Source organism: Metabacillus sp. SLBN-84, from assembly GCF_053629595.1.
Map to the genome: position 1 here is coordinate 3043129 of NZ_JBRJIP010000001.1, position 57671 is coordinate 3100799.

The window sequence follows — 57671 nt, forward strand, 5'->3', positions numbered from 1 at the left end:
TACACACTTCAAACCCAGCAGAAAATGATAGAAGACTACGAAAACCAAGCAAAAAAAGACGCCGAATATCAATTTGGCATCTATCTGAACGAAACCAATGAGCTGCTCGGCACCATCAGCCTCTTCCAGGTCATCCGCCACTCCCTCCAAAGCGCTGTCCTCGGCTACTTTCTCGACAAGGACCACAACGGCAGGGGCTATACAACAGAAGCCGTCAAACTGATTTTGGAGTATGCATTTGGCGAGCTTAAGCTGCACCGGATCGAAGCAGGCGTCATGCCGCACAACATCGGCTCCATCCGCGTGCTCGAAAAAGCCGGCTTTCATAAAGAAGGACTGGCAAAGAAGAACGTGCTAGTTAATGGGAAATGGGAGGATCATGTGATGCTGGCGGTTTTGAATCCGGGGGATTAAACAATTAGGTTAAAATAACCAAAAATCCCTGTCATTCACCTTTCAAAAATATTACAATAGTCCTATAAATGCATTTTATTGATCGTGAAAGGCGTGAATGACTTGATTCAGAAACTTTTAGGAAAACTATTTACTGCTAACCAAATTCAAAGTGTGGCAACCCAACATCCACAAAAGATTTATTTGTTTCAAACAGATCAAAATATACTTAAAGATATAACCACTAAGCCATTTCCTCCTGGTCAGGCACCAGGATATGTATATTTTGTTCAAGAGCATATGAATGGTTCATTTAAAATCGGAAAAACCAAGAACATTGAGAAAAGAATGAACGTATTCGGAGTAAAACTGCCTTTTAAGAATGAACTTGTTTTCCTAATAAAGTCAGGAAATCACCATCAAACAGAAGCAGCGTTTCACCGATATTTTGCAAATAAAAGGATAGAAGGAGAATGGTTTTCTTTATCTGAAAATGATCTTGAATGGATTAAAAAAGGTGACTACTCAGATGAAATACAGTTCACTATTATAGAATCTCATAAGGTTGATGATTCTTCTAATTCTAATAGGATTGAACCCTTGACTAAAAAGCAAATCGAGTATGTCAAAACCCTAATTGGAAGACTTGAAGGACATTATGAGTTGCTGATCCCGGATAACGCTATTACAAAGAAAGATCTCGACCGCCTTCTCGTTTACTTTAGATATAAAAACGATAGAGCTATTCAAAATTTAGTGAAGAATGGTGTATTAAGAAAAATAGGATGAAATTGATATGATAGAATGATAGGAAAAGTTTAAAGGAGGATTCCATCCTTGAAAAAATCACTAAAAGTAGTCGCAGCCATTATTGAAAATGAACACAATGAAATCCTCTGCGCCCTGAGATCACCTAAGATGGCCATTCCAAACATGTGGGAATTCCCTGGAGGCAAGGTTGAAAAGGATGAGGACTTATCAACAGCGCTCGTTCGGGAAATTGATGAAGAGCTAGGATGTAAGATCGAAACATCTGGTTTGTTCCACGAATATACGCATGAATACGACACGTTTATTATCACACTGCTTTGCTTGAAAGCGAAAGTGATTGAAGGGACACCTGCTCCAAGCGAGCACTCGGCTCTCATTTGGCTGAAACGTGAGAACTTGCTGTCGCTTAACTGGGCCCCAGCTGATATTCCTGCTGTAGAAGCTTTGGTGAGTGAAACTCTTATTTATGAAAAATAGTCTTCTCATAGCGAGAAGACTATACTTTTACCACGAATTCCGTATATAGCGGTGTTGGGAGCTCATGCTCCAGCTGAAGCTGAACCGTTATTGGCTTTTCCCCTTCAAACTCCACCGTATTTCCTTTTCCAATGTAAATATAGGGCTCTACCTTTCCATCAATCTCTTTATACTTTCGAATAAATAAATGCAAAGAAATTCCTCTGGATGTGTTGTAAATGATATTCTTTCCCCGTTCCGAGCTTTGCGCTGTACTGTTTGGCGTTTGCCACTGGAACATCCTTTCATTCACAAGTTTATCCTGGTAGTTGATACTTTCCTTAATATCCTCTTCTTTGTGCAGATCTATAAATAGGAAATAATCGTTTCCGTTCGTGAGAAGGCCTGAGCCTCGGAATGAACTATGAATTTTTCTGTAATTGGATAAAAGAGCTGCATCAATCATTTGATATTGTTCATACAGTTTGAAATGAGGCACTCCATAGTTTTTATGAGTGAATTCCTTTTCGTATCTGAAAATGCCGAAATAGATGGCGTCTTCTAAATATGGTTTATACGTTTCGTCTGCAAGTAGGTCTCCAAAAGCTTGTGTCTTCCTCAGCACTCCATCCTCGAATGAGCAAAGCTGCAGTTTTCCTTTTTTCTGAACAGAGTCGTAGAAATCCTGTTGCAGGCATTGAAAAGCATGCAGTAAACTGTCCTCATCAACACTCTCCACCACTTTAAGCATTTCTTTTTTTGCCTCTGAAAGGGTAAGGTATTCTCTTTCTAGCAATGAACGCAGGATGACAAACTCATGAACTCTCTTAAGCGGCAGTTTATCCGAAAGCTCCCGTAGCGCACGTTCGAATGATTCGTTTGAAAGTAGCACCTTAAACTCCTCAACCTTTTCAACCTTCGATAAAAACGTAAGATAGGTTTTTTCTTTTCTAATAAATTTAATCGGATCCGGTGCCCCGTCAAACAGAAAATAATCCAACAAGAACTTAGGAACCTTCTGATTGTTCATTCTCTTAAATTCGAAGTACTCTTCTTTCAAATACTTCATCGAATAGAAGTTTTCATTATCAATTTGCTCTAGAATCCGTTCCTGTGAGATGCGGTCCATTTGGATATGCGTACATCCGGGAATATTGGCAAAATCCGTGGCAATCGCTACCTTTAAACTTTCTTTGTCATAATACCTGCTTCCATTTAGAGCTAAGGCAATTAGGAAGGCTTTGTTATGATTTCCAATGAAATCAAGAACTGTGAGAAAGCTTTTACTTTCATGCTTACGCAGTCCCCTACCTAGCTGCTGGATGAAAACAATCGGTGAATTTGTTGGCCTTAGCATCAACACACAATTAACAGAAGGAATGTCTACACCTTCATTAAAAATATCAACAGAGAAAATGACTTCTAGCTCATCTTCGTCGTCTTCCAAACGCTGTATATAACGGGATCTCACATCAACGGAATCACTTCCAGAGAGTGCCACACTCTTATACCCTCTATTATTGAATTCATTTGCCATGTAATGCGCATGCTCTACACTCGCACAAAAACCTAGACACTTCCGCTTAGCTGCATCATGTCCGTAAAACAGCATCTGTTCAAGAATAAAGTCTACCCGTTCATTAACCTTGAGCCGCTTTGTTACCTCTTGAAGGTTATCAATATCCACATCACTTAAATCAACCGATTCAATATCGGTAATTCCGAAGTAATGAAAAGGGATAATCAGCTCATCATCAAGTGCTTCGTGAAGACGGACTTCTATTGCAACATTATGATCAAATAACGCAAAAACATTGTGGTTATCACTTCGTTCAGGTGTCGCGGTCATTCCAAGTGTAAATGAGGGTTGAAAATAGTCCATCACTGCTGTATAACTCGAGCTAGTCGCATGATGCGCTTCATCATAAATGATGTAATCAAATGCATCCTGTCTAAATTCCTGATAGCATCTTGATAATGTCTGTATCGTTGTAAACACATAATCTGCGTGCTTTTGTTTGATGTTTCCAGTTAAAAGGCCGAACGTCTTAGCTTCATTAACAATTAGCTTTTCAAACGTTTCCTTCGCTTTTTTCAAAATCTCTTCTCGGTGCACAATAAAAAGCATCCTGTTGGGCCTGAAATTTTTCACATCAAATGCAGACATAAAGGTTTTTCCGGTTCCCGTTGCAGCAATCACCAACGCTTTTGTTTCACCGTACGATCTCAATCGCTCAAGGTTCTCCATTGCGCGCTTTTGCATACGGTTTGGAACGATGTATTCTGTATGTTCATAAACTAAGCTTTGTTTGTTCGTAAAAGCACTTACTCTTTGTAAAAATTCCTCGTATCTTTTAATAAAGGCTTCATCTGCCTCTGCGCTTCTTTCCCAGAGAGATTGATATTCGCTGAGGACATCCCTAATGAAATGCGTTTCCTCTTTCGTAATGATTTTTACATTCCATTCAATGTTGCTTTTCAAAGCACTTTGCGTCAGATTTGACGAGCCAATAAACACTTTGTAATGGGTTAGATACTCGAAGATGTAAGCTTTTGTATGAAAACCAATCTCTTTATCTGTCACAAAAACCTTTAAGTCAATATGCTCAAAATCTGAAATTTTTCTAAGCGCCTTTGCTTCGGTAAAATTCAAATAGGTTGAAGTAATAATCTTCCCTTTAATCCCTCTATTCTCAGCTTCTTTAAACGAATCCAGCAAAAGCTGCAGACCACTGAAGTTAATAAATGCTACACTAAAATAAAACCGTTCACACTCTAAAAGCGAGTCAGTGAGCTCTTTCAAAAGATTCCCTTTATCCGAATTCACAATGAGCTTTTCCTCTACAATCATCACCATTCTCCTGACATCATTAGTAAGTAAAATATTACTATATATAGGAAAAAATATGTAGATCTTTTTATAGATATCTAGACATTTAGGAGCTGAAATCAATGGAACGCTCAAACATAATTCAAGCCATCACCACCCACCCCACCATCATCATTCACCGCCATATCCATCCTGATTTTGACGCACTAGGTTCACAAGTTGCTCTACAAAAAACATTGCAGCAGTCGTTTCCTGAAAAGAAGGTCTTTGCTGTGGGCAGCGACGCAGAGAACCTTGAATGGATCGGCAGCATGGATGTGATTGAAGACCATGAATACAAGGATGCTCTTATCATTGTCTGTGACACTGCGGAAACGAAGCGAATCAGTGATCAACGCTGCCTGTTGGGTACAACGCTCGTAAAAATCGATCATCATTCTAATGGAGAAAACTATGGGGATGTGTCCTGGATCGACCCTTCTTATAGTTCGGTGTGTGAGATGCTGGCGAATTTGTTTTTTTCCTATCCGGAGACATTTATTCTGACAAATGAAGCAGCTGCTGCATTGTATGCAGGAATAATGGGAGATACAGGCATGCTTAAGAATGGAATGGCCGGTGAACGAACGTTGAGGATTGTTTCACAGATAAAAAAATTCGCCTTTAAACCAGATCGTATCCATCGTCTGATGAAGAAGAGCGGCACTGACTTTTCGAAATGGAAACAATTTGTCTCATACCGCGCACAGGTAACTGAAGAAGGAATCGCAAGTCTTAGTGTAACAAAGGACATGCTTGAGAACCTTGGTCTCAATTCCTCTGAGGCAGCACCACTGATTCATGCCCTTGTCGCATATAAAGCAGCGCGCATCTGGGTACTTTTCATTCAGGAGGACTGCAAGATCAGAGTCCGAATCCGTTCAAAAACGGTTCCTGTAAACGAAATTGCGGAGAACTATGGCGGAGGCGGACACAGCCTGGCTGCCGGCGCCTTGCTTTCCTCGTGGGCGGAAGCTGATGAGATGATTGAGAGGTTAGGAAATGTAAAGTAAGCCTGCAAAGCTATTGGTAAGAATGACATGAATATTGGAGGGAGAACGATTGGAAGTATTACATATATGGATGGAAGCTGAAGAATGGGCTGAAGGCGAATGGAATACAGATGATGCAAATCTCGATGTAGTCGTAACCTTGTCAGATCATTCTAGATGGACGGCCACTTTTTTCACCTATCAAAACATTCAAAGTCTGCGGGAGAAAAATAAGATATCAGGGGAATGTTTACATGGCGCTTATTTATGGGGAAGCAATATGATCCTGATTGATATCGCGAGCAGCGAGCGAATTTGCAGGGTGATTTCAGATCTGATTGAAAGAAATGAGTTTGATTCTATTTTTATGAGATTAGAGGATTTCTAAAGTTCAACAATAGTGCCGGAATTTACATAGATATAGATTTTTATAATAAAGGCGATAGAACCACTGGTCCTACCGCCTTTACATGAGATATTAAACAAACAGACTCAGCAACAGAATAAATACAAGTCCTGCTACTGAAATGATGGTTTCAAGCAAGGTCCAAGTGGCAAACGTCTCTTTCATGCTAAGGCCGAAGTACTCTTTGAACATCCAGAAACCTGCATCATTAACGTGGGATGCAATCAGACTTCCAGCGCCCGTTGCAAGTACAACCAAAGCCAGGTTTACGTCAGTCGTGCCAAGCATCGGGATAACGAGACCGGCTGTAGTTAGTGCAGCCACTGTCGCTGATCCAAGCGAGATGCGAAGGATGGCTGCAATAATCCAGGCTAGCAGGATAGGTGACATGGAAGTGCCTTCAAAAAGATCAGCTACGTAGGTTCCGACACCTCCGTCAATCAATACTTGTTTGAAAGCACCGCCGCCTCCAATGATCAGAAGCATCATCCCAATGTGAGTGATGGCGGTCGTACAAGAATCCATTACCTGTTTCATTGGAATGTTGCGGGCAATTCCCATGGAATAGACGGCAAACAGTAAGGAAATCAGCATGGCCGTTCCAGCTTCACCGATAAAGCGGATGGCTGCAAGGAAGCTATTGTCATCAAGACCGACTGTATTTTGTACCAGAGTAATAATGGTTGCAATGGACATCAGGATCACTGGAAGCAAAGCAGTAAATACACTGATGCCAAATCCTGGCGTATCCTCAAGCTTAAACGTTTTTTGTTCTCCCAGAGAGGCAATGCTTCCTGTCTTCGTAAATGATTCAGGAACAATCTTCTGAGCAATTTTTGTAAAAACAGGGCCTGCCAAAAGAACTGTCGGAATGGAAATAATGATTCCGTAAAGAAGAACCTGGCCAATATCCGCCCCGTATTCACCTGATATAACAGTCGGACCCGGATGTGGCGGCAAGAAGCCGTGGGTTACAGACAGAGCCGCTGTCATTGGAATACCGAGATACAGAATGGAAACTCTCAGCTGTCGTGCAATAGCGAAAACGATAGGAATTAAAAGGACAAGTCCAACCTCAAAGAAGAGAGCTATACCGATGATGAAAGATGCAGCGACAACAGCCCACTGGATATTCTTTACACCGAATTTGTTCACTAGAGTCATAGCAATACGCTGGGCTCCGCCCGAGTCTGCTATTAATTTACCGAGCATGGCACCGAGACCAAAGATAAGGGCAAGGTGTCCAAGTGTTCCGCCTAATCCGGCTTCAATCGTTTTAACGATCGTTTCAAGAGGCATTCCAAGGGCAAGTGCTACACCGAATGATACGATGATTAATGAAACAAAGGTATTCAGTTTTAACCCCATGATCAGCACCAATAAGGCTAAAATTCCAATTCCTACTATAATTAAAGGCATTTCATACTTCCTCCTAGTGTCTGGTACTCTATGTACCAATTTCAATGATGTACACACTCTACTCTTCTCTGTCTCCTACCCCTTTATTGAGCAGTTCCTGAGACATCCAAAGGTCCTCCACTTTGTCCTGTACATCATCGAAATTCTGATGCAGCGACATTTTCATGAGCTCGCGGTCCTTTGTTGTAATCGCTTTGATATAAAGTTCGTGATTATTGAGGATTCTTTCAAAATCTTCGTATTTCTCCCTGAATCTGGCCCGCATTGAAAGCAGGATCAAGCTTTCCATAACAGGCTTTAAATTGTTCCAGATCATCATGATATAGGAATGACCTGCAGACCGGATGATGGTTTCGTGGAAAAGAACATCCTGAAAAGAGAATTCATCTGCATCCTGATATTTGATTGCAACCTTCATCATTTCCACAATTTTATGAAGCTCTCTTTCCAGATCTTTTGTATCTTCTTTGACAAGCCTTTCGAACACGAACGTTTCAATCAGCAGCCGAACATCGTATATCTCCTGAATTTCCTTCTCAGACAGTCCGACAACAACTGCCCCCATCCGTTCTAACCGAATCATATTTTCCGATGCGAGCGTCTTCATTGCATCACGAACGGGTGAACGGCTTACAGAAAAATCAGCAGCTATCTTATTTTCAGAGAGAATGGTTCCGCTTTCAATTAACCCTGAAATAATACGCATCCGAAGCTCAGAGGTAATGCGATCCCCGATTGAACCTTTTAACATCCATTTTTCCGGGTACATATATTCTGTGTTGTTCTCCAATATGCCACCTCGCTTGATAGACAAGTATACTTGTATACAAGTATATTAACATAAAGGCCGATTTTTGCAAACGCTTTACTTGTGAGATTTTGTCCAAATTAATGATTCACAATCAATTAAACATATAATAGAAAAAAGCCGAACCAGTTAATCTTAAGATGGGTTCGGTTTTCTTTAACAGAGTCTCCATATTGATTTTTGGGTCAATCTAAATTTACTTAATTCCTTTAATCCACGCAGCGATAAAGTTCCAATCCTTAATTGAGCCGTCCTCATTCAAGATTCCTAAATAAATGCCATCACCTTTTCCTACTTGCCAGATCGCTTGTGCTGATCCTTCTTTTTCTGTAATTCCATTCTTCAATACATAATCAAAAAACACTTTCTTTCCTGTACCGTAAGTCTCCGCAACATAAGCTACCAAGTAGACGTCTATGCAGCATCCTCCTAGATCATTAGGGTCTTCTGATAAAATATGTTTTCTAATGAGATCAATTCTTTCTTCCTCAGAAGCTGTCATAATACTCGATTGAATTTTTTCAAGGTTGTAAGCACGATAACTGCTTTTTTCCCACTGTTTTAGTTCATTAAAATCACCTTGCAGCTCAATTAGTTTGTTTAACATATTCTTAATGTTACAAACTGTTGGGATTACTTGATTGTGAATACTTCTTCCTCTAATGTGGTTTGGAATTAAGATTGTATGATTCAATATCATCAACTCCCTTTCTTTTTGTACAAGTTAATTTTCTAATGATTTCATAGACTCTTCGATTACTTTTCTTAAATTTACTTCATTAAAATTCTTAATATTGATCCACCCTCTTTTATCTACCAAATAAAAGTGGACATCTGAAAGATACTTTCCACATACATAACCATTTCCAGTTTCAGTAGAAAATTGAGTGATGACAGTTTTCTGACGTTTTTTTGCATTTGGATGTTTATATGAGATCCTGATGTTATCTTTGTGTTTTCTTTCAATTAGTGATGAATAACTTTTGAAGATTGAAAGTTTTTCTGAGACTGAAAGCATAGAAAGCTCCTTTCTTGTTTACTTTCCACTTATTTTATAATAACTGGAAATTTCATTGATTGCTATTCGAATTAAAAAGACCGTTCACATGTTATCATCGATTTTAAACATGTGAACGGAATATGTTTTTTGTTGTTTAAACTTTATAGCGTAAAATTAATAACATAACACTTCTTATTAAGACACAAACAATTCTCTGCTTCAGTTATTACTTCATTAGTATCTTTCAAGATAAAATTTTCATTAACATAAGGATTATAATAAATTTGTTTTGAATGACTAATTGGATCATATTGAATACCTTTAAACTCTCCCACAATAAAGGCATGTACATTTTTATTTCCGGTTTTCAGTGTTAATTCTCTACCGCTTTTTCTGACAATCATTTTTGCATTAGATACTAAAATACCTTCTCCATATCCAATCACCTTATTCAGTTTAATATCTTGTATTGAGAAAATATTTTTATGTAAATTCCTATATATTCTTATCTTTTGTCCTGGAACTAATGAGAAACCTGCTTTTAGATTTAACATTTATAACACCTTCATCTTTATTTAGCTTGTCCACAGACATATTCTGTCCAGATAATGAAAGTATTATTTATTTTTGTTTATAAACAAAAAAACTACTATTAGAATTATTCTAATAGTAGTTTTTTTAACTCTTAAGCGAAGCTTTTATGAAAATGAACATACACACGGAACAGTTTCATCTTGTATTTTTAAAAATTTTTCTACACCTTCAGCATCCATCAGATGTCTATATTGTTTCAGTGTATAGGGTCCTCCATCTTTTTTAAGTATTGAAACATTCTTTTCAAAGTGCTTACGAAAGTTTTCTTCCATTTCTTCTTGTAAAGCATATCTGTCAGGCCAAATTTTGTATAACTGAGCATAATGCTGGAATCCGCCTCTTACACATCTACCGCCACAATTAGCATGTGAAAAACCTAATTCATACATCCTAGGAAGTTTAATACCCCATTCATTCTGTATTATTCCTTTTGCATCAATGTCTTCTCTAAATGTTTCGATCATAGGAAATCTAGTTTCAATAGGCTCTACAGGTCTATGGAGATAAAACTCCTTTAAATTGTCTGACCGGTGTGTTTCATGAGGACCTATTCCAAAATAAAGTATTGGTTCTAAGTTGTGAACGTCTCTTAATTCTTCTAGAAATACTATTGTTTGATAGACTTTAAGTTCTTCTGAACATTTTGCTAATCGAGAATTTCCCAAAAAACGATAGTCATAAAACACTTCTTCAGGGGTACGACCATCTACTCTTTCGGTAATTTCTAGCCCAATATAATCTGCGACTTCATCCATAAATCTATAATTATCATCATCTTCCCACATTGTGTTTGTGAAAAATAAAATGCAATTCTCTTTCCCATGTGTTTGAACCATCTGATAAGCGACATAGGCACTCGCTGCCCCACCACTAAACATTGCTACATGTACTTTTTTTCTTTCCATGGAAAAACCACCGCCTTACTCTACAAAATCTTCCATTAACTTATAGATCATATATTCAACTTCTTCTTTAGGTACATTTCTTCCAGCATTACTTATCATTCTGGAAACGTTATTATAAATAGTCTGAGATTTAGTTGATAGTTCAACTGAATTAATATATTTTACATTACCATTATATATAATTTGGATATTTTTATCATTTATTTGATCTGACTGCTTGATAGATTCGAATTCTACTTTCAATTGACTTTTAAACATTTCAGTAGTTGTATCTGACCATGCTTCGATTTCAATACCTAAAAAGCTAAATGCAAAGGAATCTTCCCATTTATGTTTATTTAATTTTATAATTGAATTGACTAGTTTATTTTTCTTTTGAACTTCTGGAGTTTGCTCTTTTGCCCATTTATTAAGTTCTTCAAAACTACTCACATTAATCAAAGTTAATATGTCTTTCTTCAATTTCAATTTAAACTCATTAAAATAATTTTCTAATTGAAGTCTGTGTTTTTCTAATTCTGACAAATCGTTTGAATACCTAGAGTAAAGTTCAGTTAAACTTTCCTGCGGATTAATTTCACTTTTCTTAATGTTATTTTTTAACCAGAGCAAATCACTATTTAAATTATCTGTGATTTGAGTTAATCTTGGTAATTTCCTTAACCAAGTTAAGATAGCATTATTAATCCTAATTATTCTAGGTTTATTTTTCACTAAATCATTTTCAAACTCATTAAACATTCTTTCTATTCCAACAAAAAATTCTTCAAATTGTTCTTGAAAATTATAATATAGAAATGAATATTCACTAGCTTCTTCAAACATTTTGTATAGTTTCTCACCATTAATTCCAGAAACATACATATCATTTCTGTAAAACATTAGTTGATCCCATTTATCTCTGAGTAATGAAACTAAAAATATTGGTATTAATGGTTCTCTAATACCAAAGGGTTTCCCCCTCATAATTTCAACAAAATCTTCAAGGCTTCCTGTATTAAATTGCTCAATATGTGCTAATAATTTTGAACGTAGAATTTCAAACTCAATTTTTTTAATTTCATTAAGGTTAGTAATATCTAATTCATTATTTTTAAAAATAGTTGCATATATTAGATAATCAGGCCCTTTACCATTTATGCCGAAGTCTTCCTCACTATAGTTATTAATGATATGGTCTAATACATCATGACCAGCTTTTTTCTGAACATTATTAAGTTTTCTTCTATTAAAAGAATCATTTCTAACTTCTGGAGTATATGGGAATGTTTCAAACATAATTGAACTTAATTTGTTCTCCAAAATAATTTCACTTTTAATATCTATACTTTTCCCATTATGAACCCATAAAGTATCTTTACTATAAGTTGTATACTTTGAAAGAAAATCATCAAGGATAAAATTAGTGTCTTCTTTTTTTAGTATTAATTCTTGTTTTAAACTCTTATCTTGGCTTAATAATTCCGCATCCTCTAAAAGAGTTTCTATTATAGAATACTCTGTTAATTGTTCTTGAATAGCTGTAAATGGCAATTTGGATATACAGAACAATGATAATACATCTTCAATTTGTTTGAGTTTCTCAACTACAATAGATGCATCACCTGGACCTTGTATTAGTACATAGTATATGACTGCATCAGACTTAGATCTTTCTCGAATATCTCTAAAATTTAGTGTTTCGTTGATTATATCAGTACTTGAAATTAGCTTAACCGTAGCATAACGAGTAATACTTTTTTGATCATTATACTCATTTGCAAAAAAGAAATGCTTAGGTAAACATTTCCCCAAAAGTTCTAACCTTTTTCTTTCAGTTAATGCACTTTGTGCAATTCTTTCTGTTATAAGTTCCTCTATTTGAAAAGAGCTACCTTCTAGTAATTCCCAATATCCTAATACACGATTATATCTAATGATTTTTAGAACCGAAAGCTCTTTTAATAATAACGAAATGGCTTCTGAATTAAGATTTAGAGCAAAACATAAAAACTCAGTATCTAGTTTTATTCTAGATTGTAATCCTGCTAGCTGCCAAAGTGTAACTAATTTTAGAAGTTTTATGCCATAAAAATTATCAACTAAATGAGGTGTTTTATTTACGATTCCTTTGTACAACTTCAGTGATTCAAAACCTTCTCCACTTATATCCATATCATGGATATTAGAAAAAAAATAATTAAATAAATCTGATGCTAAATAATATTCTTTCGATTTTACAAGATGATTTAGAAGTCCACCTGTTTCTTCGCTTTCTAGAAAAGTGAATAATGTTCTTTCATTTTGTCCATAACTACTAGATAGAAAGGGTAGTAGATAAAGGGCGACTGGATGTAAGGGGTAAATACCTTTAACTATTATTTTCTCAATCTCTTGTTGATTTAGTTCTGGAAACAATGGATATTTCCTTAAATAATGTTTTACCGTCTGATCTTTTTCAGAATCCAAAATTATGTCAATACTATGTTCTTGTATAATGTTGTCAGCAAGTCTTATAAAAGTAGATTTATCACTTTCTACGTAATATACTCTAAAACGCTTTTCAATACGTTGGAACTCATTTTTAAGATCTTCACCTAAAAAACTAAAATACTGACGTAAGTTACGATGAGTTATTAATAGGACATGTAAATTATCACTATAATGATCAACTAACTCTGCTAAATCTTGTAAATCTTGCATTGTCTCATGTATGTCATTGGAATCTAATGTTTGTAATAGACGTCCAAATTCATCATAAGTGATAAACAAACCAATATCTTGTTTTTTTAACTCTTTTAGAACATGACTTATTTGATCTGTAAAATTTTCATTATATTCTACTACAAAGTTCGCTCCCGAAGATAATTGTGAATATATTGATAAAAACCAATCGATCTCAAACTTATCTTGATTCATAACTGAAAGTCTCCAAAGTTTTAGATCCTTATTATTATCTTTAAGAAGTCTTTTGAATTCTTTATAAGTCTTAGGATATTCATTTTCCCATTGGGAAATAACCTGAATAATCTTACCAAACTGCCCTGGTAATACTATATCAATTTTATTGTCGTTAATTGTTCGTATAATGGCGTTTAAAATGGCTTCACGGAAACGACCTTCATAACCATTTAAAACTACTGTTAAATATGTTTCTTCTAAATGTTTTACCTCTTGCAATTCAGAATGAATATCATAATGAACTTTATCGAATTTGTTTGTTAAAGTATTTAATGTTTTCTTATCAATTTTCTTAGATGTAATATTACCTAGTATAGTAGCTATTAGAGATTTGCCAGTACCGTAAGGTCCTACAATTATATGTGAACGATTATTATTTGGTTTATTGAAACCTTTTAAAAGTCCTAGAAGCGAATCAGCGTGTGAGGGTGTTGGAAGGTATCTATCTACAAATTCCTTTTTACCCAAATCAAATTTAATATTTATACTTGTTTTAAATTTAGTTAATGTAGAGGTCATGCTAATACTGCAACCTTTCGAGTGTATTCTTCTTGAAGAAACTCAAGTGAGCTAATCCTTGGAATTCTAATTAAATCTAAATTATTTGTTCTTACAAACTGAATTGGGTGCTCATTTAACATTGACAATTCTGTCAAAGCGTTTACAATACTTGCTCTACTCATATTAAATACTTTACCCCATAACCCAGATTGTGTTGAAAGTTCCTCTACTGAAACTGTATCCACATTATTTAATGTTTTATAGTCTAGTAATACATACATTAAAGCTGAAAGACCTATTTGTGAAATTGTTAAATTCCTTTTAAAAATTATCCCTTTTTTCTCTTCTACAATTGGTAATTTGCTCATTGGACTTTGGATAACTTCTTCAGGATCAATATTACTGTGACTAGCTGAATATAATTTTATTAAACAGTCAATATCTTTCTTTAATGAATTACTAGAAAATGCTTTATTTTCATTTTCTTTAACCCAATTGATGAATTCTAAGATTATTTGCTCCTTTGTAGCAATTGTTTCATTGTTTTCATTAAAAAACCAAAACCAAGCAGTACTTGGTTCTTTCTGTTTACACATGTGATAGTGAATTATAGCTGCTGTATCTTGGAATTTAATAAATTTGTCATACTGGAAAACCAAATCACCAAATTTTGTTAATAAATGAACCTTCTTGCGCTCATCGTTAAAAACTTCTTCTACAACTCCTGTTGCAACAGACCAATATCTCAAAGACTGAACCATATTTTTACCAAGTCCCATCTTTTCAAATGCTTCTTTATCATAAAAAAATCGCTCGTCCTCTCTAAGATGTCTGATCGCTTTGTTTAACCACCTATCTCTTAAATAGAAACTTTGATGTTGTCCATAACCCATAAAGAACTTCCCCTCATTTAGATGCTGGAACTTAATCTCCAGCAGTAATATAATTTCAAAATAAGGCATCTAGAAAATTTTCTAGATGCGTTTACAAAACTCTAATCACACATTTAATTCCATTTTTTCTTCTAAGATACGATAACAAATTTTCTTTTGTTCTTCACTTAAGTTGTTAAACAAACTAATTACACCATCAATCGATAATTCATTTAATCTTTCCATAACCTTATCCCTCATCTTTATAGTCTTTTCAATTGGTTCATGTCCAAGGAAACTAGGTATATTTTTAGTATCATTGAGCCATGTTGTACACTTAGAAACATCCCATAATAATTCAAGATTAAATTCTGCCAAATGTTTATTAACCCATCTGTTTTCAAGGTGGTTGATATAATTTAGTCTACTTTCTTTAACAGAGTCGATTAAATGACTAAAATCAATATCAGACTCCATTTCTATCCATTTATTATTAAGAACTTCAATTTCATATACTAATTCTACTCGATTTTCTTTTACAGCATGTACTACATCTAAATCATTTAAAAAATTTTGAAGTTGATTAGCACTATTCTCTATACTAATTCTATCTTCTTCTTTTAGTTTTCTCTCTAATAATTCCTTTGATCTTTTTAATACTTCTTGACACATACTTATATCTGTTAAATCAAAGAAGGCATCGTATACATGTGTAATTTGCTCTGTCAATCGTTCATTATATTTAGTTAGCTGCTCTACTCGAGGCTCTAATTGATTTAAATAGCTATCTAAATAATTCCGATCAACATTGTGTCCTAAAATAAAGTCGATTAGATCTTGTCCTTCTTTTTTTAACTGTAGAAGTTTGTCGTATCCTAGAGTATCATTTGGTATGCTTTTTCTCATATATTCCAAAACTGTACCATTTATATTTTGGAGTTTTTGAACAACGGAAAGATCACCTAAAATTTTATCTAGTTTTGAATATGTTTTTCTCGCTTCGTCACTATAATTATATTTTATAAGGTATTTAATAATATCCTTAACCCATTTCTCAAACAAAGTCACTTGACCTATACTTTGGCATTTAAGTTTTAAAAGCCAGCCATTAAATTCTTTCTCTACAAACTGGTGTGACTTTTTATTTAGAGTTTCACATACTTCTAAATGATTCTTGTTATATACATATCGATTAGAATCCTCAATAGGGCCATGAATACTATCGCAAGCTTCAATTACTTCAAACACTTTCTTAATATCTTTATCACGTATTGCTTGATCGTACTTAGCACGGATAGCACCAATAGTTTTTGTAGTTTTCATGTAAAGGTTAGTGCCTATTTGAAGAACCATTTCTATATGTGCTACTTTATCTTCAAATTCTTCTGGTATATCTTCCTCTTTTTTTAACTGATTTAATTCTTCATTCAACACTGGGCACAAATCTACATCGTTATTTCGCTCTACTTTTGAATATAGAGACAAATATCTTGTAGATAACTCATCTACATTGACTTTATAAATTGTAGTTTCAAACAGTTTGTGAATTCTTACTTCTTTATCTAGAAAAATTTCCTTTCCCCATTCTTCTAAGCGTAATCTTTTGTCAAGTATATTAACCCTAGTTTCAATCTTTCTTTGTGCTAAATATACTGAAATTAGTAACGCTAGAGAATAATCGTTTAAACCATATGGAGGTTTCTGGTATTCTTCAAATACCTCACTCACACTAAGATTCCCTTTTACATCTAATTTTTCATCAAAACTATTAAATATATTTCTTACTTTAATGTTTGTTGGTGATATTAATTGATAATTATTATTTAATACACCCCAAGAACCTGCTTTGTCGTCAAATAAAACTTCTTCTATCCTATTCTTCATATCTGTTGTTTCTGAGTGAATAATCTGATAGTTAATACCTGCCAAAGTAAGTCGGGCAATTCTTGATAGTCCTTGTTTTGATTTAGTTATTGATTTATTTGCAAATCCTGTATACGGAAAAGGTATAAGATCTGGATACAACCTAGCAAATAAAGCTTCTAAGTATTTATTTAAACGTTCTGAAATTTTTATTATTCCATTCTCAGTAAAAACTAGACGTTTGCTAGCTAAATTATTAAACCTATCTCTTACAAGTATTTCATTTTTGGATACATAATCTGGAATAAATCTTGCATATCTTATTTTCTCTTCTTCATTAAATAGTTTAGAAACTTGATAGTCTAGTATTGTATTATAAAAAGCTTCTTCTTGATCATCTAAGATACAAAACAAGATTGGCATATTTGTAAAACTTAGCTTATTCAACATATCTTTTATTATTGTTAATTTTCCTTCTTCCGTATTCTTAGGAATATAAATCCAAATTAATTTTCCTTTAGGTTGTTCTGGCTTAGTACTTAGCTCCCAATCATTTTTCAATGATAATAGGAAGTCATTATTGATTTCATCTAAATGCATAAGGTGTTGTGTATACTTCCATTCATTCGAGACAACAAAATTACTTTGAGCAAAGGAGGTATCTATAGTATCTAATTTAAGTAATTCTTTAACTGTACTTTCAAATACTATATTTAGGTCTAAATCTATTTTAAATTTCTTTCGTTGGATTAATCGTTTAAAATCACTAATTCCAGTAGCATCTGCAACGAAATCGTAAACTTGAGCATTATCATCGAAACTTATCACACCAAAATCATTCTCTAATAAAGTTAAAGCATCCTCAACTTGCTGATAAGTCAAACCTGAAGCATAAAAAATTGCAGTCTTTACATCTTTTAATGATTTAGTTCTAAATCGTCCAATTCTTAGAATTAGGTTAGCTGCAAGTACTGATTTTTTTATCTCATCTAATTTGTCACCATATTTAATCAGAATCTGATTATATAAAATACAATACTCACTTTGTTTTCGCTCGTCTTGCTCGGCAACTAATAACTCTTTAAAAAAGTCTGACTCTATTATCGTTGTCGCCGGAATAAACGGTAGATCTCCAAACTCATGTATTTTAACATCCTTAAAATGTTCAATTTGTTTATCTAAAAACGTTAAAGATGATCTTTGTTGAAGCCAACTTGATAAATTAGATAGCATCCATGTTGTTAATGGATGTAGAGGGTAAATGCCTTCTAATATTACTTTTTTAAAATGGTTAAAATTATTCCAAACACTTGAATTTTGTGCAGAGGGTAACCATTTCAACATGTCATTATGAAAATCGTTCCATTTTGATAATTCAGTATCTTTATTTACTTTAGCTTCAATTAGATTTTTGAAGGCTTTCGTGTTCGTTCTTTCAATCAAATTGGCAAATATCGTTTCTAAATTGGAAGATAAATGTACTTTCTCACTTGCTTCATACCGTCCTACATACCGATTAATGTTGGACGAACGATCTACCCTAGTAAGATAGGACTTTAAATCTGATTGTATAAAACCAACAAATAATATTTTATCATCACTATCCTGAACAGCTTCATAGATCTGTTGCAAAGCAGAGTCACCTGCCCTAGTTGGATAGGAAGCAGCGAATTCAATGTAGCGGCCAAATTCATCAAAGATAACTAATACTTTGTTAAACTGATCTCTATCCCCACATAATGTTTCAGAAATTTTTAGTAATACATCACCGGCAGAGACACCCTCGTCCCATCGTATGTATGTTCCATTCACATGGTAATATACATTATTTATCACTTCAAAAACATTTGTATCCTGCAAAATATTTTCCAGCAAATAATCTCTTAAGTAAGATGTAGATATATGAGGTAGAATTTCGTTTGCATTCTTAATATACATATCTTCAAAATTCATAAATGTATTAATTACAAAGTTTTTCGCTATCTCATATGATTTTGTTAATGTCTGAAGGAATGAAGAGTCAACATTTTGTATGTCCAATGCTCTTTGAGTAGCATTTAAAATTTCATAGTTCAAATTAAAATCTTTCATACCATTTAGTACAAGAACAATATTAGGTTTACTAATTAGTTCACCTACTTCATTTCCTATTTTATTATCAACACTTTTTAGGTTTAAGAGAATTTTATTAGAGTTATATTCATGACTACCAAATAACGATGATAACGTAAGTGCAAGATGTGATTTTCCAGTACCATATGGAGCAATTGTTGTAATGAAATTAGAACCGTTTGTCTCTCCGTATAGTTTATTTGCAATAATTTTTGTGAAAGTAGCTGTATCTACTAGTTTATGACTCTTGTAAGTAATGTCTGATTCACTTACACCAAAATATTCTGGACCATGAAAAACGAAGCTTTTAGCAACTTCCATCTGTTTCTCTTTATTATAATACCAGTCAACTTGTACAGCACCGTTAAAGTAAAGTTCCTTCTTAAAGCGCAATATATCTTTAACTTTATGACCATCCATCTTTAGTCCTCCATTTATATCAACAAAGAATAGATTTGAGATATCAAATCCTTAGAATTAGCTTGTCTTACGGCAGATAAGGGATTTAACTGTCGATTTAATACAATTATTTTTTCATCTTGTAATAGATCAAGTACATTAAGGATTTCTTGGTCACTCCATAAATAAGGGTTGCCAAAGAATAATTTATCTTTAATATCATAAATTGTAATTTCTGTCCTATCACTTAAGTGTTTTTCCCAACTATTAAGTAACTGATAACCATACAAATATTTAAAGGAAGGTTCAATTTTATGAGGAACAAATGAATAATAATTACCTTCTTCATTAATCAAACCTAAAGTTGAAAAACTTCTACTGTTAAGATAACAAGAACGAAAAGGAGTGAGATTAACATCAATTTCAAATTTTTTATTCACTATAATTGGAAGGACTTCCTTTAAAAAAGATGAGCCAAGCTGTTGTACTACTTCATTAAATATAAAACTCCATAACTTAGCTTTTGAATCTTTCGAAGCTAAATTATAATGGCAAGCCCACATAGTAATAGGCTCACCGAGGTATGGATCTTCTGTCTTTATGAGTTCTCCCAAAAGAGTAGGAGTGAGCCTATAAGCTCCTCCTTTAATCTCAAAATCTAAAAGTCCCATTATTTCAGCATAGTTAATATGCGGAACCACTTTACCTGAACGTTCCCCGGTAGGAATTGTAGTTTTTTGTGATATTTCTTCTTTACTAAGATAAACACTACAAAGTTTAGTGAGTTGCACTAATTGAGCAATTGCTTCTCTTTCTGGAGAAAAAGTTTGATGGAAATTCATAGAATAACTCATTACTAATTCATCCTTTCAGAAAATGGCGATACGTCAACTATTCTTGGAGCCATTCTTTGCAAATTACCATCTGATTTCAGCGTAGGCCCCCACACAACACACTGACCTTTTCTCAATCCAGCTAGTTTTTTTGCCCATTCTTTTCGTTTATAGGAATCAGTATCTAAATAAGATGCAATATTATTGATTTCTTCCTCTGGTGGTGAAAAGTAAATTTTTTGACTAGCATTTTGTATTCTTTGTATTTCATCTTTAGATAATTGTCCCTGCATAAACTGGGTAGCATACCAGCCAGACCAACCAAATTTTCTACCCTCTGTTAGAATTTTTGCACTAGGAGATTTTTCACTATGATCTAAATTTTGTGCTTCATCTATTATGGCTGGGAACGGTCTAGATTTATCGCCATGTGACAATAGATAATTCCACAAATCCCAAAGAATAAACTCTGTAATAACAAGTTGAACATCCCTGTTAAAACCGGTTAACTGAACAATAAACACTTTTCCTTTTTTTTCAAGGTGTTTGTCCCAGTTATAGCTGGATTTAGTATCAAAAGGATTCCTATCAATAATTGACTGCAGTTTTGATAAAGTTGTTAAAGCATACGATGTACCTAACGCCTCTAATTCAGAACCCAAGTGTTGTAGGTCCATCTCATCTCCATATTTACGTAAACCTTCTTTGGTTGCTTGATACAATGAATTTGCTTGTTGCGAACCTATATCTTTATAAACAGCCATAAATACGCTCTTAATTCTATCTGCTACATCCTCATCGCTTTCGGGATAGTATTCATTCTCATCTAATTCTTTTAAAGTTCTTTTAAATGGGTTTATTGGAAATTTATTTTTAAATACCAAAAACTGTTCGATATTATCCTTAAGACTTTCATTAAATTCAGGTTCTAATTTCGTTTTTTTGAATCCATCTGTGTAATCAAAGACTATACTAGATATGCCATTGTTAGCTAATTCGAAAAGTAAACATTGAATGAAGTAAGTCTTACCCACTCCTGATTTCCCTGATATAAGAATGTGTCTGTTTTCTAACTGTTGATGACCGTACTCCCAGTATATATTTTGTTGATTTCTAGCATCTTTTCCTAACAAAACACGGACTTTTTCAAGTGGTATAGTCCCATAATTATTTTTCTTGTTTTCATCACTGAAATCTTCTTCATTTTCAGCGACCATACTTGCATCAGCTATTTTTGGAAATTCTTTTTCAATTTTTTTGTCATCAAACCTATTAACTTCCTTTGAATGTATAATATTTTCTTCTCTTGGCTTAAAAGCACGATCAATGATTTCAGAATCACTTTCAATTACATCTATAATCACTTGTTCATCTATTAGCTCATATTCATGTTCTTCAACCAGAGTTTCGAAATCATTGCGATTATTAGCAAAACTCAGTAGATTCTTGCCTATATCTTCATATTTAACATCTTCTGACATCTCTCGAGGCAACAAGTGCTTTTGTATATACAGCTGACCAAAAGACTCATGACTAATAGTTAAGCCTGCTTGTTCAATCAGTATTGATTCCTGACTAGATTCTTCTTGTTTTTGATCTAGCCAATAAGTGAGCAATTTTCCAGACCAGTTCACTTTGAATTTCCCATCTAATATGTTTATAAGACTTTTGTTAAAATCTATTTGATCTTTTTCAATATTAGAAACAAAATTTGGTGCAAATACTAGAGCACGGTACAATTGTGCAAACCAGTACCTCTTATTATATGATATTGATGATCCATTAAATATCTCTGAAAGATAACTAATACTATTTGTTATTTGTGTTAGGCCCTTTTCTACATGTACATTACTTTCTTTACCCATTTTACATTCAACAATAGTAGCATTTATTTCAATAAAATCAGGTTTTATTGAATTTTTTCTAATTTCCACCAATAAATAATCAGGTCTATTAGAAGCATCCAAAAACCAATGCATGTATGAATCCATTGGTATATAAGCTCTTAGAATTACTTCTTCATCATGCGAATTAATAGAAAGACTATTAAATGAAAGAATATAGGATAAGAAGCTATGAACTTCATAATCATAAGGGTTTAAAGCTTTTAAAATTTTTATACCGTCTAGATCCTTAGACTGTTCAATACAATTCTCAGAACAGGCATTAAGCTTATCTCGGTCCCATGAAGGGAACAAGTCTTTTAGTCTCTTAGTAAGACGATTCACTACATCTTCTCTGACTTTATTTGAAGCTGAAACTGTCATATTTAATTCTCCATATGGGCCTTCACCAGTTGAAAAACTAATTACTTTGTTTCTGTCAAAAAAACTTTTATCTAAAGCTGTATCTAAGGTAACTACCCACCTAGCTTTACTATGTATGATTTCTAATGTTTTTCTCATCTGCTCAGACATATAGAGTTCTTTTTCAACTCTATATACGCCTTCTTTACTGTCAGGATATTCAATCCAATGTGTTAATTGAGAATGCATAAAAGCTGCTTGAAATTGCCTTTGACTAATAGAAACTCTTCTTAAAGAATCATTATCAAAAACAGGTAGCGGATGGAACACCATTGGAAATCTCATTTCAGTTGGTGAAATATTCGCTTCGCCTGTATTTCGATATGCAATCTTACCAGCTGACATGACATTCTTCACAAAAATCATATCGTGATTGAGCAATACCTCTTCTATGACTAAATAATTACCGTTTTCAATATTAACATTTCTATAATATGTTTCTATCTTGACATTATCTTCTTCGTTAAAGAAATTATCTAGCCAATAGTTTACATATGTTCTTCCTTCCTGAAGGTGACTTGGTGAAATAATTTGCAGTTTTATATTTATTGGATGAGATATTTCTTTTAATTTCCCTATAAAAGCATGAACTCCCGAAACTACTGGTTGGAGATGTTCAAAATTCAAAAAACCTATTTTTATACAATCTGATTGTGCTGGAAACGTTTGAACATATTCGGTTAGCTTTCCTTCAATTAATCTAGACATAAAGGAATTTGTGAGCATTTCCTTTGTATTGAAATCTTCATCAAATACTATTTCTCCATCTAGAAGTGTAACAGTTTCTAATGCTGTTTCTTCTAATATCTCTCCATGAAGTCCATAATATCCAAACACTTCTTTAGTTAATCGACTACTTGAAATATCAGAAATAATATTATCTAACCCTGAAATAATTGTTGATTGTCTTGTTATATTTTCTATTACTTTTTCGAATTGCTTATTCAATGAATAATGATGCGTTTCATCTATAAGAGTTTTCAGACCTTTTCTATAAAATGCGTGTTGCTCAATCATTTTCTCTTGCATCGCTGGATGAAGTGGAGGCACAATAGCTCCTTTTAAATATTTTTCTCTTGTAGTATCTTTAGATTGCAATATTAAGAAAAGATTGCTGATAAGATGTACATACTTTTTTTCAGATGTTGTAATTGAAGATGAATTTTTTATCAATGACCGAATAATTTCAGTATACTTGTCCACAAATCTAAGTGCCGTATTCGATTTTCTAACATTTACAGTGTTATAAAAACCCTTATTTTTCAAATCAATTATAAATTCTAAGAATGTGTTGCTTAATTGGTAAAGTTTGGATGCTATTTGTCCTTCTTGAAGTTCTTTTGGGAGCAAATCAAAAACATTAATGTATTTTTGTTCAGCACCATTTAACTGATGAAAGAAAATATCAGCATCAACACTGCTTAAAAGATTCCCTAAGGAATCACTATAGAAAATAGGTAAAAACCTTAAAGAATTTTGAGATGAGTCAATTAATTCATCTAATAAATTTACATCAAATGTATTAAGCCAATATTCATTGGGATTGAATACCCATTTATACTCCAATTGCCTTTCAATTCCTTTAACTGCTACAGATATAATAATGTAAGAAAGAGTTTGAGTGCCTTTTGTAGGCTTAATAGATAAGTCATCTGCGTTAGATATTTCAAATGGGTCCTTATTATCTTTAAATGAAAGTTCTACTTCGTCTTCTAACTCCTCTTGTATGTACTCGATTAGGCCACCAGTTGCAAAACAAACCTTTGACCATGAGTTATATAGATCATATTGATTATCCTCAATGTAATTAGAAAGTACAGCTTCAATAATTGAAAATTGTAGATTTGGCTTATCTTCATTATCTGTAATTTTTTTTAACATTGATAAGCTATTAAATATTATCTTAGCAAGAGCCTCCATTGGAGATCCGTATACTTTTACAATTGTATCTTTTGATGTCTTGGGTGAATTTTCGGTCTTAAAGTTAATAATAGAATTTATAAACTTAAAGTCTAATTGAAAAAGTTTAGGTCTTAAAATTTCTAAGTTTTTCCCTTTAAAATAATCAATAAGTGCCTTCTCGAAATTATCAAAAGATCCAAACAGTTCCTTAGCGCGATTAACACTTTCAGTGTATTCTTCTAGTTTTTCATTATTATTTTTGAATTCTTCTATTTTCTTTAACAATTTATTGAATTTAGCTTTGGTTAAGCCATCTTTAAAATCAGCTCTAGTCTTAAACTTATTGGCTTTATCAATAAGATCAAATTTTTTCCCTTTACCTAAATTGGCCATAGTTTTACTGTCGAACCCATCTATACATGGAAGACCCCAATCATTTACAAAATCTCTTCCTATTGCACCCAGAACTTCGTCCCCGCCACTTATTTTTTCATCTTCTAATCTATCAATAATACAACTAAGCTTATATAAATCCTTAGGAACTACTCGAAACAAGTGTTCTATGAAGGCATTAACAGCTGTCTTTTCGTATTGGTTTTCAATATCAATTAGATTTATAAACAAGTTGGCATATTTTTTACCTATACGTCGTTCGATTATCTCTGGTGAGATTTTATAGAAATCAGCTAGTCCACCTTTATCTTGAACGCTTTCCGTTCCCATTAAGAATAAGATTCCTTTTTTTTCAGCAACAGTGTTTCTCCAAGTTGTCATTTGAGCATCTTGTTCTACCAATCCCTCCTGATCTAACTCCGTGAGGAAAGGAATTAACTCCTGATGTTTACGAAAAGCAAAATACTGTTCTTTAGATAACTTAGCATTAAAATTCAATCCATCTTTATAAGCGACTGCTTTTAAATATCTACATACCTGCAAGTAAATCTGAGGATGCACAAAGTTATCTAAGCGAAAAAGATACGCTTTACCTTTATCTGTGAAGTCGATATTTTCTTGTAATATGCTAATAATTTCACTAATGTATACTTTCACCTTGTTCACTCCTGAAATGGGTTTTCTACAATAGAAGTAGAGTCAGACAAATCCCTTAAAAAACCACAGTCTTTAAGCATTGCTTGGAACTTTACTGAATTCAAATCAAACATTGTTAAATCCAGGTGTTTATTCTCTAACCAATGATTTTTTGCTTCATTAGGGCCAATAATAATCTTAAAGTGGTCATAGCACTTTGTTAAAAAAGTTGTATACAGCATTCTTTCTCCTGGGGGGACTAAAGCTAAAACTAATACTTTCACAATATGCTCGTTAATATTAAAGCGCATATTTCCACCTTTTGGTGGTACAATTAATCCGAGTTGTTTTCCTAATTTTCTTATGAGTCTGTTGGTATCTTTTGAAGCTTCCTCATACATACCTTCTTCATCCCTCTTAGTCTTATTTTTCTCTTTATAATCTTCTATACTTGCTTGATGAACAGCACGGAATACATTCTCTTCTAATTTTTCATAAGATGAAACTGCCATCTTTCGGATTTGATTTCCTGGATCGTTTATGACATCAATTAACCACTCGCAATTATCCTTACCATCTAATAATAATTGTGCTTGAAGACACATCATTCGCATTACTTGTAAAGCAATAAGAGATGATACCATCTCAATTTTCTCTAGTATATTAACAGATGATGCAAGTAGGTTTTTTAATTCTTGTACTGTATTTGCTGACCTCTTTCTATAATTATCTGGAATCCACTCTATTGTTTTTGTTACATAATCAATCTTTTCCAAAGATTTTCCTTCTTCTAACTCGAGATCTGCATGTTTCTCATTTCTCCAAGTATTCTGTATAAATTGAGCTATAGTACTTAATTGCGGTACATTGCTAATTAATTGATATAAAAGAAATTCTAATTCTTCCTTTATATCTGGTTGTTCCTCTATACCTTGTAGGACGTGAAGATAATATACTTCTCCTCCTCTTGCCATAAACGCTCTATAGTTAAAATCAAACTTTCCGTCTACATCTCTTGACCAAGCATCTTTTTGCAAAGCCTGTCTTTCTTTTTTACTACCAATAGCTTCACAAAAAATAAGTTCTGGAGCCACTGGTAGAAGAGATTGCGCAAACCAAGATCGCTTACCAACTATAGCGTTAAATCCATATAGCAGATCCTGAATTATATTCAACACAAATTCATTGTTGAGATTATTATCATCTATTTGAATCTTATCTTTTAATAGAACTCTATGTTCTTCTAATGCATCTATATCAACTAAGAATCGTTTTTCTAGTTCACTGCGATTTAAAAATGTAAAACGTTTTAACCCCATCCTTGGGGAAGGATAGTAAACCATTTGCTTGTTATTCGTATTCATCAAAAATTTAAATGCATGGTCAGCTTCGACAAAACCTTTCCCTTTTGTGCTTTTAGGTGAAGAAAAAATAACCAAAAACTCTAGTAAATATTCATACAGGGTTTGATCTTTATATAGCCTTTGCCCATAAGTTTGAATTTGGATATTTTCTCCTTTCACATTTTTATCAAAATTCGGAAAAATATGATCCTTATACATTGTTAATGACATTTATACAGCTCCTTAATCAACAAATATTTGGGATTCATCTATTTGTAACTTTGTTAATTTTGGTCCTTTTAAAGTATGAATTAAGAGCCTAATTATTTCTTCCTCATCTCGATATTTATAGTCAGAAAATAATTGAGACTTCATACTATCAATACCATGACTCAGGGAAGGGTTAATTTTTGTGGAGACAGCTCCTTTAGCAATACGATCAAAGTAATCTAATAACATTAATGGGATTTTATGTTTTTTGTTACTTGAGAAATTAATAAAAAACTCATAGTGATCTTCATCACTATCAAATGCTGATTTTCTTAATTGTTGAGAGACAGAAATGTCATTTTCATTTAGCTCTCCCAACAATAACTGAACATTTTGCATACCAGTACCTTGCCTTTGCAATGGTAAATAAATTTTTTCTTTATCTTTTACTGGATGAGTACCAACTAGAATGTAATGCAAAGCTTTATAAATTGTAGTTTTCATGTATCTGCTCTCTTTTATAGTCCATTTTCTATTGCGATAAGTAACATATTTGCTAAATATAGGAGAAAATAGTTCATCAAGTAACTCATTTTGAGAATCTCTATCATATTGACCAAATAATATATTCATTCTACGTATTGCTTTTCTTAATAAATAAGGTTCTTCAGTTTGCATATAATCAGCGGGTTTAAGTTTAAATTTGTGTAATTTCCGGTTCCAAATCTCTGAAGTAATCGCTTTCGAAATAGGAGTTAAATGAGAGAAATCATTTTTCACAAAATAATCATAGTCATATTTCGTTTCTTTACTATCTAAATCCAATTGTTGAAGTTCATTTATTCCACGAATTTGTTTAGCTTCCTCATTTATATTTGAGCCATTATATCCAAAAAATAAATTACTAAAATGATATTTAAACTTTAAATCAACTCCAAATTGCGATGTAATAGAGTTGCATCTTTGATTCCCAGTCATAGAATAAGATAGTTGTGCTAGTATTTGTCGAATTGTTAGTCTTCGATCTGATTCAAATAACCAACGATAATAACTAGTAATAAAATAAACTATATTTTCCTTATTTTCTTTTACAGATATGTAATTATTGTAAATAGGACAGGAATCTTTTTTTAAACAGGATTGACAATTTGACCACATATCGTCTGAAGTTATTCGATCTATCAGTTTAGGAACTAGCACTACATTATCAATACGAGCCATATTAATCAGTAATATGTCGGAATCTCCTACACTAGCTTCTATACCTTGATTCTCATCCATTAACTTTAACAAGGTCATTTCTGCTTCGTCTACTGTAATACTTTTAACAAGGTCTTCCTTAATTAAGTGCTTAAATGTACCAATCAATGGACCAGTGTTAGAAACTACAATTGACGATATCCCTTTTTCCTTACCAAGAAGAGCTCTCTTCAAAAGGGAGATTTGTTCAATTTCTGCTAACTCACTCATATCCTTAATATAAAATAGTTCTCGTCCAAGATCTTCTGAATATCTCTGGTCATACTTTTTAAGACCCTCGTTATCATCAAATAGATTAAAAGTTTTCAAAATTTGATAAACCAAACTAGTTTTCCCATCTCCAGCGTGTCCCGTTAGAATTATACAAGTGGGTTTATTTTGTAATTCTCGAACAAGATAATTACCTATATTTCGATCAATGTGAAATTTCTTGTAAAACTTATTAGAAACTTGTGCTTCTGCCAAAGAATTTTCATTAGAACTATTAGCGTTATTTAATGAATTTAAATAATTAACAAAACCATTCATTATAAGTTATCCACCTTTTCAAAAAAGTGATTTATATTAAAAACAGCTAAAATATAACATATAAAAAAAATCCTGTATTTATAGGAATATCTTAACATAAATCACAATAATAATTTACATATCTTCTAAATAAATAGAAAAATTCATTTAAAATACAATTATCTTATGATTATATATATCTATTTTTTTATACTAATTAGACCTTTTAGCCTAATGTATCAAAATGAATTGAATCTTTAAAATCATTACTTTTGAACTCTCAAATCTCGATGCGTTGAAGATGATATTCTTTCCACGTTCAGAACCTTGGGTTGTACTGTTCGGTATCTGCCATTGGAATGTGTTTTCGTTGATTTGTTTGTCCTGATAATTGATGCTATTTTCTTCTTTGTGCAAATCAATAAAGAGAAAATAATCGTTTCCGTTTGTAAAGAGGCAGCCGGGGCTTTGCATGCCGAAATTATTGTGGATACTGGACGTATGCTGAACGGGACTGTTTTGCGGCGTACTATGAGGGCTGTTAAGGCATTGTGAAAGTTTCCTTTTCGGCCTGAACGGATTCATAATGAGCTGAATAAGAAAAGCAGCGGTTTTGCTCGGTTACGAGAGGCGTTTTTAAGAACGTTTAAAGTGACGGAGCAAGGGGTTGCCTTTATTTATTTTACGGAGGAGAAATTGGCTGCTTATGGGGTAGATCATGCGGAGGCGGCAAATCTTGTGAATGTCCTGTCTTCGATGGCACGGGTTAGAATCTGGGTCTTCTTTATTGAATATCCGAATGAGATTCGCATCTGGATTTGTTCAAGGAATATTCCGATTGATGACATTGCCCGCAGGTTTGGGCGGAGGGCACGCTTTTACGGTAGGCGCTTCAATTGTTTCATGGAAAAAAGGGGATGAAGTGATTGAAACATTGAATCATAAAACTTAAATCGAATATTGGAACTATTTTTGGTTTTTACATAAGGGCTGGTGTTTGTGGTAGTGTAGGTATAATACGCTTAAAATAAACACGCTGCGATTCAGCGTTCAATATTAATGGAGTGATAGTATGGGTAAAGCTAAAGCAAAAACGAAGAGCAGTAAAGGCGGGACAGGCGGCGGAACAGGCAAAAAAGGCTGGAATCGCTGGCAGGCTAGCGCCAATAAAAAGAAGAGTTTTAAGCCTTATACAAGTAAGGGCACGAAACAGCAAAACGATGAAAAAATTTCAAAAGAATAATATGTATGACAGCACAAGGATCCTTTTTGGGTCTTTTTTTAATGCAGAAAAACCTGAAATCTACTTCATGAAGAGATACGAAAAAATAAAAGACTGATCCATATAAGCTGTGATCTGCCTTTTCAACGATAACCGATCCCCTTCACAATCAAAACTAAAATCACTGGAAGCAATAATCCGCCTATAATGAACGGACCAAGGCCTGAGCTATAGAAGAGATAGACTTTTACATGCCTAATTGTATTGACTATTACATAAATGAAAAAAATGCGATTCGAGCTGGGGATTAAACAAGCACTTGTTACCTATAAGGTAAACAAGTGCTTATGTTAATACTAAGATATAAGCTTTTATTACTGAATCGGTCCCATAAACTCATTAATTATAAGGATATGTTCCTTCAATTTTACTTTTTTGAGGTTCTCTACTTTTTCTGATCCACCTAAACCAAGCAGAGGAGTGTATCCAAAACATTCATCATAGTTAGGGGCACCGTATCTGCTAATCGCATCAGGATAAGGCTGCCACATTAATTCATCATTCATAAAGTCATCGTCTTCTAAATCCTCGAAAAAGAATTTAAATCCAGAAGAAACAACAGTGACAATTCCCTTCCTGTAATTGATTAAATTTACATACTTACCTTTTTCCCATACTATAATATCGCCCATAGCAGTTGCAAAAATTGGAGTGGCTTGATTATATCTTAAATAACTTTTCTCTAAAATATCTAAATAATCATCAGGGTTAATTACTTTTATAAAGTCATTTGCGAGAGTACCAAAACCGTATTGTTTCCATGCTTCTATTAAGCCCTCAGGGAGTTTATCCCTATATTTTAAAATAACATCATTTTCAACAGTTCCATGCTTTGTAAAATTGTTAAAAATACCTTCCAATTAAAGTACCCTCCTTAAATTAATGCGTAGTTATTCGGTTAACTTCACATTTAAGTATGTATTCTTAAGCTGTTCAAGTGACATATCCTTGGCAATGTCCCGAATTTGTTCATCGACAATATCAATTCTATATTTCCATTGTGAACCTATCGAGGAATTTACTCGTTTATCACCCAAACCTCCAATAATGTCTGCTTTTCCTCCAGCTATTTGATCTGGATTATGAAGTGCTGCTTTTGTTTCAAGCCATTTTGCAGCATGCTTTTTCGCCTCTGCTCTGGAAAGTCCTTGTTCTCGTAGTTCTGCAATTTTATCTTGAAGTGCTTCTTGCCTTGCCATTTTTTGAGCAGCATTTCCTTCTATAGCCCTTCCTTCAGCTATATACTTTTCTCTATTTTTCAAATATTCGTCAATCGTTAACTCGTTCATACCCTTTTCCTGATCTTTTAATTGTCTCAAAAACTCTTCAGTATCATGTTTATCATTTCTCTTAAATATGACTTCAATTTCTTTAATACGAGGTAAGTGTTCTAAGGGTTTTTCTTTTCCCTTAACTCTTTCCACTATTATACCACTTACATCCCCAACAGCTTTCTCAACACTCTTCGTAGCGTTCATAATCGTATCCTTAGCATTTCCTGCTACATCTCTCAGTGTATTCGAATATAAAGGTCCTTCGACAGCGAAAACATTTGGCATTTCTGTATCCAACACATCATCTACCATCCGCCCCATACCCATCTTCGTCCGAACCAGCGGCCCCTTCACAACATCCTCATAAGTCTTTTTCAAAAGGACGTTGATTTTCTCAGGGTTCAATACATGCTTGGCATTCCTGAAGATGTCAGATGCCTGGTTGCTGAGGGCTTTCATGTTGACGATGGTTTTGAACAGGTTGGACTGGACAAAGTCGTTGATCTGTTTTTTGTAGCGGTGGGCTTCTTTTATGACGTTTTCCTTCATGTAGTCTTTGAGTTTTGCAGTGTCCATGACGTTGAAGGGAATGCTTTTTGGTTTTTCTGCATCAGCCAGTTTTCCGAGTTTGCTCAGTTTGCCGGCTTTGCTGACTTTGTCGAGGCCGCCTGTGAAGAAGGTGGCAGCAATTGAAAGGGTGCCGTAGGTAAAGAACCGTGATCTGCTTCGGGCGTCGCCGTTGATGACGTCGCGTTCCCATGCAGCTTCAAGGGCCCCTATCATGGCGCCGATGGTTTCGTCGATGTTGATGACGGCGTTTATGATGCCCATGACCAGTCCAGGGAAATCTGTGAAAATGGCGATGATCAGGTCAAAGAGACCGACGATGAGATCTTTGACAAACTGGTAGATCCCTTCGGCAATTCCGACAAAGACATCTCCGATGATTTGGAGGAGGTTTTTATCCTCTTTTACATCTGTAGTGTCCGGTTTTTCACAGCTGGCGCCCTGGACTTGTCCATCTGTTTTTACAGTAGCCGGCTGGAAGAGATTTTGCAAGTCGTTTACTTTTTTTACGACGGTCTGCAGTTCATTCTCAAGGTTCGTCAAGAGCGAAGCCTGGCGATGGTCAAATTCTGAGAGCTGTTCGCTCGTTTGATTTTTTTCTCGTCTCGCTTTCTCCACCATTTCTGCGAAGAAGCGGTCGTCTATTTTCGGCAGTGCTACGATGTCAGCGACCCTGTTAATGGTGGCGTTCGTTTCGTTCGTCAGCTGGTTTGTCCGCTCTCTGGCTCTGGTTAAATCCTGTTCGACCTGCTGGTCAAGAAAACTCCGGCGGATATAGCCTGAACGGGAGGGCTCCAGGTTGTGGAGTGATTTTTTCATGCTCTCGAGCGTTGTTTGATAGTGTGCGAGAAAGGCAGAGTAGCTTGACATGACAGGGAGGTGATGTTTCTCATAGAAATAGCGGATCGCTTCCCCGCCTTCGCCTTTGAAGGCATCTTCGAGATCAATGATTCCCTTTACTGCCGTTTCAAGCTGCTTGATCTGCACTGTTTGTGACGTTATTTTTTCTTTCGTTTTTTCAATGGCCGAGTGAAAGGCATCAGCATCAAGTACATGTGTCATCCGTTCCTCACCTTCCTCCGGCAATCGCAGCGGAAAGATGTTCGTCTGCTTTTTTCATCTGATCGACCGATTGCCGGGTTGCGTCTGCGTTAAGAATCAGCAATTCTTTATAGGTTTCCATCGCTTTTTGACAGGCTTCATTTACCTCGTTCAGCTTTTTTATCGCTTCCAGTTCATTTCCCGAGCCGATGCCTGACGGAAAATCGGTCTGAAAGGCATGGATAGCTGATTTCATGGCGGATAAAGCTTCTTCAATTTCTCCGTAATGGATTTTTATTTCCGTTCCCAATCCGTTCCTCTCCCTTTACCGGGTTTTTTCCGAAAGCAATGCCTCTCTCCGCTCTTCTGCTTCAAGTGAGGCAATGGATGCCTTTACACTGTTAATCTCCGTCATAATCTGCTGAATTTTTTGATCCAGCACCTGGAAAACTTCACGAAATTGAGACATGTGAATCTCCTCATGTGCCGGCTGTATATCGTTTTCCCGAATTCTATTAAACTCATTGGACAGCTCACCGTACCACGTATCAGGCGTTAATTCCGGTTCTGCCGCCAGATGCCGGCTGCTGAAAAAGTCATACTGGTGATCAGACAATTGGCTGCTGCATGTGCGCAGGCGAGAAAGCTTCTCTTCCAAGTCGCGCAGCTTTGCGTTTTGGGCTGATAAAGACAAAGGTTTGCACCTCCTGTGTATACTTACCTCTTCAAATTTTAGCACTATTTCCCATTTATACCTATTAGCATTTAGTCCCTGTTTGCCGATTCGACACATTTTTTAATGAGTCTAACTGCCTATTTTCCTTTCACTTATCGTGATGGACTTACCAAAAACACCGCAGTTTTTTATCAAAATCCGCAAAAGGAGCCGCAATTTCATTATGTTTTCTTTGAGTAAAATGAACAAAACACCTGATGCAAGGATATCAGGTGCTTTAAAAAAATCATTGATTTGTTTCTTTCTGCGTATTTGCTTTTAGCTCAATGATCTCTTTTTCAAGTTTATCGATTCGCTTCTTTGTTGTGTTTCGGGATTTGAAAAAAAGGATGATAAGTGACACAGTCCCAGCAATCAGTGCAATGGTAAAGATCTGAAAAATCACATCTCCTGTATTTAGCATGAAGCAGTACCCTTTCTGGAAATAGACTTACTAACTAATACGTTTCCGTGAAAAGAAAGTTTCATCCATCTAAATTGCTACCTGTACCCGCTCCCCTTCACAATCAGCACCAAAATCACCGCAAGCAGTAATCCTCCAAGAATAAACGGCCCAAGCCCCGAACTGTAGACAAGATATACTTTAACATGCTGGATGGTCGTGACGATCACATAAACGAAGAAAATCAGGCTCAGTCCGGCAATGAGCGGAACATATGGATTTCGCTTCAAGTTGATCAGCCCTTTTTAAAGCTTTTAATTATGCCTATGCCAGCGACAATTTGTATCATGCAAAAAAGGCGCCATTCAATGAAGAATGTGCGCCTTTCATATCTTTACATATCCCGTCCTTTTGCCTCCAATTTCTTTGGAAACAAGGTGTAGCTGAAGCTGATGAGAAAATCGACACCGAGCACAAGCGTCCAGATCTGCAGTGTTTTAAACAGCTGATCTGTCTGCTGTCCATTGTTGATATATAAAATAATCGCTCCAAGAAAGGCTGCGCCGATTCCCCATGCAAGGAGATGGCGAAGCCAGCCCTCCCGTTCACGCTTCGCATGTTCTGCTCCATGCTTTGCCTTCTTCGGCGGTTTTTCCCCATTGGCAAATCTGTAGGCAAAGTGCCGGTCCGCCCATTTAATCATACTGTGGCCGAACGCAACGCTGACTCCAATGTATATGGCCGCAATTCCATGCACCATGGTGGCGGTTGCGCCATTTTTCAAATCAAGAACAGTTGCTGCAAGCAGCACCAGGTCTACAACCGGTGTACAAATCAGTAAAAATGCGCCAAGTTTCTTCTTTTTCAAAAGATACCTTGCAGCCAAACCTGCTAATACAAAGACCCAAAATCCTATTTCACATGCAATAATCAGCCAGCCAATCAAGTAAGCTCCCCCTTATTTCATACAAGTGTATGATTTCATAGTAGCAGAATGTTTTTTATAATACAACTGTGTTATAATAAAAACATGCCAAAAATAATCGATCATGACAAACGAAAACAGCAAATAGCCGAAGCCACGTGGAAAGTGATTGCCGAGGAAGGCATCGAGCAGGCGACGGTCCGGAAGATTGCAAAGGCGACCGGACTGTCTGCGGGGGCCCTTAGGCACTACTTTTCCACACAGTCTGAGCTGCTTTTATATTCCATGAATCTCGTTTCCGAACGGGTGAAAGAACGGACAATGTCCAAAACGTACCAAGGGGATCCGATCGACCTTGTAAAAGAGGCCCTGTCGGAGCTGCTACCAATCGATGATGAGAGAAGACTGGAAATGGAGGTGTGGCTCGTTTTCTCAGTCAAAACACTCGTAGATGAAAAGCTGCGTGCTCTAAGCGAAGATGTTTACGTGGAAATGAAAGAAGGGATCAGCGCGATCATTCAGCTGCTCGTTAATCTTGGACTACTGAAAGAGGATTGTAATCCGGATGAAGAAGCGGTCAGGCTGCATGTATTAGTCGATGGCCTTGCCATTCATCACTTGCTGCACCCTGCTTCTTTTCCGCAACAGAAAATGATGGATGCGCTCCAGTATCATTTGAAATCCATTTGTACGTTTTAAAGGGAGGGCTATTCCGGTCCTCCCTTGAGTACCTCCTGCTGCCAGAGCTGATAGAGATAGATCAGCACTGCCATGAGCGTAAAGGTCAAATATATCTTCCAGTTTGTATAGTTCACAAGCTTATACAGGCCAAGGCTCTCAAACCACTCATTCAAGGGAAAAGCAAACATGGCATCGATGACAAGATTGATCAGCAAGTAAAGCTTAAAATTTCCAAAGGTGAAATAAAAAATCCAGATTGTTCCGACCAAAAATGCTCCGTATACGAACGGAAAATAGGTAATAATCTGCGGCAGGATGGTTTCTTTGACCACCCACCACTTGTATGTATAGGCGAGCTCATTCTGCACCGTTACAAGGAGCGATGCAAAGATGGCGACCGGCATGAACCGTTTGATGGTTTGCTTGTCCAAGAAAAACAGTGACAGCCATGGAACAATAAACGACGACCAGATGATAAAGTCATTGAGCATACCGTTTCTCCTCACAGGATTGATAGGTTTAATCTTTCCTATCCCTGGAAAATCATTCGGGTATAGAACAAAAAGAGCGGCCGCTGAATTGTCAGTGACCGCTCTTTTTGTTACATAGCCGTGCAAATTTCAATATAATGACCGTCCGGATCCGTTACATAGGCGACGGTTTGGCCCCATGGTTTGACTGTCGGTTCCTTTACAACAGGTACACCGGTGCTGCGCAGCTTTTCGATTGTTGCTTCAACATTCTCAACGGTAAATCCTACCTCGAAGCTTTGGGGTGCATCCGTCTTTGGCATGTCCAGTCCAATCAGTTCTTGCACAGACTCACGTGTATTCATAGATAAAGTCGTCGCCCCGGTGTCAAACTCAACATATGTTCCCTGCTGCATTTTCACCTTCAAACCAAGTTGATCACGGTAGAATTTCATTGATTTTTCGAAATCAGTTACATACAGAATGACGTATTTCATCGATAAGTTCATTTGCACAGCCCTCTCTGCTTATAGAATAGCTAATTTCTTCCATAGGTATAAGCTAAAGCTATTCATTGGAGATGTCAACGGGTGTTACTTGCACGTTCTACTGTTTTACTTGAAAAAATGCCTCTTTTTGTTGAAAATGCACAACCTTTACTTGCCGAATTGCTGCCTTTACTTGAAATATTCCAGATGCCTCCTAAATGATGAGCCGCAATCCTGTGGTTCACTTAGAATTAAGGCTCTGCTAATCGCCTTTTGTATTTAATGCACTCTATTTAGCTATGCTGCATGGCGTCAGAACAGTGAGTCATCGATTACTTGCCATCTCCTCCGTTTTACTTGAAAAAATGCGTCTTTTAGTTGGAATTGCACAACCTCTACTTGCTGAATTGCTGCCTTTACTTGAAATCTTCTAGGTGTCTCCTAATTACATCTTTACCAGCCAGATTCAGATCGCAAAAGAAGAAGCTGCCCATCAGCAGCTTCTTCTTTCATACTATTTAAACGCAGCCTCAGCATGCTCCCTCTCCCATTCAAGCAGCCAAGCTTTCCTCTGAATACCACCGCCGTAACCGCCAAGTCCGCCATCAGAAGCTATCACTCTATGGCATGGAATCACAATACAAAGCTGGTTGGCGCCGTTCGCCCGCGCGACGGCTCTGTATGCTTTCGGATTGCCCGCACGGACGGCAAGTTCCTTGTAGCTGATGGTTTCGCCTGGCGGAATCTCTTTCAGAAGCCTCCATACGTTTCGCTGAAATTCAGAACCCGCATCCGAATAAATGGGTGTTTCAAAGGTAAGACATTTACCCGCGAAGTAATCGTTCAGCTCACGTTCAATCTGTTCCAGGACCGAATTGGTTCCCGGAACGATAGCAGCAGCGTGTTTGGCCCTAAGGTTCTCCAGTTCTTTTTCCAATCCCCGGCGGTCAACAAATTCAACTAAATAAAGCACTTCTTCATCCGCAACAGCAACCATCGGGCCAAGCTTGGTTTCAATCCATTTTGCTGTAAACAGCCGGATTTCCCTGTTTTTCTTCGGGACGGCACCCATTGTTTTGGCAAAGGCATCGCGGAAGCCGTTTCCTGACTCATAGCCACTGTCCAGCTGAGTGTAGATCAAAGGTTTTCCGTTTCGAATGTGCTGAAAGGCCATCCCTAGGCGCCTTGAACGAGCGTATTCGATGAAAGTCATGCCGAACTGTTTCTTAAATTGCCTTCTGGCAGTGTGCGCAGTAATAGACAGCTCATCAAAATCTTTGTCTGTCCACTTTCGCTGAGGATTTTCCTCAATGGCAGCGACGAGTTTTTTCACTTCCGGCGACAGCGTGCTCGGGGTGCTGAGCGGATGACATCTCTTGCAGGGCCTGTAAGAAGCAAGCGCTGCTTCCTGAGCCGTTTTAAAAAACTCGCAGTTTTCTTTCAAAGGCTTTTTTGCAGGACAGGTTGGCCTGCAGAAAATACCCGTTGTTTTTACACCGACAAAAAAGGTGCCTTCGTACGATGAATTTTTCTCAACCAGCATGCTGTAGTAGTGATCAATCATTTTTTGATCATGTATCATTTGGCTTTTCTCCTTTATAAAGACTAATCGTACTAGTATCTTATCAAAAGGAATCGAAACGAAAACCAGAAAAATGAACATCAATTTTTTCACACCGCATGATCATTACCCCGCTTTCACAACAAACCTGTGCTGCTTCACTTCGAAAAAGCCCTTCTCCTCAATCTCAGTATGAATTGCGAGTAACCGCTCTTTGAACAGGTCAGTGTCAAAATCCGGAACCTGCCAAGGAATGGCCTTTAAATAATAGATAAGAGCTCCGATGTCATAAAAACGCTGAGAAGGATACTCTTCTTTTGCAAACAGTATGGTAAACCCGGCTTCTTTTAGACCATGCAAGGCATTTGAAAGACTCCACTGAAGATATTCTTCATTTGGCTTTACACCAAGAGCCTCATTTATTCCCAGACAATCCAGACCGCCAACCTGCTGTGTCAGAAAGAGTCCTCCCTCTTTTAGGATGCGGCTGACTTCTTCAGGGTCAAAGGATTCATGCTGGTTTAGTACCAAATCAAATGTCCCGTCCGGAAAAGGAAGTTCTGCATCGTTATCAATACGAACCACGGTCACTCCCAATGGCTCCAGTTTGTTTTTGGCGACCGAAACGTTCGGTTCATATCCTTCTGTTGCAAAAACAGTTTCAGGGAACGGCTGCAGTTTTGATAAAAATTCACCGCCACCTGTACCCATGTCAAGCATGGATGATGCATCAGAAATAAGGGATTGCGCCATGCTGCCGTATGACCACGAGAGGAGATCGCTCTGCATTCTTCCGGACTCTGTGATGAAGGAAAAGTCCCATCCTGTGAAGGGTCTTTCCACTTCTTTCATATATTCTTCAAATTTCATCCTGTTTCCTCCTTGTCATTTTTTATGCCATATTCAATGATGTTCGGAGGACCTCTGATTGAAACAAAGCGTTGTTATCGTTCGTGATTAAATGGATTCATGTCAGTCTCCTGTCTGTTAAAACGTTTTGTTACTAAAATTATGGCAAAAAGAATGGATTTGCACAATTCATATTTTTCAATAAATCAAGACACGAAAAAACCAGTCCAATGAAGTCGACTGGTTCTTTTTATGATTAAGATTTTATTACTTCCAAGTAGCGAAGCTGATTTCCGTCTTTCTCAAAGACTTTAAACAAATTGCCCTCAGATTCAATTTCGGTTCCGGTTTCAGCATCAAGATGATGAGTCAGGAACCATCCGCCGATTGTGTCGACATCTAACTCTTCAGTATTAAAGGTTGTTCCAAGCAATGTGTTGACATCTTCAATTAAGAGCTTTGAATCCAGGATGTAGTGTCCTTCGTTCAGCTTGCGGATTTCGGGAATCTCATCTTCATCAAATTCATCTCTGATTTCCCCGACGATTTCTTCTAAGATATCTTCAGCTGTTACAAGCCCTGAAGTACCTCCGTATTCGTCAATCAGCACGGCCATGTGTGTACGCTCTTTCTGCATTTTGACAAGAAGATCGTGAATGGCGATGGTTTCAATCACATTAATGACAGGATTAATGTAATCGGCAATTTTCAAAGTGTGGGGATCCTGCTTGTTCATGACTGCAGCTGTAAGCAATTCCTTGATGTTGATAAAGCCCTTAATGTTATCCTTATCCCCGTCAACAACCGGATAACGTGTGTAGTTTTCATTTTTGACAATCTCAAAAATGTTTTCAAAAGAGTCATCAATTGAAATGGATACAATGTCCGTTCTTGGAACCATGATTTCTTTTGCAACTCTTTCATCAAACGCAAAGATATTATTCATATATTTCAGTTCGTTCTTATTGATTTCTCCGCTTTTATAGCTTTCTGAAAGAAGAATTCTAAGCTCCTCCTCAGAGTGCGCTTCTTCATGCTCAGAAGCAGGCTTCAAACCGAACAGACCAACCAGAATTCTTGCTGAACCGTTCAGGAACCAGATAAATGGGAACATAAGACGGTAAAACCAGATGATTGGAGTCGCAAATACTAGCGTGACCGCTTCGGCTTTTTGAATCGCAACCGTTTTTGGAGCAAGCTCACCGATAACGACGTGCAGAAACGTGACAATGGCAAATGCAATACCGAACGAAAGAATATGGGTCATCGTTTCGTTTATATCAAATCGTTCAAAAAATGGGTGCAGGAGTTTCTCAACCGTTGGCTCTCCAAGCCACCCAAGCCCGAGTGCTGTTATGGTGATTCCAAGCTGACAGGCAGACAAGTATTCATCAAGATGTGTTGTGACTTTTTTTGCTGCAAGCGAGCCCTTTCTGCCCTCTGCAATCAGCTGGTCAATTCTTGAACTTCGGACCTTAACGATGGCAAATTCCGTTGCAACGAAAAAAGCAGTTAATGCAATTAATAAAACAATTAATAAAAGATTTATGGTTGTCAACGAGCGGTCTTACACGGGTAAGACCTACACCTCCAATAAAAGTTTTGTTTAGTTTCAGCCTTCTTCTGACTGACTTCCCTGCACAAAAATCATGACAAATTTAATTAGCTCAAAGAGAGCCATCATCGCACCTGCAACATATGTTAAAGCGGCTGCATTCAGTACTTTCTTCACGCCTTTTTCTTCCTCGTTGTACAAGATGCCGTCTGAGATCATCAGATTTCTGGCACGTTTACTTGCATCAAACTCCACAGGAAGCGTAATTAATTGAAAGGCCACTGCCACTGAAAAAAAGATAATCCCGATTCCAATCAGTGAAAGCTGCTGGAGAAGCATGCCCCCGATAAAAAGGAATGGGGCAATTCCTGATGCCAGGTTCGTTACTGGAAAAAGTTTGTGGCGGAAAACGAGAGCTTTATATGATTCTTTATGCTGTATCGCATGGCCGACTTCGTGTGAAGCCACGGAAACAGATGCAATAGACCTTCCATAATAAACATCTTCTGACAGTCTCACAACGCGCTGAACCGGATCATAATGATCAGACAGCATTCCCCTCACAGGTTCTACAGGGACATGATGTAAACCGTTTCTGTCAAGAAGTCTTCGTGCTGTTTCAAAACCTGATAAACCAGTGCGTGTCGGGACTTCCGCCCACTTTTTAAAGTTGCCTTTCACTCTGAATTGTGCCCAGATTGAAATTCCCAATGCAATCAGAATCAGGAAATCCATAGGATGAAAAAACATTTCTTTCCCTCCATTAATTAATGTAAGAGCAGAAGCAATGACTGAATTAATGACAAGCTTTCACTTGATATATTCTTTTTGAGACTCTCATACTTTTCAGGATCTGACTCTTTCAGCTGTTCGAGGGCTTTTGTGACGTCCTGTTCCAGCCCCTGAATTTTAAGGCGGAGCTCAAGCACATCCACTTCCTCCGAAAAACGGCTGATGACCCTTTTTTTAATCTCTTCAAGAGAATGCCCTTCTGCTTTGCTTTTTTCAATAAAAGCAATTCGTTCTATTGAGGAATGATCATAGTATCTGTAATTTGAAGGAGAACGTTCCGCTTTCAGTAAACCCAGTGTTGTGTAATAGTCAATTGTCCTCTTAGTCACACCGGTAATTTCAGCCAATTCTCCAATTTTCAGTTTCTCAGCCCCAAGTCAATCCCCCCTAACCGTAACGTGATGGTTTTATTATATGTGTGACAGTTTATGATTACAACTAAAAGGAACAGACTTCGCAAAATTGTCAAAAGTCTGTTCCTGTCATCCCTTCTCTATGTTGTCTTTTTCAATAACCTTTAACACCTATATTATTCTCCGGGTATATACCCAATCACTTTATTCGTTTCTTGATCAACCAGAATAACAGGCGCACTCACAGCCGTATTCTCAAGGTCCTCAAACTCCACTCTAATAACTTCTTTGCCTATGTACTGTTCATCCATTAGTTGTGCTTGCCCCTTATTCACCGTGTACGCTGCCACTTCCGCATGTTCCCAGTCGCCATTGGTCCGCTTTTCCCATTGATTCTGTTTCATGAAGTTCCACCCTGCTTTTCTTACCTCTTGATAGCCGTCTGTGTTTTCAACAGAACATCCGGCTATAAGCAAGGAAAACAAAGCAAACGGCAGAATGGTATTTTTCATAGTAAAGCTCCTAATATTTAAATATTCTGAAACTTAAACAGATTCTTATGCGTATACTTATTTAAGACAAGGAGGGCGTGACTATGAACTACAAAAATTATGAAAAGAAACATGTATTCGGAGTAATTGGTTTCCTCATTCTCATCCTGATTCCCTACGCATCTATTCTCTTCCCTTTTATAGTTGCGGATGTGCTGTATGCGACAAATCTGACGTGGTTTATCCAGCTTTCTACGGAAACGTACCTTCTGTATGGAACCGGATTTCTGATGTGGGGACTTGCCGCTTTGATTGCATCTTTCAGAAAAGCGGATCGCACTTCCATCATGTCAGGTATAATTCTTGTGTTCCTCAGCATTGTGCCGTTTACATTCGGAGCTATTCAGCATAAACAGCTCAGTGATGAAGGAATTTCCTACAGCAGCGGGATCAGTCTTGAACAGCATCAGTACACATGGGATGAGGTGGAGAGCGCTGTTTTTCATTTGTCCCGGGAAAATGGAGAACCTTCCGTTATTGAAATTGGATTCAAAGACGGAGAACGTGTCTCCTTATTAAAAGACAAACACTTTACTGCGAATTACAGTTTGTTTCTGCAAAAAGTGAAGCATCATCAAATTGCTTTTACAGGAGAATAGGCATCGTGACAAATAATTGGGGGTATCCGCTTTAGAAAAGCAATGATTATGAAGAACTCACTTCTTGCCTACCGTTTCAAAGAATATCCATCAGATACCCTCCTGCAATAAGCAAAGGAAAGACTGTAACAAAGTGTATCGTGATCAGATACTCTTTTTTCTCTCTTTCATATTTCCATTCCATAAATGCTCTGAAAGCGAAGAAAAGAGTAATAAATGCTAAAAACAGTCCCATAGAAAAGTCCAAAATCATTAAGCATATTAAGTAAATGAGCAGCAGAACTCTCTCTGTCCATCGGTGAGATGTGCTTACGCCCCTGTAGATGAGTCCCTTTGTTTTTGGGATGTCAAACTTTCTCCTTAACAAGTTCTCAGACAGCGTTCCAATCAGAATAACGCCGGCGAAAAAAATCAACCCTTTCAGCATATAAACACCTCCCATTCCATTATATTCCTTTCTGTTCGTGAATGGGTGCTTTTTTAAAATGAATAACGCCCAGGACCTATGCCCTGAGCGTCATTGATTATCCAGCCATCTTATGGCCTTGAACCTTTTGATCTTTCTTTTCAAGTGCACGGCTCCATCCAGTGAGGATCACTGCACCTGCGACCATCACACCGCCGATCCAGGCTGTGTGAATCAGACCGATGGAGTCTGTGATGATGCCTCCAAGGAAGGCCCCGATGGCAATTCCTGCGTTAAATGCAGCAATGTTGATGGCAGATGCAACGTCCACGGCACTTGGGACGAAACGTTCTGCAAGCATTACGACGTAAACCTGAAGACCCGGGACGTTCATGAATGCGAACAGTCCCATAACTAAAATGGTGATTAATCCTGCAATTTTAAATGGTGCTGTAAGTGTCAGGACAAAAAGAACAATAGCCTGTGCAATAAACATATAGAAAAGAGCTTTAATTGGATTTTTATTGGACATCTTGCCGCCGATCATGTTTCCGATGGCAATGGCAATTCCGTATACAAGCAGAATAATGGCAACGGTGCTGTCTTTAAAACCAGTGACTTCCACAAGAAGCGGTGACAGATAAGTGAAAACGACAAATGTTCCGCCGTATCCAAGGGCTGTTATTAAAAAGACAAGCAGCAGACGGCCGTTTTTCACAAGCTTCAGCTGATCGCCAAACGTCGTGCGGTTGCCTTTTTTCAAGTTAGATGGGACAAGAATGCTGTTTGCGATAAGAGCAAGAATACCAATAAGAATAATGACGATAAACGCAAGTCTCCAACCAAACTGCTGGCCGATAAAGGTTCCGAACGGTACGCCTGTTACTGTCGCGACGGTAAGGCCTGTAAACATAATAGAAATCGCACTTGCACGGCGGTCTTCAGGAACAAGGTCCGCTGCAATCGTTGAACCAATCGACATGAACACACCATGCGACAGCGCCGCAATCACGCGTCCCGCAAGAAGCATTTCAATGCTTGATGCTCCCGCTGAGAGGCTGTTTCCAAGAATAAAGACAATCATAATCCAAAGGAGTAGCGTCTTACGTGACATATTTGACGTTAAAGATGTTAAGACCGGTGCCCCGAACATGACTCCGACCGCATAAAGGGTGACGGTCAAACCTGCTGTTGTAACCGGTATATTTAAATCCTCTGCAATCATCGGCAGCAGGCCGACACTGATAAACTCCGTTGTTCCAATGGCAAATGCACTGACTGCAAGGGCAAGCAGCGCCCACATACTTCTTTTTTTATCTAAGCTCATTTTTTCTCCTCCTGAAAATTTATATTTATTTTAAAACGTGTATGGTAAAGATCAGCCGGCAAATGTTATTATGAGATATATCGAACATAATGAAAAGTACGTACTTTCAAGTGCTGTAGGAACTAAAAAGTTATGTAGGCACTTTTTGGTGCCTATCAAATAGGAGGATTTAGATGGAGAAGAAATACAACATTCCCGTAGAAGCAACTCTTGAGATTATCGGGGGCAAGTGGAAATGTGTCATCCTCTGTCACTTGACCCACGGCAAGAGACGGACAAATGAATTGAAAAAGCTCATGCCCAGCATTACTCAAAAAATGCTCACACAGCAGCTGCGCGAGCTCGAAGATGACGGTGTGATCAACAGGATTGTCCATCCGGAAGTTCCGCCGAAAGTGGAGTATGAATTAAGTGAATATGGCTGGAGCCTGCAAAGCATTCTGGATTCCCTTTGCGCCTGGGGAGAAAATCACATTACGAAGGTGTACGGTGATAAATCAGCTGTGCTTGAAGAAAGCATTTTGAATAAATAAGCGAAATTCCACTCAGGGATTTCGTTTTTTTTGCTTTTAATGTCAGAACAAAATGGTATATTAAATAAGTCGTTCAATTTTCTGAGAAAGGAGGAAATCACATGCATTGGTATCTAGACGTTATTAAGAAATATGCGGTGTTTCAAGGCCGCGCAAGACGCAAAGAATACTGGATGTTCTTTTTATTCAATTTAATTGTGACCATTATCCTTTCGATTGTGGAGTCACTTATTGGATTGGAGCAGATTTTAGTAGCCATTTATTCTATTCTTCTTCTGTTGCCATCACTTGCAGTTGCGGTGCGCAGGCTTCATGACATTGGGAAAACAGGCTGGTGGGTTTTAATTGGACTTATCCCAATTATCGGTGGAATCGTGCTATTAGTCTTCAACTGTCTGGACAGTGAGCCTGGAAATAATAAGTATGGTCCAAGTCCTAAATAAAAAATGCGGAAGCACCGATTAGCTCCGCCGTCAGAACAATAAAAAGCGAAATCCCTTATTCAGGATTTCGCTTTTTTACATAGTCTTTCTTCCCTTAACTCCATTAATTGAGTATTCAGCTGTAATCTCAGCATTGAGTGATTGTGAGACAGAACAATATTTATCTTTGGAAAGCTGAATGGCCCGGATCACTTTTTCTTCAGGAAGATCGCCTTCCAGTTTGTAATGAATATGAATGGCTGTAAACCGTTTTGGATGGTCCTCTGCTCTTGTGCCGGTGAGATCCATTTCAAATGCGGACGGATTGAGACGCATTTTCTGCAGGATGCTGATGATATCAATGCCCGTACAGCCGGCAACCGCATGAAGCAGAAGCTCGGTCGGCCTTGCTCCGGTGTTCTCTCCACCCACTTCTTCTGAGGCATCCATTTTCACTTCGTGTCCGGACGGGGTATTGCCGGAGAAGCTCATTTTCCCATTCCACTTAATTGACGTATCCATAGCTAATTCTCCTTCGTGTCGTTGGTTTCTTTATGTTTTCTCAACGTCCGTCTTCTATTCCCTGATTTGTCCATTTCCTGAAATGTAGTGCTTTGTCGAAGTCAGCGCCGGCAATCCCATCGGTCCCCGTGCATGCAGTTTTTGCGTGCTGATGCCGATTTCCGCACCGTAGCCGAATTCAAAGCCATCTGTAAAACGGGTCGATGCATTGTGATAAACAGCTGCCGCATCAACGCGGGATTGAAATTCATGCGCATTTTTCAGGTCTTCTGTAATGATGGCTTCCGAATGCTTAGTTCCATATGTGTTGATGTGCTTAATTGCTTCATCTGTATTTTTCACTGTTTTTACACTGGCGGTCAGTGCCAGATATTCAGTGGCCCAGTCTTCCTCACTTGCCGGTTTTGCCTGAGGAAAAAGTGACACGATGCGGTCATCGGCGATGATTTCAACGGAATGATCATGCAGGGACTGCAGCATGTTTTTCCCGTGCTGCTCAAGCCATTTTTCATGTATTAGAATTGATTCAATTGCGTTGCAGACAGAGGGACGCTGCGTTTTTGCATTCAAAACAATTCTTACTGCCATTTCAGGGTCTGCCGATTCGTCGATAAAAAGATGACAATTGCCCGCACCTGTTTCGAGAACAGGTACAGAAGACTCTCTCACGACGGTGTCGATCAGGTTCTTCCCGCCCCTCGGAATAAGGACGTCTAAGTATTGATTTAGCGTGAAAAGCTGTTTGGCTGTTTCTCTGCTTGTGTCTTCAATCAGCTGAACCGCTTCATGATGAATGGATGTCTGCTCAAGAGCACGGTGAATGACGCTGACGAGAGCCTTATTTGAATGGATGGAAGAAGAGCTGCCTCTTAAAATAACCGCATTTCCTGTTTTGAGCGACAGGGTTGCAGCGTCGATCGTCACATTAGGCCGGGCTTCATAAATCATTCCGATTACGCCGAGCGGCACGCGTTTTTTCTGGATAAGCAGCCCGTTTTCTTTTTGGATTGTCTCAAGCACCTCTCCAACAGGGTCCTCCAGGCGAATTAACTGGCGGATGGCAAGAGCCATATCATCAATTCTTTTTTTAGTCAGCAGCATGCGATCCAGGATAGAATCCGTCATGCCGGCTTTTTTTCCTGCCTCAATATCTTTTTGATTTTCTTTTATTAAAAAATCACGCTCCGCTTCCAGCTGCCTCGCAATTAGTTCCAGCGCACGGTTTTTTTCTTCGGTCGGCACCTGCATCATGTCATAGCTGACAGCCTTGGCAATTTTTCCTTTCCTCATCACTTCACTCATGGTTATCCCTCCGTTTCACGCTTTGACCCATCGGTCACGGTGTATGACTTCGATGGACGCAAGCACAGCTCCTGCTTCTTTTGTCCGTTTTCCCATTACCTGCTTTAACGTTTCAGAGGAACAAAAAACCTCTCCTTTACCGAGCATCCCGTTCGGTCCGTGAACTTCCACAACGTCTCCGGTTTCAAATGTTCCCGAAATGTCACAAACACCTGCAGGCAATAAACTTTTCCCCTTCAAAATGAGGGCAGACTCTGCTCCTTCATCAATAAAAATTTTCCCTTTGACTAAAGAATGAAGGGCAATCCACTGTTTACTGCTTTTCAGGAAAGAGCGGGCTTCTATATAGGTCCCGTCACCATCACCATTCAAGATGCGGATGAACTTATCATCACCTTTTCCCGTACCTATAAAAACGGATACACCAAGCTCAATGGCTGTTTTCGCCGCAGAAAGCTTGGATTTCATCCCGCCGGTTCCGACTGAAGATCCCGCCCCTTCCGCTCCGAGCATCATCTCATCCGTAATGCCGGTCAAACGGTCATACCTTTTCGCATCAGCATGATCGCGCGGATTTTTGTCATACAGTCCGTTGATATCCGTTAAAATAACGAGGTCATCTGCCTGAACAAGCCCGCTGACAAGGGCAGACAGCATGTCATTATCACCAAACGTCAGCTCCTCAACAGAAACGGTATCATTTTCATTGATGATCGGGATAATGCCCCTGTCAAGCAATTCACGAATCGTGGCAAAAGCATTTCTGTACCGCTCTTTTGAAGAAAAATCTGTCCGGGTCAGCAAAATCTGGGCAGGAACAAAGCCGTATGCCCCAAGCTGAGCCATATACGCTTGAATCAACAGACTCTGCCCGACAGCAGCCGCGGCCTGCCTCCCTTTTAGCGTAAGAGGTCTGGCCGGATAGCCAAGCCTGCGGAAACCTGCTGCAACAGCACCCGATGAAACGAGCAGCACTTCATGCCCTGCCTGTCTGAGCCGCGCAAGCGCTGCAATATGATCGGTGAACTTTTCCTGATCGATTTCACCTTTCCTGTTCGTAAGAGAACTGCTCCCAATTTTAACAACAATCCGTTTTTTCATGAGGGTTGGCCTCCTTTAGTTTAGTGGGGGGATGGAAGAGTTTATTGGGCAGAAGTGCCGCCGGGTTATGACCTTTTAGCTGATGTTTTTTAGTATGAAGGGTCATATTTGGCCGGCTTATGACTTTTCAGCTCCTGCTTTTTTGTTTGAAGGGTCATATCTTACCTGCTTATGACCTTTCAGCTGATGCTTTTTTGTATGAAGGGTCATATCTCAACCGCTTATGACCCTTCAGTTCCTTCTTTTTTGTTTGAAGGGTCTTATTTCACTGGCTTATGACCCTTCAGCTCCTGCTTCTTTGTACGAAAGGTCATATCTTCCTGGCTTATGACCTTTTAGCTGCTGCTTTTTTGTACGAAGGGTCATATCTCATCTGCTTATGACCCTTCAGCTCCTGCTTTTTTGTTTGAAGGGTCATATCTCAACCGCTTATGACCCTTCAGCTCCTTCTTTTTTGTTTGAAGGGTCTTATTTCACTGGCTTATGACCTTTCAGCTCCTACTTCTTTTTACGAAAGGTCATATCTTCCTGGCTTATGACCCTTCAGCTGCTGCTTCTTTTTACGAAAGGTCATATCTTCCTGGCTTATGACCCTCCAGCTCCTGCATCTTTGTATAAAGGGTTAAATCACACCGTTTTTTGACCCCTCAGCTTCTGCCTAAGAAATAAAAAAAGCCCTCCCCGTCCTGTAAAATAAGGACGAAAAGGGCTTTGCTCTCCGTGGTACCACCTTGGTTGGATGCACGTGGCATCCCGCTTTGCCTGATAACGCCAGGCTGATGGCGCCTGTGTGTTTGGCACAGGACTCGGCGGGCAGGTTCTGCGGCTTTGCTGCTGCGGGGTCTCTCAGCTTATAAACCCCGCTCTCTTTTGCACAAAGTCCCGCATACTAGTCCCGCTTCAGCGTTCATTGATTTTTATATATTATGCGCAGTCGGAAGGCTTATGTCAATTGTTTTTTTTCATAATAATTGGCAAGTTCGATAATCATCGCACCCATTCGTTCAAGATCAGGAGCGAGGGGATTCTCTACACCTTCCTCTGTAAGGGCTTCGGCAGTAATTTTTCCGACAGCTACAGGGAGTGTGCGCGTTTTGAAGGCTTCAAGTACATCCTTCGTTAAATCATGCTCCTTCACATACTGAAAAAATTCCCGAACCTGGATGGCAGCGGTAAAGCATACCGCGTCAATTTCTCCAGCTTTCAGTTCTTCGCAAAGGAGGCTGACGGCTTTTTCATCAGGTGAAATGTGACGGTACGGAAGGACCTGATGGACAGATGCCCCTTTTTCTTCAAGAAACTTAATCAGTGCAGGTGCTGTTTCACCGTGGAGCTGCACCATGACTCTTTTTCCGGAAAAATCTTCATTTTCCAAAGCCCGGACAAGGCCCCTGGTCGTTCCATCATCATCCTTTTTTAATGGCGTCAATCCAAGCTTTTTGAGCGAAGCGAAGGTCTTGTATCCCCTTGAAGCAATGTTCGACTCGCGGAGCTGTCTTAAAAAGGCTTCTTCCGCCCCCAGCTGACGGGAAAGCTTCACCAGCGTTTCTGTTCCCATTCCTGTCGTCAGGATGGTCCAGTCCGCACCCTCATTTATGTACTTGCGCAAATCAGGTTCCACCTGCTCCTCAGCCAGAAAAACGGTTCCCTGCAGAGAGCGGACAAGCGGAATCCCTCCCTGTTTTTTAATCAGCGTACTGATTTCATCTGTTTTTCTCGATCCTGCAATCACAACTTTTTTTCCTTGTAATCCTATTCCCATGCTGTGAGTCCCCATTTCCTGCGGTCTTTTTATTAAAGGTATCATGTGAACTGAACGTGTTCAATGTGTTTTTTTTCACAAAGTGTTCAAATTTAATGTAATCGCTTTCACAAAGCTGTAGTATAATAGGAATATACTCACAGAAAGCGATTACACTTTAAACTACTACCCTTAAAATAAACACAAAACGGAAGGAGACATTCACATGATTTTAAAAGCATTGAGGCGCAACAAGCTTGTAACGGTAAACTATTACATCGACGGTGCCATCCAGACACTGAAAGGCCGCGTCCGCAATCTCGACCTGAGCGATCAGACCCTGTCACTTGAAGACGAAGATAAGAATGTCTTTTCAATCAGGCTGGCGGGAATTAAAGAAATTTATTAAGACCTGAAAAGAGCATCAAAAAACTGATGCTCTTTTTTGTTTCTCAGGTGAAACGAAATCCTCTTTTCTCCGTCTACTTCAATACACGCCATTTCCAGAAGGAGGAAAAAATGAGAAAGATTCTTTTTGCCGCATTTATTTATATCGTACTCGCCGGCTGCAGTCAGCAGGAGAACAACCAGTCATACGCAGCTCTGCTTATGGCAGATGGAAAAGATTATTATGCAGAGGGTTTGTCTGAACAGTATTCGCTTGGAATAGAGCTTGGGACGATTTCAATTAAAGTGGATGCAAGTGTTAAACCATCGCAGAATTTTTGGTCGAATTATCTCGATAAAGGGACAGTCCTGTACCGCGCCAAAGAGAAAGAGGATGTGATTCTAGTGAAAAAGGGAGAAAAAATAGAAGTTTTTAAAGCTGCCGAATAAGGCAGCTTACTTTTTGAAGCGGCTTCCGCTGTTCGAATAGACAAGTGTGAAAACAACAGAAGCAATAAACAGCAAGGTGCCGAACATAAAAATCAGCAGGCTTCCACGTTCGTCGCCAATCTCCCACAGAAGGATGCTGAACGAGATGACAAACATCATTTTCCCATAAAACCTGCAAAGAGCAGGCGTGTCATATTTTTCTTTTTCTTCTTTAGAAAGCGTATTATACCCTGCTATTAAATTCGCCCATTTCCCCTGATAGAGCATCGCGCCGGCTAAGATGAATAGGGCCATGATCAGGTAGGATATCATCTGTACTCCCCCTTCTAGAATGGATAAGTGTTATACGGTTGAAACGGAATAAAGTTCCAGATAAACAAGAAAAAAACACACCCGATATAGGCGTGCTTCTCTTCCAATGAAAGGATCAAGTAAATTCATAGGAAAGATCATTCTCAATCTGCTCTTTTCCTTCTTCCAGAATGGATTGGAGCAATAGTCCAATTGAGTCAAAGGTTCGAAGGGTTTTTTTCGTTTTGTATGACACCTCATGCACGTATCCGCTGCTGTTAATTGTGTAATAAACCTGCTTGACGAACGAGTCGGCAAAGATAAAGTGGTCTGGAGGGGTTGTTTTTCGTTTATAAAGTCCCTGCATATCTGCCAGCGGAAAAGGTGAGTAAGACTCCTCCTCCTCACTCATTCCCCGGTAAGTGTCTGGCGCTTTGCCAGCAATCCTTATTAGGTCAAGGAGCCAGCATCCGTTTGTGAAAGATAAAAATTCTTTGTACTGAGATGGAAAGACAGTCTGCACTTGCTCTTCAAAAAGGGCAATTTCACTGCCGGTAAGGGGAGGCTGCAGAGAAGTATGCCATCTTCCTTCATCAAGTTCCCCGAAAAGCATCGTCCCGTTTCGCAGTTTTTTATGATTCCCGCTGTAAATGGCTGGGAGTTCATTTTTAATAGATACAAAGGTTTCTTCCATCATCTAAACTCCTGAACAACAATCCCTTTTCCGTTCTCCACTGTCACGTCCGCAAAAGCACCGTTAATCAGGGTCAGCTGAGGCGGCTGATGTCCGCAGTCAATGTCATAGATGACAGGGACACCAAGTTCTGATGCAAGGTCCTCATATACATCCTCTGCCGTATACCCCTCTACAGGATGGTTCGCCGGGCTTCTGCCAAATAGAATCCCTGAGCAATTTTCAAACCAGCCGGCCATTTTCAGCTGGACAAGCGATATGCGCAAATCCGTTGCGGAAAGCGCGCAGTTTTCGAAATACCAGAGGATCGGATCGCCGGCGATATGTTTTTCGGAAAAGGCTTTAACATCACCAAGCGGCGTGCCTGCCAGATGCTTAATCACATCAATGCAGCCTCCGAGGAGGCGTCCTTTGACCTGTTCATCTTGGCCGGACACTGTTTTCCAGACGGTTGGTTCTGTCAGATGATAAACATGAGGTGTCGGGTTCTCGTGCTGCCACTCTTTTTGATATTTTTCAGAGGACGTCTGAGTTACTTTTCCTCCCCTTTCCGTTTTCAGTACGGTTTCCCACATGGCAGTGGTTGGGTCGGACAATTCTCCTCTTAAATCAATCAGATTCGTGCCGTGAGCTGTTGCCATCCCCGTTTTGAGGGTAATGGCCAGTGTAAGCACGCTGACATCGGAGTATCCCAGAATCCATTTTTCTTTTATGGCCTCATAATCGACACCCTGAAGCATTTCCATCGCAAGCTGTCCGCCCCACGGAGGAAGAATGAAGTCAATTCGATCATCCTGCATCATTTGATTAAATTCCTCTGAGCGTTTTGCTGCATGTGCGGATTTTGCTTTATCCTGGGTCCAGGCTGTTTCACCTGTGATAATTGTATATCCCCTGGATTCCATTCTCGCCGAAGCCTGTTTTAAAAGACCGTGCAACTCCGGCTGCACACCTGACGACGGTGCGGTCACTCCTATTACGGCATTCGATTTTAACATTGGATATGTAATCATTTTATCTGCCTCCCGATGGATTTGAACGATTAAAATTCCTGAAAAATAAGATTATGTCTGTTCCTTGGCGGCTGAAATACCAGCCGCCTCCCTGAACTCTTTCGGGGAAATGCCTTCAAGCTCCCGGAATACGCGCGCAAATTGTTTAGGGTTTTTGTAGCCGACCCTGTCACTGACTTCAAAAATTTTCAAGTCAGGATCCTGAAGCAGTCTCTTGCTGTTTTCAATGCGGACTTTTTTCAGGTAATCGACGAAATTTTGACCCGTATTTTCTTTAAACACATGGCTGAAGTAAGAGTAGTTCAGGGATATGTGATTTGAAACAACTGCAAGATTCAAGTCTTTTTGATAGTTTTCACCGATAAATGCAAGTGCCTGTTCCATATAGGTTTGTTCAGTTGAAATCGACCTCAGCTGCTTCATATATTCATGAAGCCTCAGGATCAATTCCTGTGTTTCATGAAAATAATGATAGAAATCGCGGAAGCTGTAGAGGTCCTCCATATGGGACAGCTTTTTAAATGCGGCTTTTGATTCTTCTCCGAACCGCTCAAAAAAAGGTTCATAGATGATTCTGTTTGTTTCGTGATGGATACTCTCAAGATAATCGATTGAATAGGACGTAATCCTTTCGTGATCTAGAACTTTCAACAGAAGAGACTTGATTTCCTGTTCTCTGATTGTTCCGAGCATGTTTTTGATTTTCTTGATTTCTTCTATGGGAAGCATGTCTGCTGCAGGTTTAGATGTTACCGTGTTGTAATCAATATATGAGTGTCTCGGGTGGACAAACGAATATTTGCATGCCTCTGCTGCTTCCAGATAGGCCTCTCTGATCTCTGAAAAATCGGTTTTCTGCCCGCTGCAGCCCAGCTCTGCTTCAGGGATGTGCTGCTTAAGCAAATCAAGAACAGCCTGATCTTCTGTCAGAATGACGGTCCGGTCTTTCTGGTCCAGGAACAGGATTTCTTTTTTCAGCACCTGCTCTGCCTTTTCAAAAAGATTTCTCCCCTGATTCATAACGGCAATGAAATAGTGTCCGCTCTTAGCTTCAAGGTTTGACTGCCCGCAGATTTCTTTGATCCGTTCTTTTGACAGGAGCGGATTCAGCAGGATGTACTGAATTTGTCTAAGCTGTTCCTCTTCCTGTTCCTGCTGAACGAGTGTTTTTGTCTTTTCCAAATCTTCCATCGAACTGCGGACGGTCTGAAACAGCTCGTTTCTGTTCACTGGTTTTAAAAGGTAATCTTTTACTTTGCATTTAATGGCTGCCTTTGTATATTCAAAATCGTCATATCCGCTTAAAATGATCAGGATCGGTTTTTTGTCCGCTTCCTGCAGGGTGCGGATCAGCTCAATTCCGTTCATGCGAGGCATTTTTATATCCGTGATGAGAAGATCGATTTGTTCCCTGCTCATGATATCCAGTGCCTCAAGCCCGTCTCCAGCAAGGAAGGTATTGATTTCGCCCGGGAATTCCCGTTCAATCATGGCTTTAATGCCAAGGCGTATATTTGATTCATCATCCGCTATTAACAGATTGTACATGCTGCAAGTCCCCCTTTGTCTGCAAGTCTGGTACTAGGAATGAAACTTTTGTAAAAGCTCCCTCTTTGCTTTCTAATTGAAGTCCATGATCGGTTCCGTAATGCAAGAGCAGCCGCTCATTTACATTTACAAGCCCGATTCCTGACCCATGAAGCGTTTCGGTATGCTGTCCTGCTGTAATTTTTTCAGACAGGCGTTCTTTCTCTATGTCATTCATACCGGTCCCGTTATCTTCTATCTCGATCAAGATTCCGCTGTCTATTCTATTTGCACTTATTTTGATAACGCCCTGCTTTTCAGCAAGCAATGGAATCAGACCATGCTTGACCGAATTTTCCACAATTGGCTGAAGAGACATTTTCAGCACTTCTGATGCCAGCAGGTGGTCCTGCACATCGACTTTTAGCGTCAGCCTGTTCTCAAGCCGCAGATTCATAATTTCAATATAATGCTTGATATGCGTCAGTTCTTCCTGAAGCAGCACAAAATCGTTTTTCCATTTCAGATTGTAGCGCATCATGGAACCGAGTGATGTCACGGCATCGGACGTCTCGTAATCTCCTTTTATTTCAGCCATCATCTTGATGTTTTCAAGTGTATTGAATAGAAAATGAGAATCGATTTGCGTTTTAAGAGCTTTAAGCTCCGCTTCTTTTGTTACCGCATTTTTATGAATGGCTTCAGCAATCAGGCGGTTGATTTTTGCCAGCATGCTTCTGAAATGATAGGCAAGCTGTCCGATCTCGCTGTATTCATCCACCTCGACTTTCACACCGAAGTCACCAGCTTCTGCTTTTTTCATCGTGCTCATCAGCCTGTACATCTCTTTGAGCAAATACGAGATCATTTTGTATGTTAAAAAGGAGAGAATCAGCACGAGGAACACAATTCCCCCAAGGACAAGATTTCTTGTGTTTTCTGTATCTGCAAAAATCGTTTCAAGAGAGACCAGGCTCAGCATATAGGAGTCGATTGCTTCAATATAGACAGCTCCCACAAGGATGGGAAGCTCATGGTCTTCATAATAAAAAGAGAAGGATTCTTTCTTCTTTTCTTTTTCAAAGTGGCTTGTCAGTGTATCTATACGAATCTCATTTTCTTTTAAAAAGCGGTTATCAGGATTGACGATATAATTGCTGTTCTGGTCAATGACCATCATCGCAGAATCACCTGCGTCAACCGTGCTGAACATTTTCGGGAAAAAGTTCTTTTGAAGCATGCTGATTTCGATGATGCCCAAGTGTTCATCCTTAGGGTAATCCAGCTCCCGCAAGACTGAAATCTTGGCATTCGCCCGGTATGGATAGCGTCCGAGGATATCGTAATCCTGCTGTTCATACCACCACATTTCCATGCCGTTGCGGTCGATGGCTTCCTGCTTCCATGGCTTATCAGCAATCCGCTCCTCACTGAAAAGGATCGGCCACATTTCGTTTACGAAGGGATTGTTTGTGTAAAGGTGAATGTTTTCAATGGTTGGATTATTCACTTGAAGCCTTGATACATTTGAGAACGCATTCATTTTAAAGTTCAGCAGATCGTCCACATTTGTCTCATCTCTTGATTTCACAAAATCGATAAATTCATTATCAGAGACAACCATCTGTGCCGTTCTCCTCATCGATTCGATATTGTTTTCAATATGAACTTTTTCTACTTCAAGGAGATATTCATTTTTCGTTGTAATGTCCTTTATCGCACTTTCATCCACTTGCCTTGTGTAGATCAGGGTAAATGCGACGACTGGAATCATGATGATGAAAATATATAAGGCGATGAATTTTTGCTGCAATGAGAGTTTGAGGAACATTTCGAAGATCTTCGTTTTTATTTTTCCTGCCATGAGGACACCTGCTGTTCTTTTGACGTTCTTTTTAGTATAAGGGATTTCTTTTTCGGATAACAGGGAAAAAAAGGCTGCCGAAGCAGCCCTTTTTCCTTACTTTTCTCCAGCATTCAGTTTTTCATTATTCTTTTCAAACATCTTCTTCTGATACTCTTCTACTTTGTCATAGCCGTAATCTTCACGTTTTTTCAAGTAAGCTTTCATCACCTTATCAAACTCTTTGTCTGATTTTGCAAGAAGCAGCTTCGGAAGTGTTTTTCCCCATTCCTGGCTGATTTTTGTACTTGCAATGGCTTCTGCAGAAGTACCTGTAGGATTCAGGCCGTCATAAGCTGCAAAGCTGACTGTTTTGCCTTTTGTCCAGTCTTCCAATTGCTTGAACGGCTCCGCAGTAGGCGGGTTCCAAGGAAGACTCATATTCGTATCCATCAGCATCCAGTGTTTATAAGAAGCACCGTATTGCTGGTCGAAAGCTGTTCTGTCCTTGCTTAGAAGGTCAAGAACTTCCGGTTTGAACTGAGGTTTTCCGTCTGTCTCATCGTACGTCACGCCTTTTTCACCGAAGAAGAAATCTTTTTGTCCTTCTTCACTGATCAGGTAGCTTAAGAAAGCAATTGCACGGTCTTTGTCTTTTACATCTTTGGAGATAAGAGTAACTGTCCAGCCGGAAATGCTGTCCCCTGCAAGTGTCGGTTGATCGCCTGCAGCGTTAGCAGGACCATCAACAGCGATATAGACAGAATTTGGATCTTTCGCATAAAGAGCCTGCTGCTGAGCAGCCATGTCACTGCGCTGATAAAGCATAGCGAAGTAGCGGCCCTGAGCGATTTTCTCTTCCATTTGCGGGCGTTTGTCTACAAAAATATCTTTTGCAAGCAATCCTTCTTCATTTGCTTCTCTGAATGTTTTCAGCCATTTTACATATTCTTTATCTTCTGTGCGATCATACAGCTTGCCGTCTTTTTCCATAGGAATGGCTAGGAAATTTTGAAGGTAAGCTTCAAGTGATGTATTGCCTACATCTGTAAATTCATGAAGGCCAAGCGGAATAAGCGGTGCACCATTTACTTCCGGAAATTTTTCTTTTGCAGCTTGAAGAGCTGAAACAAACCCTTCAGGTGTGCTCATATCAGGACTTCCAAGTGCTTCGTACATATCTTTTCTTACTAAGAATGTTTGGTTAGAAGGCTTTAAGTCTTTGTATTTTTCAAAATCCTTCGGAGAAGATGATGCATTCGGGTAAGCGTATACATTTCCGTTCTCCTGTTTGTACCACTCAAGCTTTGCGTTAT

Annotated in this window: 54 protein-coding genes (2 of these 54 only partly in view); 12 read left to right on the forward strand and 42 right to left on the reverse strand. The window is 38.2% G+C overall.

All coding sequences use genetic code 11. The annotated features are described in order from the left end of the window. From RKD52_RS15565 to RKD52_RS15575, 3 genes are all read left to right on the forward strand, one after another. Positions 1-414 carry the 3' portion of a GNAT family N-acetyltransferase gene (locus tag RKD52_RS15565; RefSeq protein ID WP_454100406.1) on the forward strand. The gene continues 126 nt to the left of window position 1, outside the view, so only the last 414 of its 540 coding nucleotides appear in the window; the start codon falls outside the window, past its left edge; it ends in the stop codon at positions 412-414. 102 nt (positions 415-516) lie between these two features. Next, the gene (locus tag RKD52_RS15570; RefSeq protein WP_454100407.1) at positions 517-1182 is read left to right on the forward strand and encodes a GIY-YIG nuclease family protein; all 666 of its coding nucleotides are present in this window, start codon (positions 517-519) and stop codon (positions 1180-1182) included. A 48-nt stretch (positions 1183-1230) separates the two neighbouring features. Beyond that, positions 1231-1641 (forward strand): (deoxy)nucleoside triphosphate pyrophosphohydrolase, encoded by a 411-nt coding sequence (locus RKD52_RS15575; protein WP_454100408.1) that lies wholly within the window; start codon positions 1231-1233, stop codon positions 1639-1641. 19 nt (positions 1642-1660) lie between these two features. Here the strand turns inward: RKD52_RS15575 and RKD52_RS15580 are convergent, their stop codons facing one another. Continuing rightward, positions 1661-4471 carry a DEAD/DEAH box helicase gene (locus RKD52_RS15580; protein WP_454100409.1) on the reverse strand — a complete coding sequence of 937 codons (2811 nt, stop codon included), beginning with the start codon at positions 4469-4471 and terminating at the stop codon, positions 1661-1663. 101 nt (positions 4472-4572) lie between these two features. On the opposite strand from RKD52_RS15580, the gene RKD52_RS15585 reads away from it, so the two are divergent. Beyond that, positions 4573-5502 carry a DHH family phosphoesterase gene (locus tag RKD52_RS15585; protein ID WP_454100410.1) on the forward strand — a complete coding sequence of 310 codons (930 nt, stop codon included), beginning with the start codon at positions 4573-4575 and terminating at the stop codon, positions 5500-5502. 49 nt (positions 5503-5551) lie between these two features. Then, positions 5552-5869 (forward strand): hypothetical protein, encoded by a 318-nt coding sequence (locus RKD52_RS15590; RefSeq protein ID WP_454100411.1) that lies wholly within the window; start codon positions 5552-5554, stop codon positions 5867-5869. Between the two features lie 90 nt (positions 5870-5959). Here RKD52_RS15590 and RKD52_RS15595 read toward each other — a convergent pair whose 3' ends face one another. From RKD52_RS15595 to RKD52_RS15660, 14 genes are all read right to left on the reverse strand, one after another. Beyond that, the gene (locus RKD52_RS15595) at positions 5960-7306 is read right to left on the reverse strand and encodes a GntP family permease (RefSeq protein ID WP_454100412.1); all 1347 of its coding nucleotides are present in this window, start codon (positions 7304-7306) and stop codon (positions 5960-5962) included. 58 nt (positions 7307-7364) lie between these two features. After that, complete coding sequence (locus RKD52_RS15600; RefSeq protein WP_454101247.1) at positions 7365-8075, reverse strand: GntR family transcriptional regulator; 711 nt, start codon at positions 8073-8075, stop codon at positions 7365-7367. 235 nt (positions 8076-8310) lie between these two features. Next, positions 8311-8808 (reverse strand): hypothetical protein, encoded by a 498-nt coding sequence (locus tag RKD52_RS15605; RefSeq protein WP_454100413.1) that lies wholly within the window; start codon positions 8806-8808, stop codon positions 8311-8313. A 30-nt stretch (positions 8809-8838) separates the two neighbouring features. Then, positions 8839-9132 (reverse strand): hypothetical protein, encoded by a 294-nt coding sequence (locus tag RKD52_RS15610; RefSeq protein ID WP_454100414.1) that lies wholly within the window; start codon positions 9130-9132, stop codon positions 8839-8841. A 143-nt stretch (positions 9133-9275) separates the two neighbouring features. Further along, on the reverse strand, positions 9276-9668 hold the full coding sequence (locus RKD52_RS15615) for a hypothetical protein (protein WP_454100415.1): 393 nt from the start codon (positions 9666-9668) through the stop codon (positions 9276-9278). A gap of 144 nt (positions 9669-9812) precedes the next feature. Next, the gene (locus tag RKD52_RS15620; RefSeq protein ID WP_454100416.1) at positions 9813-10613 is read right to left on the reverse strand and encodes a hypothetical protein; all 801 of its coding nucleotides are present in this window, start codon (positions 10611-10613) and stop codon (positions 9813-9815) included. A 15-nt stretch (positions 10614-10628) separates the two neighbouring features. Next, complete coding sequence (locus tag RKD52_RS15625; RefSeq protein WP_454100417.1) at positions 10629-14072, reverse strand: hypothetical protein; 3444 nt, start codon at positions 14070-14072, stop codon at positions 10629-10631. Continuing rightward, positions 14069-14947 (reverse strand): DUF4007 family protein, encoded by an 879-nt coding sequence (locus RKD52_RS15630; RefSeq protein ID WP_454100418.1) that lies wholly within the window; start codon positions 14945-14947, stop codon positions 14069-14071. The genes RKD52_RS15625 and RKD52_RS15630 overlap by 4 nt, the downstream gene beginning before the upstream one ends. A 105-nt stretch (positions 14948-15052) precedes the next feature. Further along, a complete protein-coding gene (locus RKD52_RS15635) occupies positions 15053-19321 on the reverse strand; it encodes a hypothetical protein (protein WP_454100419.1) in 4269 nt (1422 codons plus the stop codon). A 14-nt stretch (positions 19322-19335) separates the two neighbouring features. Further along, positions 19336-20154 (reverse strand): DUF4007 family protein, encoded by an 819-nt coding sequence (locus RKD52_RS15640; RefSeq protein WP_454100420.1) that lies wholly within the window; start codon positions 20152-20154, stop codon positions 19336-19338. Between the two features lie 2 nt (positions 20155-20156). Continuing rightward, complete coding sequence (locus RKD52_RS15645; RefSeq protein WP_454100421.1) at positions 20157-25391, reverse strand: ATP-binding protein; 5235 nt, start codon at positions 25389-25391, stop codon at positions 20157-20159. A 5-nt stretch (positions 25392-25396) separates the two neighbouring features. Then, positions 25397-26944, reverse strand: coding sequence for a hypothetical protein (locus tag RKD52_RS15650; protein ID WP_454100422.1), 1548 nt, complete (start codon positions 26942-26944; stop codon positions 25397-25399). Between the two features lie 12 nt (positions 26945-26956). Then, a complete protein-coding gene (locus RKD52_RS15655; RefSeq protein ID WP_454100423.1) occupies positions 26957-28711 on the reverse strand; it encodes a hypothetical protein in 1755 nt (584 codons plus the stop codon). A 210-nt stretch (positions 28712-28921) separates the two neighbouring features. Beyond that, positions 28922-29275: a DUF3427 domain-containing protein gene (locus tag RKD52_RS15660; protein WP_454100424.1), complete on the reverse strand. Its 354-nt coding sequence runs from the start codon at positions 29273-29275 to the stop codon at positions 28922-28924. Between the two features lie 487 nt (positions 29276-29762). On the opposite strand from RKD52_RS15660, the gene RKD52_RS15665 reads away from it, so the two are divergent. Further along, positions 29763-29933 carry a DUF3934 family protein gene (locus RKD52_RS15665; RefSeq protein ID WP_454100425.1) on the forward strand — a complete coding sequence of 57 codons (171 nt, stop codon included), beginning with the start codon at positions 29763-29765 and terminating at the stop codon, positions 29931-29933. 353 nt (positions 29934-30286) lie between these two features. Here the strand turns inward: RKD52_RS15665 and RKD52_RS15670 are convergent, their stop codons facing one another. The 7 genes from RKD52_RS15670 to RKD52_RS15700 form a co-directional block, all read right to left on the reverse strand. Beyond that, a complete protein-coding gene (locus RKD52_RS15670; protein WP_454100426.1) occupies positions 30287-30832 on the reverse strand; it encodes a T6SS immunity protein Tdi1 domain-containing protein in 546 nt (181 codons plus the stop codon). A gap of 30 nt (positions 30833-30862) precedes the next feature. Beyond that, positions 30863-32875: a T7SS effector LXG polymorphic toxin gene (locus RKD52_RS15675; RefSeq protein ID WP_454100427.1), complete on the reverse strand. Its 2013-nt coding sequence runs from the start codon at positions 32873-32875 to the stop codon at positions 30863-30865. Between the two features lie 7 nt (positions 32876-32882). Next, positions 32883-33164, reverse strand: a complete 282-nt coding sequence (locus RKD52_RS15680) for a YwqI/YxiC family protein (protein WP_454100428.1) — start codon at positions 33162-33164, stop codon at positions 32883-32885. Positions 33165-33179: 15 nt separating this feature from the next. Beyond that, positions 33180-33548 carry a YwqH-like family protein gene (locus RKD52_RS15685; RefSeq protein WP_454100429.1) on the reverse strand — a complete coding sequence of 123 codons (369 nt, stop codon included), beginning with the start codon at positions 33546-33548 and terminating at the stop codon, positions 33180-33182. A 268-nt stretch (positions 33549-33816) separates the two neighbouring features. Next, the gene (locus tag RKD52_RS15690) at positions 33817-33993 is read right to left on the reverse strand and encodes a hypothetical protein (protein WP_454100430.1); all 177 of its coding nucleotides are present in this window, start codon (positions 33991-33993) and stop codon (positions 33817-33819) included. A gap of 77 nt (positions 33994-34070) precedes the next feature. Then, positions 34071-34262: a hypothetical protein gene (locus RKD52_RS15695; protein ID WP_454100431.1), complete on the reverse strand. Its 192-nt coding sequence runs from the start codon at positions 34260-34262 to the stop codon at positions 34071-34073. 104 nt (positions 34263-34366) lie between these two features. Then, the gene (locus tag RKD52_RS15700) at positions 34367-34918 is read right to left on the reverse strand and encodes a hypothetical protein (RefSeq protein ID WP_454100432.1); all 552 of its coding nucleotides are present in this window, start codon (positions 34916-34918) and stop codon (positions 34367-34369) included. Positions 34919-35002: 84 nt separating this feature from the next. Here RKD52_RS15700 and RKD52_RS15705 point away from each other — a divergent pair, with 84 nt between their 5' ends. Beyond that, entirely contained in the window at positions 35003-35596 is a 594-nt protein-coding gene (locus tag RKD52_RS15705; protein ID WP_454100433.1) for a TetR/AcrR family transcriptional regulator, read from the forward strand. Between the two features lie 8 nt (positions 35597-35604). Here the strand turns inward: RKD52_RS15705 and RKD52_RS15710 are convergent, their stop codons facing one another. The 8 genes from RKD52_RS15710 to RKD52_RS15745 all read right to left on the reverse strand — a co-directional run bounded on the left by RKD52_RS15710 (position 35605) and on the right by RKD52_RS15745 (position 42158). Beyond that, on the reverse strand, positions 35605-36069 hold the full coding sequence (locus RKD52_RS15710) for a hypothetical protein (protein ID WP_454100434.1): 465 nt from the start codon (positions 36067-36069) through the stop codon (positions 35605-35607). Positions 36070-36179: 110 nt separating this feature from the next. Further along, entirely contained in the window at positions 36180-36557 is a 378-nt protein-coding gene (locus tag RKD52_RS15715) for a VOC family protein (RefSeq protein ID WP_454100435.1), read from the reverse strand. Between the two features lie 493 nt (positions 36558-37050). Continuing rightward, a complete protein-coding gene (locus RKD52_RS15720) occupies positions 37051-38118 on the reverse strand; it encodes a bifunctional transcriptional activator/DNA repair enzyme AdaA (RefSeq protein WP_454100436.1) in 1068 nt (355 codons plus the stop codon). Positions 38119-38223: 105 nt separating this feature from the next. Next, the gene (locus tag RKD52_RS15725; RefSeq protein WP_454100437.1) at positions 38224-38967 is read right to left on the reverse strand and encodes a class I SAM-dependent methyltransferase; all 744 of its coding nucleotides are present in this window, start codon (positions 38965-38967) and stop codon (positions 38224-38226) included. 235 nt (positions 38968-39202) lie between these two features. Further along, positions 39203-40504, reverse strand: a complete 1302-nt coding sequence (locus tag RKD52_RS15730) for a hemolysin family protein (protein WP_454100438.1) — start codon at positions 40502-40504, stop codon at positions 39203-39205. A 54-nt stretch (positions 40505-40558) separates the two neighbouring features. Next, entirely contained in the window at positions 40559-41251 is a 693-nt protein-coding gene (locus RKD52_RS15735) for a zinc metallopeptidase (RefSeq protein WP_369732424.1), read from the reverse strand. A gap of 17 nt (positions 41252-41268) precedes the next feature. Next, the gene (locus tag RKD52_RS15740) at positions 41269-41640 is read right to left on the reverse strand and encodes a MerR family transcriptional regulator (RefSeq protein WP_320155759.1); all 372 of its coding nucleotides are present in this window, start codon (positions 41638-41640) and stop codon (positions 41269-41271) included. Positions 41641-41822: 182 nt separating this feature from the next. Beyond that, positions 41823-42158: a hypothetical protein gene (locus tag RKD52_RS15745; RefSeq protein WP_454100439.1), complete on the reverse strand. Its 336-nt coding sequence runs from the start codon at positions 42156-42158 to the stop codon at positions 41823-41825. A gap of 83 nt (positions 42159-42241) precedes the next feature. On the opposite strand from RKD52_RS15745, the gene RKD52_RS15750 reads away from it, so the two are divergent. Beyond that, positions 42242-42796, forward strand: coding sequence for a hypothetical protein (locus tag RKD52_RS15750; RefSeq protein WP_454100440.1), 555 nt, complete (start codon positions 42242-42244; stop codon positions 42794-42796). Positions 42797-42872: 76 nt separating this feature from the next. Here RKD52_RS15750 and RKD52_RS15755 read toward each other — a convergent pair whose 3' ends face one another. Both RKD52_RS15755 and RKD52_RS15760 read right to left on the reverse strand, forming a co-directional pair. After that, positions 42873-43223, reverse strand: a complete 351-nt coding sequence (locus RKD52_RS15755) for a DUF4181 domain-containing protein (protein WP_454100441.1) — start codon at positions 43221-43223, stop codon at positions 42873-42875. Positions 43224-43320: 97 nt separating this feature from the next. Then, the gene (locus tag RKD52_RS15760) at positions 43321-44529 is read right to left on the reverse strand and encodes an MFS transporter (protein WP_454100442.1); all 1209 of its coding nucleotides are present in this window, start codon (positions 44527-44529) and stop codon (positions 43321-43323) included. A gap of 173 nt (positions 44530-44702) precedes the next feature. On the opposite strand from RKD52_RS15760, the gene RKD52_RS15765 reads away from it, so the two are divergent. Together RKD52_RS15765 and RKD52_RS15770 are read left to right on the forward strand one after the other, a co-directional pair. Further along, positions 44703-45062, forward strand: a complete 360-nt coding sequence (locus tag RKD52_RS15765; RefSeq protein WP_426864131.1) for a winged helix-turn-helix transcriptional regulator — start codon at positions 44703-44705, stop codon at positions 45060-45062. A 101-nt stretch (positions 45063-45163) separates the two neighbouring features. Further along, on the forward strand, positions 45164-45505 hold the full coding sequence (locus RKD52_RS15770; protein ID WP_454100443.1) for a DUF805 domain-containing protein: 342 nt from the start codon (positions 45164-45166) through the stop codon (positions 45503-45505). Between the two features lie 75 nt (positions 45506-45580). On the opposite strand, the gene RKD52_RS15775 is transcribed toward RKD52_RS15770, so the two are convergent. From RKD52_RS15775 to RKD52_RS15790, 4 genes are all read right to left on the reverse strand, one after another. Continuing rightward, positions 45581-46006, reverse strand: coding sequence for an OsmC family protein (locus RKD52_RS15775; RefSeq protein WP_454100444.1), 426 nt, complete (start codon positions 46004-46006; stop codon positions 45581-45583). 54 nt (positions 46007-46060) lie between these two features. Then, positions 46061-47308 carry a glutamate-5-semialdehyde dehydrogenase gene (locus RKD52_RS15780; RefSeq protein ID WP_454100445.1) on the reverse strand — a complete coding sequence of 416 codons (1248 nt, stop codon included), beginning with the start codon at positions 47306-47308 and terminating at the stop codon, positions 46061-46063. A 15-nt stretch (positions 47309-47323) separates the two neighbouring features. Beyond that, complete coding sequence (proB, locus tag RKD52_RS15785; RefSeq protein WP_454100446.1) at positions 47324-48409, reverse strand: glutamate 5-kinase; 1086 nt, start codon at positions 48407-48409, stop codon at positions 47324-47326. 943 nt (positions 48410-49352) lie between these two features. Further along, positions 49353-50171: a uroporphyrinogen-III synthase gene (locus tag RKD52_RS15790; protein ID WP_454100447.1), complete on the reverse strand. Its 819-nt coding sequence runs from the start codon at positions 50169-50171 to the stop codon at positions 49353-49355. A gap of 205 nt (positions 50172-50376) precedes the next feature. Between RKD52_RS15790 and RKD52_RS15795 the strand changes: the two genes are divergently transcribed. Both RKD52_RS15795 and RKD52_RS15800 read left to right on the forward strand, forming a co-directional pair. After that, positions 50377-50559 carry a YolD-like family protein gene (locus RKD52_RS15795; protein ID WP_454100448.1) on the forward strand — a complete coding sequence of 61 codons (183 nt, stop codon included), beginning with the start codon at positions 50377-50379 and terminating at the stop codon, positions 50557-50559. A gap of 110 nt (positions 50560-50669) precedes the next feature. Further along, positions 50670-50987 carry a membrane lipoprotein lipid attachment site-containing protein gene (locus RKD52_RS15800; RefSeq protein WP_454100449.1) on the forward strand — a complete coding sequence of 106 codons (318 nt, stop codon included), beginning with the start codon at positions 50670-50672 and terminating at the stop codon, positions 50985-50987. A gap of 6 nt (positions 50988-50993) precedes the next feature. On the opposite strand, the gene RKD52_RS15805 is transcribed toward RKD52_RS15800, so the two are convergent. The 6 genes from RKD52_RS15805 to RKD52_RS15830 all read right to left on the reverse strand — a co-directional run. Next, positions 50994-51299 carry a DUF3784 domain-containing protein gene (locus RKD52_RS15805; protein ID WP_454100450.1) on the reverse strand — a complete coding sequence of 102 codons (306 nt, stop codon included), beginning with the start codon at positions 51297-51299 and terminating at the stop codon, positions 50994-50996. Between the two features lie 115 nt (positions 51300-51414). Beyond that, a complete protein-coding gene (locus RKD52_RS15810) occupies positions 51415-51975 on the reverse strand; it encodes an SMI1/KNR4 family protein (protein WP_454100451.1) in 561 nt (186 codons plus the stop codon). After that, complete coding sequence (locus RKD52_RS15815; protein ID WP_454100452.1) at positions 51972-52985, reverse strand: S66 family peptidase; 1014 nt, start codon at positions 52983-52985, stop codon at positions 51972-51974. Before RKD52_RS15815 ends, RKD52_RS15810 begins: the two co-directional genes overlap by 4 nt. A 51-nt stretch (positions 52986-53036) precedes the next feature. Then, positions 53037-54533, reverse strand: a complete 1497-nt coding sequence (locus tag RKD52_RS15820) for a response regulator (RefSeq protein WP_454100453.1) — start codon at positions 54531-54533, stop codon at positions 53037-53039. Continuing rightward, positions 54508-56376 carry a histidine kinase gene (locus RKD52_RS15825; protein ID WP_454100454.1) on the reverse strand — a complete coding sequence of 623 codons (1869 nt, stop codon included), beginning with the start codon at positions 56374-56376 and terminating at the stop codon, positions 54508-54510. Before RKD52_RS15825 ends, RKD52_RS15820 begins: the two co-directional genes overlap by 26 nt. A 96-nt stretch (positions 56377-56472) precedes the next feature. Further along, on the reverse strand, positions 56473-57671 hold the 3' portion of the coding sequence (locus RKD52_RS15830) for an extracellular solute-binding protein (RefSeq protein ID WP_454100455.1). Its footprint extends 442 nt past the window's final position; only the last 1199 of its 1641 coding nucleotides appear in the window; the start codon falls outside the window, past its right edge; the stop codon is at positions 56473-56475.

Excerpts from the sequence above, each read along its gene's own strand:
- RKD52_RS15800 (WP_454100449.1), top strand. The coding sequence starts at position 50,670 with ATGAGAAAGATTCTTTTTGCCGCATTTATTTATATCGTACTCGCCGGC.
- RKD52_RS15595 (WP_454100412.1), bottom strand. The coding sequence starts at position 7,306 with ATGCCTTTAATTATAGTAGGAATTGGAATTTTAGCCTTATTGGTGCTG.
- RKD52_RS15655 (WP_454100423.1), bottom strand. The coding sequence starts at position 28,711 with ATGAATGGTTTTGTTAATTATTTAAATTCATTAAATAACGCTAATAGT.
- RKD52_RS15625 (WP_454100417.1), bottom strand. The coding sequence starts at position 14,072 with ATGACCTCTACATTAACTAAATTTAAAACAAGTATAAATATTAAATTT.
- RKD52_RS15810 (WP_454100451.1), bottom strand. The coding sequence starts at position 51,975 with ATGATGGAAGAAACCTTTGTATCTATTAAAAATGAACTCCCAGCCATT.
- RKD52_RS15620 (WP_454100416.1), bottom strand. The coding sequence starts at position 10,613 with ATGGAAAGAAAAAAAGTACATGTAGCAATGTTTAGTGGTGGGGCAGCG.
- RKD52_RS15735 (WP_369732424.1), bottom strand. The coding sequence starts at position 41,251 with ATGTTTTTTCATCCTATGGATTTCCTGATTCTGATTGCATTGGGAATT.
- RKD52_RS15630 (WP_454100418.1), bottom strand. The coding sequence starts at position 14,947 with ATGGGTTATGGACAACATCAAAGTTTCTATTTAAGAGATAGGTGGTTA.
- RKD52_RS15640 (WP_454100420.1), bottom strand. The coding sequence starts at position 20,154 with ATGAGTTATTCTATGAATTTCCATCAAACTTTTTCTCCAGAAAGAGAA.
- RKD52_RS15770 (WP_454100443.1), top strand. The coding sequence starts at position 45,164 with ATGCATTGGTATCTAGACGTTATTAAGAAATATGCGGTGTTTCAAGGC.
- RKD52_RS15750 (WP_454100440.1), top strand. The coding sequence starts at position 42,242 with ATGAACTACAAAAATTATGAAAAGAAACATGTATTCGGAGTAATTGGT.
- RKD52_RS15675 (WP_454100427.1), bottom strand. The coding sequence starts at position 32,875 with ATGACACATGTACTTGATGCTGATGCCTTTCACTCGGCCATTGAAAAA.
- RKD52_RS15705 (WP_454100433.1), top strand. The coding sequence starts at position 35,003 with ATGCCAAAAATAATCGATCATGACAAACGAAAACAGCAAATAGCCGAA.
- RKD52_RS15610 (WP_454100414.1), bottom strand. The coding sequence starts at position 9,132 with ATGCTTTCAGTCTCAGAAAAACTTTCAATCTTCAAAAGTTATTCATCA.
- RKD52_RS15825 (WP_454100454.1), bottom strand. The coding sequence starts at position 56,376 with ATGGCAGGAAAAATAAAAACGAAGATCTTCGAAATGTTCCTCAAACTC.
- RKD52_RS15690 (WP_454100430.1), bottom strand. The coding sequence starts at position 33,993 with ATGCTAAATACAGGAGATGTGATTTTTCAGATCTTTACCATTGCACTG.
- RKD52_RS15580 (WP_454100409.1), bottom strand. The coding sequence starts at position 4,471 with ATGATTGTAGAGGAAAAGCTCATTGTGAATTCGGATAAAGGGAATCTT.
- RKD52_RS15715 (WP_454100435.1), bottom strand. The coding sequence starts at position 36,557 with ATGAACTTATCGATGAAATACGTCATTCTGTATGTAACTGATTTCGAA.
- RKD52_RS15665 (WP_454100425.1), top strand. The coding sequence starts at position 29,763 with ATGGGTAAAGCTAAAGCAAAAACGAAGAGCAGTAAAGGCGGGACAGGC.
- RKD52_RS15780 (WP_454100445.1), bottom strand. The coding sequence starts at position 47,308 with ATGAGTGAAGTGATGAGGAAAGGAAAAATTGCCAAGGCTGTCAGCTAT.
- RKD52_RS15755 (WP_454100441.1), bottom strand. The coding sequence starts at position 43,223 with ATGCTGAAAGGGTTGATTTTTTTCGCCGGCGTTATTCTGATTGGAACG.
- RKD52_RS15720 (WP_454100436.1), bottom strand. The coding sequence starts at position 38,118 with ATGATACATGATCAAAAAATGATTGATCACTACTACAGCATGCTGGTT.
- RKD52_RS15660 (WP_454100424.1), bottom strand. The coding sequence starts at position 29,275 with ATGAATCCGTTCAGGCCGAAAAGGAAACTTTCACAATGCCTTAACAGC.
- RKD52_RS15725 (WP_454100437.1), bottom strand. The coding sequence starts at position 38,967 with ATGAAATTTGAAGAATATATGAAAGAAGTGGAAAGACCCTTCACAGGA.
- RKD52_RS15760 (WP_454100442.1), bottom strand. The coding sequence starts at position 44,529 with ATGAGCTTAGATAAAAAAAGAAGTATGTGGGCGCTGCTTGCCCTTGCA.
- RKD52_RS15615 (WP_454100415.1), bottom strand. The coding sequence starts at position 9,668 with ATGTTAAATCTAAAAGCAGGTTTCTCATTAGTTCCAGGACAAAAGATA.
- RKD52_RS15805 (WP_454100450.1), bottom strand. The coding sequence starts at position 51,299 with ATGATATCCTACCTGATCATGGCCCTATTCATCTTAGCCGGCGCGATG.
- RKD52_RS15775 (WP_454100444.1), bottom strand. The coding sequence starts at position 46,006 with ATGGATACGTCAATTAAGTGGAATGGGAAAATGAGCTTCTCCGGCAAT.
- RKD52_RS15600 (WP_454101247.1), bottom strand. The coding sequence starts at position 8,075 with ATGTACCCGGAAAAATGGATGTTAAAAGGTTCAATCGGGGATCGCATT.
- RKD52_RS15795 (WP_454100448.1), top strand. The coding sequence starts at position 50,377 with ATGATTTTAAAAGCATTGAGGCGCAACAAGCTTGTAACGGTAAACTAT.
- RKD52_RS15635 (WP_454100419.1), bottom strand. The coding sequence starts at position 19,321 with ATGGATGGTCATAAAGTTAAAGATATATTGCGCTTTAAGAAGGAACTT.
- RKD52_RS15790 (WP_454100447.1), bottom strand. The coding sequence starts at position 50,171 with ATGGGAATAGGATTACAAGGAAAAAAAGTTGTGATTGCAGGATCGAGA.
- RKD52_RS15585 (WP_454100410.1), top strand. The coding sequence starts at position 4,573 with ATGGAACGCTCAAACATAATTCAAGCCATCACCACCCACCCCACCATC.
- RKD52_RS15650 (WP_454100422.1), bottom strand. The coding sequence starts at position 26,944 with ATGTCATTAACAATGTATAAGGATCATATTTTTCCGAATTTTGATAAA.
- RKD52_RS15815 (WP_454100452.1), bottom strand. The coding sequence starts at position 52,985 with ATGATTACATATCCAATGTTAAAATCGAATGCCGTAATAGGAGTGACC.
- RKD52_RS15820 (WP_454100453.1), bottom strand. The coding sequence starts at position 54,533 with ATGTACAATCTGTTAATAGCGGATGATGAATCAAATATACGCCTTGGC.
- RKD52_RS15765 (WP_426864131.1), top strand. The coding sequence starts at position 44,703 with ATGGAGAAGAAATACAACATTCCCGTAGAAGCAACTCTTGAGATTATC.
- RKD52_RS15745 (WP_454100439.1), bottom strand. The coding sequence starts at position 42,158 with ATGAAAAATACCATTCTGCCGTTTGCTTTGTTTTCCTTGCTTATAGCC.
- RKD52_RS15710 (WP_454100434.1), bottom strand. The coding sequence starts at position 36,069 with ATGCTCAATGACTTTATCATCTGGTCGTCGTTTATTGTTCCATGGCTG.
- proB (WP_454100446.1), bottom strand. The coding sequence starts at position 48,409 with ATGAAAAAACGGATTGTTGTTAAAATTGGGAGCAGTTCTCTTACGAAC.